Consider the following 46,029-nt stretch of genomic DNA (forward strand, 5'->3'; position numbering starts at 1 on the left):
TCGTAATTTTAATAAAGAAACTTCTTTTTCTTTTGGGTTAGTTTATAAACCGTTATAATCAACTACTGGTCAAAAAAAATCAAAGTCTATATTCTAATCTAAAAATTAGGATATAGACTTATTCTTTAATTTCTATTTTCTTTTTTAATTCATTGCCCTTCTCATCCAAAACGGTTATAATATGTTCTCCAGGGCTTGGTTGTACAGGCATCTCATGAAACTGTTTGGTAACACCTATAAAACGATCGTCAATATACCAAAACACTCTTATCTCTGATTCCGTATGCGCAATTTTCAGAACCACTTCGTTCGTCTTCCCATCAAAACCTTTGGGCAAATAAACGCTACTATTCCCTTTAGGAAAAATAAAAGCCATACTTCCTAATAATTCCGTTCTACAATCAGATCTAAAAGGCGGCAAAGATCTATAATCCGAATGTTTATTTTTAAAATAATATGCTTGTAAAGGTGGTAATACAAACCACGGTTGATGTATTATTCTATCTACCGATTCGCAAGAAGAATTTACTCTGTATTCCTGATTAGGATCTAAATGAATCAATTGATGATAAGGACAAGGCTTTGTTTTAGTTCCATTCAGAGGAATATACGATTCTTTAGTAGGACATTCTTTAGAAGCCAAAAAACCACTTTTAGAACAGACTTTAGCCAGAACTAAATCATCATAAGGTATTGGAAACCAATTAGAGTTAGGCAACAAATTCACTACATCAAACAACAAAGGTGCTGCAGAGTTTAACCCTGTAAGTTCAGGTCTTCCTTCTCCATCTGCATTACCAATCCATACTCCAACTACATAATTCTTACTCGCTCCTATAGCCCAAGCATCCCTATTTCCATAACTAGTTCCTGTTTTCCAAGCGATTTCTCTTGATGAATCATAAAATTCCCAAGCTTCATCTCCTTGTGGACGATTAACCTTTTTCATAGATTCAAAAGTCAACCAAATACTTCCGGCTCCGAATACCGGTTTTTGTTGTACTTTTTTACCAAAATCAACTTTTTCATTTGCGAAAATAATCGGTTCCGTAAACTCATTTGTAAAATATTCACTTGAAGAATTTTCATAATGATTGAGTGTACCAGCAAAACCTGCATACGTTTTGCATAAATCCCAAAGATTTCCTTCTGCCCCACCAACAATTAGTGACAAACCATAATGATCAGCGCTATACTTTAGATCTTTAATTTTAAAGGCATTTAACTCATCCCTGAAACGTTGTAATCCATATTGTTGCAAAAGTCGTACAGCGGGTATATTTAAGGATCTTGCCAAGGCTTTACTAGCAGAAACAGCACCACTAAAAGTTTCATCATAATTCATGGGAGCATATCCCGCGATTACTGTAGGTACATCCGATACTAATTGTTCTGGCAACAATTCTCCTTTATCCATCATTGCTGCATACAACAAAGGTTTTAATGTACTTCCTGTACTTCTTGCCGCTCTAATAACATCTACATCCTTTTGATGTTCCTTATCTGTTGGTGAATTGCCAACATAACTCATTACTTCTCTTGTATTAACATCTAATACCAAAACCGATACATTATGCACTTCATTTTGACGTAATAACGTATAATGTTGTGCTACTAATTGATTCACTCTTTTCTGCAACGAGTTATTTATAGTAGTTTGTACCCTTTGCCCAGTATTATTATGAGCAACTCGATCCAACAAATGAGGAGTTTCCTGTGGAAGGCGATATGGTTTTTGCGGCAAAGATTCACTTATAGACAATTGATAAGTTAGAGAATCAATTGTCTTCTGTTCTAATAATGTTTTAAGTAATCTATTTCTTTTATGTAACAGTCGTATTTGATTTTTTCCCGGATAAATTAATGAAGGGGCATTGGGTAAAACTGCTAAGGTTGCGCTTTCGGACCAGGATAACTGATGAGAAGGCAATCCAAAATACCTCCAAGAAGCCATGTCTATTCCCACTACATTACCTCCAAACGGAGCATTAGAAGCGTATAATTTTAAAATTTCTTTTTTTGCAGCACTCAATTCTAGTCTAGTCGCTAAAATCAATTCTATCAGCTTTTCAAAATATGTTCTTTTTTTTCCTTTTCGAGCCAATCGTATGACTTGTTGAGTAATAGTACTTCCACCTCGAACTATTTTACCAGCCTTTATATTTTCACTCACCGCTTCGATCATCGAAACCGGATTAAAACCAAAGTGTTTATAGAATTGTTGATCCTCAAAGGCTAGAATACAATATTCAAACTTTTTTGGTACACTATCAGTTTCTGGAAATCTCCATTGTCCGTCCTTGGCAATTTTAGCGCCTAACAATTCTCCTGTTCTAGTTTCTAAAACGGTTGCTGTTGGATCATCAAATAAAGGTTTTGGCAAAGAAAAATAATACCAAACCAGCAATATTCCAGCAAGAACAAATTTCTTCGGATGCTTCTTTATATAATTTTGCAGTCTGTTAAACACTTTTCTTTCTGATTAATGTAAATTAATAACAACTCTGAAATTTATGTAAATGTCCTTAGATATCCGATAAAACATTGTTTAAATAAATTACAATAGAAACTTTATTAATAATTGCATTAAAAAATTCCTTAAAAACAAGCGTAAATTTCCCCATTTTATCAAAAACAATCAGTATTGAAGGCTTAGTTTTCTTTTAGATCATAATGAATAAACCCTATATTTTTACTAAATTATATCACTCTTAAAAACAATTAGTTATTGTTGTATTCACAGATTCATCAGAAATACTAGGGCTTAGAATATGAAAATGAAATTATACAATGCAATGAAGTTATCACTGCATAGAGTTTAATCATTTTTAATAAAAGTTGTTTTACGTTGAAAAGAAATACCGTATACATATTCATTTTATTTTTTTCCCTTGCTTCTTTCTCACAAGAAAAAAAATCATTTGAAAAAATTGACACCTTAGAAGTTTTATTGAGAACTTCAGAAAAACTAAGAGTTGCTAATGACATGTATTCCTCATTAGAATATGCTTTTAAAGCAGTTAACTACGCCCAAAATTTAGAAAATTATCACTATCTATCACACGGATATTTATTGATGGGGACCGTTCAGTATGAAATTATTGACTATGAAAATGCTACGAAAAACTTTCTAAAATCTTTAGAATATACGGAAAAAACAAAAGACAAAATTCTTTTACCATATATACTCCATAGCTTAGGAAACATATATTATGATGACAATAATGATTATGAAAATGCTTTAAAATACTACAAAAGAGCTGTAGAACTCGGAAAAGAAAATCCTCATATACAACAATATCAAATACCTCTACATAATCTAATTTGGACATATATGGATCTTGACAGATTCGATGAGGCATCAACATATCTTAGAGAAGCGGATAGTATTGATAGAACAATCCCAGATAGTGTGCAAATAGATAGAAGCTCTCTTTACCTCCTAAGAGCCAGAAATTATGCCCATAATAACAATATTGAAAAAGCTGAGAAGAACTTCGAGAAGTCTTTCGACTATCTAAAAGATGAAACTTACTGGCCAAAAGGAAAAAGTTATTTCTATCAATATAGATCCGAGATGTATGAAAATATAGGTGATTACACAAAAGCAATTAATGATCTAAAAATGTTAAATGAAAATGATCGTAAAGTTTTTGAAAATGCAAGAGCCAAAACAGATAAGACCACCAAAATTAGATTTAAAGTAGATCAATATGAACAAAAACTGGCTATAGCAAAAAGAGAAAAGGCTTTATTATTAGATATAGATAAAAACAACAAAATGATCATTTCGATTTCTTCTATGGCACTTCTATTATTAGCGGGAGTGGTATTTTTTTACTATAGAGGATATCAATCAAAGAAAAAAATATCCGAGATCCTAGAAGTTAAAAATGCCGAACTCTCTGAAGCTAAATCTCAAGCAGAGCAATTAAGTAAAATCAAATCTCAATTCATCTCCACAATTAGCCATGAACTGAGAACTCCTCTATATGGAGTAGTAGGTATTTCTTCTATTTTACTGGAAAATGATGCCAAATCACAGAAAGACAAAAAACTACTTAATTCACTTAAATTCTCCGCTGATTATTTACTTGATTTAGTAAATAAAGTTCTAAAGGTTAGTAAAATTGATTCAGAAGAAAAGGAACTGATTAAAACGCCAACAGATCTATTTTCCTTATCTCAAAATATAATTCAATCTTTTGAATATCAATCACATAAAAAAAATAACGTCTTGATTTTAGATCATAATCACAGCATCCCTAAATTGCTTTATGTAGATGCTTTGCGGATATCTGAAGTTTTAATCAACTTAATCGGAAATGCTATTAAGTTCACCGAAAAAGGAAAAATTTGGCTTCGGATTAAACTATTATCAACAAATACCAAAACTGCTCTGATTAGATTCGAAATAGAAGATACTGGCACCGGTATACCTGAAAGTCAAAAAGAATTTATATTCGAAGAGTTTTCTCAAGTAGGTAGTGTTTATGATAATAAACAAGGAACTGGTTTAGGACTATCCATTGTTAAAAATCTAGTTCAGGTAATGGGAAGTCAAATTCATTTTGAAAGTAAAAAAGATATCGGATCTATATTCTATTTTGATTTAGAATTGGACGTTGCAGAGAGCTTAAATGACCTAAGCAGTGATACAGAAAATAAAGAAAATGCAACTAATATCTCCGCAAAAATTCTTGTCGCAGAGGACAATAAAATCAACCAATTAGTTACTAAAAACCTTCTAAAGAATATTGGTTGTACCTGCACCATGGTAGAAAATGGAATAGATGCAGTACAAACTTTAAGAAAAGAATCTTTTGATTTAATCCTAATGGACATTAATATGCCAGTAATGGATGGTGTACAAGCTACATTAGAAATTAGGGTGTTTGACACTACTACTCCTATTATTGCTTTGACTGCTTCTGAACTTAGTGAAGTTTCGGATGAATGTAAGAAAGCTGGAATGAATGATCTTATCAATAAGCCACTAAACAAAGAAGATTTAAGGAATTGTATTATTAAACATTATAAATAAAGTGTTTTTTAGGCGAAAATTTCCCCTGAAAAACACTTTCTTCCTAAATATTAGCAATAACTTTGTCAAAACTTCTAAATTGATATTTTTACAGTAAAAAAGTTAGGGGTTTAACATAGTTAACTGTTTTAATATAAACCCCTTTATATAAGATAAAAATACCCACACAAATTACTCAATACAAAAACTCAACTCCCCTTGAAAAAAATTACATTATTGTATGCAATTATTGCACTCCCCTGCATATTGTACGCACAATCCAGACAAGAATTTAAAAGCTCTAATGATTTAACCCCTTTAAACAAAGTATCTGATAGCTCACAATTACAACAACAAGAAATAGAATTTCTTGATAACATCCAATCTAGTATTCATGAAGTCGAAGAATATAAACGTCAGCTAAAAGTTAGTCAGCGGGAAAAGGATCTTTTAGTCAGTATTGATAAAAATAACAAAACAATCATATACATAACTATTGTAGGACTTGTATTGGTATTTGGCGTATTATTCTTTTATTTTAGAGAATATCACGCAAAAAAGAAAACGAGCGATATTCTAAAATTAAAAAACATTGAACTATCTGAAGCAAAAAACCAAGCCGAAACACTAAGTAAAATAAAATCTCAATTCATTTCTACTATTAGTCATGAACTAAGAACCCCATTATACGGTGTAGCTGGGATATCATCTATGTTATTAGAAAACAAAGAAAGGTCAGAAAAAGATATTGAATTATTAAATTCTTTGAATTTCTCCGCAGATTACTTACTTAACTTAGTTAATAAGGTCCTAGATGTAAGCAAAATAGATTCAGAAAAAGTAAATTTAATACACTCTAAAATCAACCTACTTTCTCATCTAAAAAGTATTATACAAACTCTAGCATATCAGGCTTCACAAAAGAATAACGAACTTAGATTAGAGTATGATCATAATCTTCCAGAAATTATAAATATTGATGCGGTCAGAGTTTCTGAAGTATTAATTAATTTACTAGGCAATGCCATTAAATTTACGGAGAATGGAACTATTTGGTTAAGGACAAAGCTTATAGATAAAGAAGAAGGAAACGTAACTATAAGGTTTGAGATACAGGATACCGGTATAGGAATCCCAGAAGATCAAATTGCTTATATTTTTGATGAATTTGCGCAATTAGGCAGTTTATATGAAAACAAACACGGAACAGGTTTAGGGTTACATATCGTAAAAAAAATATTAAAACTTATGGATAGTGATATTCATTGTCATAGCGCAAAAGATATTGGTTCTAATTTCTTTTTTACCATTAAGGTAGGTATACAGGAAGCTTCTTTTTCAGAAGATCACAAGGAAAATATTATAGACTCCCCTTATCCGTTTCCAGCAAAAATATTAATCGCAGAAGATAACAAGATCAATCAGATAGTTACTAAAAACCTTTTAAAAAATATTCATTGCGAAAGTATCATTGCAGAAAATGGTCAAGAGGCCTTAGAAATGTTACAAAAAGAAACTTTTGATATCGTTCTTATGGATATCAATATGCCAGTTCTGGACGGTATGCAAGCAACCCTAAAGATTAGAGAATTTGACACATCTACCCCAATTATCGCCTTAACGGCTTCTGAACTTAGTGAAGTAGAAAAAGAGTGTATAAAAGCAGGTATGAATGATTTAGTAAATAAACCATTAAATAAAGACGACCTCAAGGATGTTATCTATCGAAATTTAATCGTCGACAATGCAGAGGTCAATAATTATCCCTAATAAATATTTGTTTGTATAGTAAGTGAATAAAAACAGATCTTCTATGTATCATTTTGTTAGATGTAAAATTTAAATTACCTTAAAATCTAGAATAAATAGCTCTAAAATTATTTGTGTTATTAATAATGGCAGAGAGTAAAACGTCCATAAAAGATTTGGTTCGTAGGAGCTTTTATGAAATTTTGAAACAAATTAAGCAGGCAAAAGATGAGTAATAAAACATTATCAATATTCGCGCTCACACTTCTATTAATAATTATAAGTTGTAAAAAAATTGAAACTCCTACTCCTACCCAAACCTCAGAACAAACTGTTAATATAGAAGAGGAAAAAAAAGCTATTTTAGAAGCTCTCAACAGTGAAACCAAAGCTGCTTTTGAAAGAGATTATGAAGGTTGGAAAGAAAAATGGTTACATGATCCAAATATTACAAAGACCTACATCAACTTTGCTGATAGTACATTTTCAGAATCAGTTGGTTGGGATAAAATAAGCTTATTTGTTAAAACGTTTATTGAGGAACATCCTGAACCTGAACCTATACCAAAGTTATTAAAAGAAATTGATCTACGTCTTTATGGCAAAGGTGCTTGGGTAACGTACGAACTAAAAGACTCTATACGAGGGCTCAAACGTGAAACAAGACTTATGGAAAAAATAAATGGGTCATGGAAAATTGCAGGTATGCAAACTACCATTTATGGATTCGAAACTGATAAAAACTAGTTAAAACTTAATGAATACAATTACGCTACCTGATGAATTAAATTTAACTCCTTCTGTATCCATTGCAGTATTTGATTATGAAAGTAATACAGAAATAGACAAACAACAAGTCCTACTAAACAAAAACACCTTTAGTTTTCTCCAGGAAGGTAGCAAAGAAGTATTTTCCAACAATTCCTCCTATGCAATTGACAACACTCAATTCTTATTGATGAAATCAGGACACTGTTTGATGACGGAGAAACTTTCTAATGATTCAAAATTTTATAGAAGTATTCTATTCTTTTTTTCTGAAGAAGATGTATTAAATTTCATACGAAAATTTGAACTTCAATCTTCAAAAACAAAAAAGTTTTACTCAACTTATTCGTTTCATTATGATGTGTTTATAAAACGATTTGTAAATAGTCTTTTAGATATTTCTAAACTCTCTAAAACCATTCAAACTAAAATATTGAAAACCAAGTTTGAAGAAATAATGCTATATCTTATTGAACAAAAAGGAGTAGATTTTCTGTATTCTTTAATTAATAACAATGACAATCAAACTCAAAAATTTATACAAACCATAGAGAGTAATCGATTAACAAAATTAACATTAAAAGAGCTTTCATTCTTATCTAATATGAGTATATCAACTTTTAAGAGAGAGTTTGAAAAACAATTCCATAGTTCTCCCAGCAAATGGTTTTTAGACAAAAGACTAGAGCATTCGGCATTTTTATTAAAAAACAAATCAAAACGACCTTCCGATATATTTGAAGAAGTAGGCTATGAAAGCCTGTCAAATTTTATTCAAGCGTTTAAAACAAAATTTGGTGTAACTCCAAAACAATACCAATCAAGTTGAACTTTTATCAATACTTTTTGAACTAAACCAAATACCTAGTGTCATCTTCAGATCATAAATTTGTTTTTGAAATTAAAAGACAAATATTATGAAGACATCGAATTTTACTTTAGCAATTATTATAGCTTTCACAAGTTCCATTTTTGGTCAAAATACGTTTACCTTATCAAGCACAAATTTGGGTGGTGAAGCGACTATTAAAGAAGAATTTAATGGTTTTGGTTGTACAGGAAAAAATCAATCTCCACAATTATCATGGAAAAATGCTCCAAAAGAAACTAAAAGTTTTGCGATAACTATGTATGATCCAGATGCTCCTACCGGTAGTGGATGGTGGCATTGGGTAGTGTTTGACATACCTTCAAACATAAACGAATTAGTTTCTAATGCTGGAAATACTGAATCAAAGCTAACACCTGATGGAACCATCCAAAGCATTACTGATTATGGCACGAATGGATATGGAGGGCCATGTCCTCCTGAAGGACATGGTTTACACCAGTACATCATTACTGTATATGCATTAAAAACAGATAGTCTCGGATTAAACGAGAATACTAATCCAGCTGTAGTTGGCTATTATTTATGGAATAATACACTTGCCAAAGCTAGTATAGTGGCGTATTATCAAAGAAATAGAAAGTAAAACTATTCAGGCTGTTTTGCGCAAGCCAAAAAGGCTTGCGCATAAGTTATTTTTTATAGAAATAATCTCTCTAAAACTTCTTTATACCTACTTTATCACTTCTATCCACTTTCCTCTAGTACGCACTAGATAATCATTATCATACATTGCTTCACACTGAATTCCGGGCAAATAATATTTTCCCAAATAAGAAGCGTTTAATAATAAAGTTACAGTTTTACTTTCTCTTGGCTTTAGGTCAAAATAGAAGTTAACACGATCATCACGAATATCAGTATGTGTAACTTTATTGCTTCTAAATGAACCAAAATCCGTAAAACGTGTATTCACAACTTCCCAACCAGAAGGAAAAATCTCGGTAAGCGCAATATCCTTTACTTTACTCCCGGAGGTATTTGTTATAGTTACTTCTGCTACAAAATCAGTTCCTTGTTGTAATTGAGTTACATTAATAATCTTTCCATCTCGATTCTTATAATCTACAATTGCCTTAAAATTACTTTGTATTATTTTTTCTTGACCTACTGGTAAGATTCCACTAGTTGCTAACTGTACAAAAATGGTATTGTCTTTATTATTCTTAAGTAGTAGCTTATTATTTTTGATAATAGACAACTCTCCAGATGATAGTAATGTCTTATCCGTGTTTGCATTATTAGACTGTCCATTAAGCGTGTAATTTATATCAATTCCTTTTCCTCCAACATAAGTGGCATACTTAGCCATTGCCATCAAAGCATACGCTGTGGTTTGTGTACTCATCCATTGCTTTGAAGACAATTCTTTAGCCAATTCTTCTGCTACCTTCTGCGCTTTTACTTTTTGATCTAACAACACTAATGTTTCTAGAGCCATTGCTCTATTCCTATTTGTAGATCCATAGGTGTAATAATTATTTTTCCTTGGTTGAAAATCGATATTAGCACTATTTAATAATTTATCTGCTGCGCTCTTTTGACCAATAAGTCCATAGGCAGCAGCTAATCTTAATTTTGCATCATCAGATAAATTAGATGTTTCTCTTAATCTATTCATTGAAGACAAATCAGGACTTCCTGCTAATGCTAAGCTGTACAATCGATACGCTTGCGCTAAATCACTACCTCCACTTCTCCATCTTTTAGCCTGCTGTTGCTGATAATTAATCCAATTACTTTTAAAACCAATAGGTAATACATATCCTTTTTTATTAGCTTCTAATAAAAAATGTCCTGCGTATGTTGTCCCCCAATCATTAGAATTACTATATCCGGGCCAATAAGACATTCCTCCATTGGACTGCATAAAGCTTTTTAACCTGTAAATAGCAGCCTCCATATGACGCTGTATTTTCTTCTTTTTATCAGAAGGTAATGTAAAGACATCACTTAAATATAATTGTGGAAACGCACCAGAAGTTGTTTGCTCTATACATCCATGCGGATATCGTATTAAATACTTTAATCTTCCTTCAAAATTCATAGGCGGCAAAGAAGACAGTTCAATCGTTGTACTATTGCTCCCATCTACTCCAAAAGATGCAAAATCTACTTCTTGTTGACTATTAGGTTCTAACACTATAGAAGTAATCTCAGTGGTCATAGGATTAGGATTGATAATATCAATTGGAATACTGTAAGAAGCTTTTTCTCCATTACCACTAGCAACAACTTCAATATCAGTAATAGAAGCACCCTCGATCACCTCAATATCAAAATAAACCATTTTTTCATCTGGTTGAGCAAACGTAATTTGTTTTGTAGGCTCTCCTGTTACTGTAAATCCTTTATTTGGCTTTAATGTTACATTCACATTCTTTACCTTTTTTTCCATAGCAAAAACGGTTACCGGAATCGTAACCTTTTCACCAGGAGTTATTTTTCTAGGAATAGAAGTCAAGACCATCAATGGTTTTCTTACTGGAGTCGTTTTCTCTACACTTCCGTAAGCAGCATTATCAGCATCAGAAGCAACAATCATAGTTCTAACAGAACCTATATACTTTGGAATTTTAATTTTATGAGACTTTGTTTCCCCATTTTTTAATTCAAAAGGTCCTTTATACACTACCATTGGTTTAAATCGGTTGGCTTTTTTAGCCTTTCCTCCTCCAGCTTCTGCATCCCCACCAATACTAAAAATTTGATTGATACTTCCCCCATACGCTCCGATAACATCATCATACACATCCCAGGTTTTTACACCCAATGCTTCTCTAGCATAAAATGTATTCCATGGATTTGGAGTTTTATATCTTGTAAGATCTAATAAACCTTCATCTACAATTGCTATAGAATAGGTCATTGCTTTCCCATTAGTCTCACTAATTTTTACATCAATAGTTTCTTCTGGACGCAACACATCTGGCATCTTTACTATAGGTTCTATTCTGGTTGCTGGGTTTTCTACAGAAATCGGAATAACTCCATACAATCGAATTGGCAAATCATTAGCCGTAGCATTATGTGCTTGCAATAATGTTATATGTATATATACATTTGGAGTATATATATCCTCAATAGGTAATTCGAATTTAGTTTCTCCTTTTTGTGGTATTACCCAAAGAGAAGATAACACTTCTGTCCCATTTTCTACAGTTACCAAAGCTCTTCCTCCATCACTAGAAGGAAATGTTACTGTCGCTGTTTCTCCAACATTATACGTTTTTTTATCAGCAGAAAACATAAGCATTGTAGCTGCTGATGGATCATTTTTATTTGATCTACCTGCCCAACCAGGCCAATCAACATAAATTGCTTTTCCGGTAGCATGTCCTCCATTAGGGTCTACAACTCTTACTAGATATCTACCCCATTCTGGATGTTTAATTTCAAAATTAAAATTGGCTTGTCCTTTGCTATTTGTAGAAACCTTAGTTTTAAATATTTCGCTTTGGTACGATCCACGATTGTAAGAAGAAAGGTTATCTTCCGAAGTGTCCCACCACCATCTCCAGTTTACTTTGTATACATAAACTTCTAGATCTTTTACTGATTTTGGTTTCCCTTCTTTATCAACCGAAACTACTTCAAAATTATGCTGTGTATCTGTAAGCAACATCCCACGTGCCTTGTCTCCTTTTGGAACGTTCAATCCAATATAAGTGTCATATGGTGAAAAGTCTTTGGAAATAACATCTGTACTAAAATCACCTCCATTTTCATACACTTTGGTAATAAAAGATGCTCTTAACATTCCGGCAGCTTTATTTTCTAATTTAGGCTTCATAGAAAAACTAGCTTTTCCTTCTCCAGAAACCTTCCCATTAAATACTTCTTGTTCCTCCGTACTAAACCTTCTTGAAGGATCATCAAAAATATATCCAGGAAATGTCTTAAAACTGGTTCTTTTACTATTAAATCGAACATTAATATCTGTCTGTAAATTCTTAGCTACTGCCCCATGCAACCATAACACTTCTAAATCCCCGTTGATACTTTTATTTGCTCCTAATACCTCATCATCAAAACTTGTTTTTATCTTAAGGCGATTTGGTTTTATCGTTTCAATTTTTAGAGCTTTGGAAAAACTTGCTCCCCCAACATTTACTTGAGCTTGCCAGTTTCCGGTAGGTGCTTCATCAGAAGTAGTTACTCTGAACTTATAGAAATTACCTTTTCCTTCTGTTTTAGTTTCTTGGTATATTACTTTTCCATAAGGGTCTTTCAATTTAAATTTTACTGGATGTCCTTTAGGTAATTTATTGGCATTATCATTAAGCATAAAAGAAAGAAATAATGTATCTCCGGGACGCCATACTCCACGTTCTCCATAAATATATCCTTTGATACCTTTTTGTAATCTCACTCCAGAAACATCAAATTTACTAACCGACAATGCGTTTCCGTCATTTAACTTCACATATGTCTGTTGTTTTCCAGATTTAGCAATAGCAAAAAACACAGGTTTGTCTGCATCAAAGCCAGACATCCCTTGAGCATCTGTGGTAGCAACTCCAATTTCTTGTTGTTGATAATTATAGAAAGTAACTTTTGTATTAGGAACTGGATTGGTAGTAATGATGTCATTAACTGTTACCATATAAGAATTATTCAACCCCTTTTTTATAACTACTCCTAAATTAGACGCTAATACATTAGCAGCGACTTTCTTATTTCTATAAAAAGAATTACTACACGGATTATCTCTTTCATTCCAATCATAATCATAATAATCCTCATAATAATATTGTGAACTATCCCAAAAACTAGATTCTTCTTCAGTATCATAATTATCTGATAATTCATTAATTGGAGTGTCATCTGCACTAGCCCCGTCACATTTGTAAAGAGAATATGCTTTTCTATACTTTAATTCTATTCTATAAATTGCACCGGGATCAGGTGAAATCAATTCTTTCAAATCAATTGCAAAAGCATTCCATTTACTTAAATTTAAAGATGTATTCTCTTGTAAATTGATTAATTTTTTAGCAATTGGTCTTGCAACACTTCTTAGGTTACTGGATCCCTCCAAATTATTATTCTGTAGAAACTGAAGTACATTGTTTTCGAATACTTTTACTACTTGTACCTCTACTGCCCTTAAGTTAATTGCTTCAAAATTAAATTTAAGGTTTTCTGAAGTTGGTAAAATAACTCCACTTTGTAATAATCTAACCTCTGGTTTTGGTTGTTGAAATGAAATATTCTCAGAATAGGTGTTCTTAAGTTTATAGTTATCAATGCTTTTAATTCCTTCAAAGATTGTTACACCAAGGGTTCCTTTTAATTCTTGTTTTGGATACACTTTCAGGTTCTGACCTATCACAGTGTACTTTAGTCCTTTTGCTCCTTCAATGGCAACTAAACCATCAAAATTCTGATTCTTTTCCAATGGATCAGAAAAATTAATCTCTACATATTGTCCCTCAAAGTTGGAAACAGAAACACTTATTACAGAAAAATTATTCTTTCCAGGAATGTTCAATGTATTTTCTCCCTCTGTGTCAATATCAAATGACTTTCCAGACCATTTTATAGCTACCTCCGAATCCTCATCGAATCGCTGTATACTGTCAATTCTAAAACTAAATTGACGACTTTTATCCAACGACTCTCCAAAAGTAACAGGAACACTTTTGCCTTTTTGAGTAGCTGTAACTAATTGTTTTGCCTTTTCAAAACTTAATTGATCACTCGCAGTAATCGTTCCATTTACATATTGCCAATCTTTACTATATGATTGAAGATTTTCTGTAAGTACAGAGAACTGCTGTTTTAATGTTTTTACACTAAATACAAACTCTTCATCTAAATCTTCATTTAGATCCTTAACCAAGTTTTCTAAATTCAGTGTAAACGTATACTCAGTGTCTTCTTTAAAACCTTCTTCCGGTTTAAAAGCTATTGTTTGATTATTAACAGCAAAAACCTTTCCTTTTACTTTTGGTGAAACAGAAAGTATTTTATCAGAAAGCTCTTGATTATCATCCCAACCTTCGACTGGTGTTTGTAATACCACATATACATTGTCTAGTACTGAAATTACGCCAGTAGACAGATCTGAAATGTAATCCTGATACTTATTAAGTTCTGAGGCATTTGCTTCCGCTATTGATTTAGCATCTTTCTTTTTACAAGAAAATATAATAGCTGTAAATAAGAATAAACCCAGAATCCGTGATAATCGCATGTTGAATGATTTTAGTTGACCTTATAAAAGTAAGACATTTTTACAAGCGATGATCCCCTGAAAATGGTGATTTTTCCATTTTTATCATAAAACAACAATTTAGGCCTACAATATCCTTACATACTTCTACCTCTATAAAAATCGATTAATGCAATTCTTGCTTGATAAAACCTAAAAGTTAAATGTACTATATTACCTTTATTATCTTCTAGGACAATTGATTTGTTTAATTCAAAATCATAGGGCTGATCTTTCCCCCCTTCGATTGCAATATTATCGGCATACACTGATAAATTCTTATCCGACTTCAATACTGGTTCTATTTTACCAGAAATTCCAGGAATTTGTCCAGATTTATTGATAATAACTGAACCTGAATTATTAGTTTTTTCGATGGTTACTTCGATATCTTCCTTAGGATTCATGCTCTTAAAAACCACTGCCGGATATTCTGAATGTGCAATAAGAACAGTATACAACTTTCTTGTTCTAATAACGAAATGAGCCAAACCGTTTTCATCGGTATACCCTTCTAGATATGTTGAATTATTCGCTACCAAAACTACTTTGGCATGTTTAACAAGTTGTGATTTTTCATCAACTACCTTAATCGTAAAAATAAACGGTTTTGGACTAATCATTGTAGAGAGTTTCGACCATCGGTTTTTAAAAAAAGTTTGATCCTTTTTTAATTTATTCTCAATTAGAACGGCTAATTCTTCGGGAGTTCTATTTTCCAGATTAATATAACCGATTGTTTTAAGAATTCCAGGAATTTCTGTATCATCAAATCTGGCAGGTAATATATATTCCCTACTTTCCTGAAAAGCTCTTGCTTGCATCGAAACTCTCTCGTGATTTGTCCATAATTTTTTATTATAAAAACTAGATACAAAAAGTACTGTATACCTAGCCTTATTTTGATAAATCTCTGATAAGTATTCATATAAATTCTTACCCCACAAATTAGCCTCTTCAAACAAATCGTAAAATACTTTAACTCCTTTGGTTTTTAAGCTATTTGCTACCCTCTCTACATACGCCCTATTCTCTCCTGCAAAAGATAAAGCCACATCATATTCATAACTTCTATTCTTCATCACTGACTATTTTTTTTAACCTAAAACTGACTACTACAAAATTAACTTCTTTATTTGGAAATATTCCATTTTTTGTTGGAAATATTCCAACAAAAGTTTTACTTTTAAACCGTAAAAATCAAAGCTTTTGGAACCAAAAAAAATTATATCAGGTAGAGGTGCACAGGAAAGAGTACATAATCGTTTCTCTTCAAATCACCATGAATTAAGAGATGATTTCCTCAACTATCTACAAAAAGAAGATGAACCAATTCAAAACTATAAAACTACTTTCATTGAAACCTTTCCTAAAACCATTATTAATAAGGTAAGTAGTCCAGATGTAGGTATGTTGTATTCTCTTAATCCATATCAAGGTTGTGAACACGGTTGCCTATATTGTTATGCCAGAAACTCGCATGAATACTGGGGGTATGGTGCTGGTATAGATTTTGAAAGTAAAATTTTAATTAAAAGAAATGCTCCAGAATTATTAGAAAAAAAACTCAAAAGCAAGCATTGGAAAGCTTATCCTATTGCTCTTTCGGGAAATACAGATTGTTATCAACCTGCAGAAAAAAAACTTAAAATTACACGAGAACTTCTCAAAGTATTTTTAAAATATAAACATCCTGTTGGCATTATTACAAAGAATGCTTTAATTCTAAGGGATGTAGATCTTCTCTCAAAACTAGCCGAAGATAATCTTGTATCCATTTTTCTTTCCATCACCTCGCTACAAGAACAAACCAGAAGAATATTAGAGCCTAGAACCGCAAGTATAAAAAAACGATTAGAAACCTTAGAAAAATTAAATCAATTAGGCATTCCTACAAATGTTATGATGGCTCCAATCATCCCTTCTGTCAATAGTCATGAAATTCTTGATCTTTCTAAAGAAGTATCCAATAGGGGAGCTAAAAGCATAGGTTATACTATTGTACGTCTAAATGGAGCTATTGGTCAAATTTTCGTTAAATGGCTAGAACATACTCTACCTGATAGAAAAGATAAAATTCTAAATCAAATTATGGAATGTCACAATGGTAACCTAAACGATAGTGAATTTGGCAGAAGAATGAAAGGAAGTGGTAAAATAGCGGATCAAATTCATCAAATGTTTCGTATAGCCAGACAAAAATACTTTGGTAAAAAAAACAATATATTTTTGAATTGTGATTTGCATGACTCGCATAAAGATGGGCAATTGAAGCTATTTTGACGCTATTTTGGTTACTTTTGGTGCTTCACCCTAAGGTTATTAGTCATTCTTTATGAGATTGCATCGTCTATTCATCCTATTCATTCTTTTATCATGGAATACTGTAATTTCTCAAGTCGAGAACATTATTATTACAAAAAATGAAGAAGATATTCGTCTTCAATTAGAAGCACTTGATGAAAGTAAAATTGATGAAATCCTTTCATTAAGTAATATTTTATATAAAATAGCTTTTGATAATGAGGATCCTAAAGGAATGATTGATGCTCTAGAACATTTAAGTATTGCAAATCTCAATTCTGGAAACAATAATTTAGCTATCGAGTATCTTGACAATGCTTCTTCTATTGCCGCACAAAACAAAATGTTTAGGGAACAAGTTCAAATTATCAATCTAAAAGGAAACCATTACTTTGATATTGAGGAATATGACAAATCGAGTTCCGCATATTCTGAAGCGCTTTCTATGGCAGAAGAGATTAACAATCCTTCTTTCATGTCCGTAATTAAAACTAATATTGCCTTTATTAAACTAAGAACAGGTAATTACAAAGCTGCTCTTAATGAGTTAAAAGACAGCGAAAAAGAACTTTTAACTAATCCATACGAAAGAAGTGAAGAGCGAGTTAATATAGGAATTATGCTATTTAACGCTAGAATTTCTGAAGCATATATACAATTGAATAAATTAGACTCTGCACTATATGCTAATAACAAAGGATTATCCTACACCAAAAAAATAAAGATTGACAACGTACATATAGATTTGTTAATGCATAGAGGTATTATCTACAAAAACAAGAAGGACCATACTAATGCTCTTAAGTTCTTAAATCAAGCAAAAGATTTATGCTATAAAGCAAATGATATTATTTTTCTAGGAAAAATTCTTAATCTACAAGCAGAATGTAAAATAGATCTAAAAGAATATAAGGGAAGTATTGATGTATTATTAGAATCTGAAGAGATTCTAACTCAAAAATATAGTAACTCCGATGAGATAAGTAGATGTTATAAGCTGCTTGGACAAGCTTATAAAATGGATGGAGATTTAAAAAAATCAAATTCCTATTACGAAAAACACATTTTAAGTCTTAGTAAACTCAATAGTAAGAAATCATTGGCATCCAGGAAAGTTCAGGACATAGCTATGAATGATTTTCAAAATGAAATAGACAATCTCGAAAACCAAAAAAAGAAACAAAAAAATAAACTTACCTATTCTCAAATTGGATTAGTTATCGTAGTTCTTGGATTAATCTTAGTTATATTATTTTTTCAGAAAACTAAGAAAAAAAATAAAGAGAAATTTGAAGCATTACTTGTCGAAATCGAAAAGAAAGAAAACGCGAATACTTCTGAAATAACCGTTAATGATCTTGCTATAAATGATCCTATTATAGACACTAAGGATAAAACCTTAGAATCTCGATCTACTGAATTGGATATAAGTGATGATTTATATGAGCAAATACTTACTGGGCTAAAAAAAATAGAATCTCAGGAATATTATCTTAAAACAGACTGTAATCTGTATAATGTCGCCAAGAAAATTAATACGAATACTTCTTATCTATCAAAAGTTATTAATTCGCACTTTAATAAGAATTTTAACACATATATAAACGATCTAAGAATAAATTATGCAATTGTAAGATTAAAAAACGATTCTAAATTTAGATCTTATTCTATTAAATCAATTGCTAAAGATGTGGGATATAAAAGCGCAGATTCTTTCTCCAAGTATTTTAAAATTCATACAGGATTACTTCCTTCTTTTTATGTGAAGCAACTAAATTCTAAAAATTAATCCGCTTCCTTTTATCCAAAAAAAATAAACAAAGCACCCTAAATTCATAAAAATAGGGCCTATCACGATTTCTTGGGTCTAAACCTCTTTTTTTAACTTAAATAACTAAAAAACAATTATTTAAGACAAAAAACAATACCCGTTTTTCTTTAAATTGGGTCTACTCCTCTTGTTATTACTGTTTTTTTAAAGGTACTTTGATCAAGCAATCAATTAAATAGTGGTTGCATCAAAATCAAATGAAAAAGCAACTTGTTTTATTTTCTATAGGAATTTTAGCTGGGATTTTAGTTTATGCTATGTATGTCGGAAATAAAGTAGAAGATAAATCAAATGCTATTCTAAAGGTATTACAATCCAATTGTGAATGTGATCAGGTAAAACAATTCTTATATGTAAAAGGCTTAGCAAGTTCGGAAAAAGGAATTTCTACAGAAACTGCAGAGTATGAACTAAAAAATTGTAAATATTCTGACTTAACCACAGAGGCAAATAGAATCAACGAATTATTAATTAAAAAAGTTGATGGATATCAAGAAATTGACAGGTTTACTCTAGAATTTGTCAATCGAAATTCATCAAAACAAGTAACAATAAGTAACGGAAACATAAATCACTAATCATGATAGCACTTACAAAACTATTAATCGACTTTATCTTAAACTATTTCCTTTTTATAGTTGAATTTGTAATCAGCATTTTCGCATAATCAAAAAACGAACAATCAAAATTCTATCAAAAAACGAACATTGGGATACAATAAGAGGGTAGACAAATTCATCAATGTCTGCCTTTTACATTTTATAAAAGTTCTTACCTCCTTACCATATGATATACGCATTCTTTACTTCACATGGAGAGAAAACTTACCCCTTAATATAGGGGCTACGATATCGTAAAAAATAAGATTGAGATTAGCTAACATTGAATTAAGAATAAATTAACTCAATTAAATTCTAATCTCATAAAAAATACATAATTTTGGTTAACCAATTTAAATTTTTATAAACTCAATATTACACCTAAAAAAACACTCCCAAAATGAAAGATTTCTACTCCTCTATTATTATCAATTATAAGACTACTTGCCTTTTGATGTTTTAAAAAACACTAGTTATTATTAAACAAATACAAATAACCTTTTAGAAAAACATCTTCAAAACCTTATACAGGTAATAAGTTACATCCTTGTACCAACATACATGTTTAGAATCAATATTATAATACTGATTTTAAACACATTACTATTTGTAATGCGTACACCCTTTAAACAAAACCAAATACACTAAAAAATCTTAAAACCAAAAACCTATGAAACGTATTTTTACATTTCTCATCATATATATGGTGACAACGCCTTTTATTGCTCAAGAGCTTTATGAGATTCTTCAAGAAGAAAATCTGAAAGTTAGCAAACTAGAACGTCTGGGTAATAAATATTATAAAAACAAAGATAAAGGCAAAGGAAGTGGATACAAGCTATATATGCGGAATTTATACTGGGCAAAAAGAAACGCAGATGCCAATGGACGTATAATAAGTGATGCGACAGTAGTAGATGAACGTAAAAAATTCCAAGCATCGATCCCAGACAATAACTCGTTACATAAACAAAATAACGAACGAAATATTGGCTGGCAAGAGCTAGGTCCCTTTAAATGGACTCGCACTTCGAGTTGGACTCCTGGTCTTGGAAGGATAACTGCCATTGCAGTAGAACCTAATCAACAAAATCTAATGTACGCTGGTTCTCCTGGAGGAGGAATCTGGAAATCAGTAAATGCTGGAAAAAAATGGATTCCTTTGGGTGATCAAATGTATAACATGTCTATATGGTCTATAGCAATTGATCCTAATAATACGAATATCGTTTATCTAGGAAATTCTGCAGGACAAATTATGCGATCTACTAACGGAGGAAACTCTTGGAAAGAAATTTACCGTGTAAGTGGTACTCCTAGAAGAATCCTTATTCACCCCAATAGTAATCGTATATTCATTGGAACAACAAAAGCATTGTATAGATCTACAAACAATGGATCTAGCTTTAGCGTAGTGCTAAATAGTTCAGCAGAAGATGTTGAATTTAAACCTGGTAATACTAGTATAGTATATGCTTGTGGAAACAGCTTTTATAGATCTAATAACGGAGGGAGTTCTTTTAACAGAATTACCAATGGAATTAACAGAAGTGAACGTATGAAAATGGCCGTTACACCAGCCAATCCTAATGCTATATATCTCGTTCAAAAGAATAGAAGTAGTTTTGGTACACTATACAGATCCTTAGATGGAGGTTCTAGTTTTACCATCCGTGCAACTTCAAGCAGCACCAACCAAGTTTATTTTACACAGGCTTCTAGAGATATGGCAATTGCAGTTTCTGACTCAAATTCGAATGAAGTACATTTAGGAGGTATGAATTATTCTCGATCTCTAGATGGAGGAATCACATTTTCTACCCTTGCAACGTGGAGTAATCCAGGAGACAGATCCTATGTACATGCCGATATCGAAGTTATGACATACATTGATGGAAATATATATGTTGGTAGTGATGGAGGTATTTTTAGAAGTAAGGATAGAGGAAATAACATGGACGATCTTACTCAAGGTGGTTTGGCAGTTAGACAATTATATCGCTTCGGAGGATCACTCACAGATGCTAATATGATTGTTGCAGGTGCTCAAGACAATGGAACAAGCATTATGAATGGATCTACTAGACAGTTCAAAGAATGGTTAGGAGCAGATGGCATGGAATGTTTTATTGATCACAAAAATAAAAATGTTGTGTATGGTACAGTTCAGTTTGGATCTCTATACAAAAGCACTAATGGAGGAAATAGCATTGGAAATATAAGTAAGCCAGGTAATTTTAGCGGAGAATGGGTAACGCCTTTTACTATAGATCCTGTTGATAACAAAAAAATCTATGTAGGATATAGCAACCTATTTCGAAGTAATAATGGCGGTTCTAATGGAAGCTGGAGAAACATAACATCAAGCATAAATATTGGAGGTAATCTTGATGAAATATCAATCGCAGCTTCAAACAACAATTATATATACATAGCAGAATCGGGAAGAGTTTGGAGAACAAAAAATGGACAGAACAATAATCCTTCATGGACTGAAATAAGTAATTTTAGAGGAAATGTAAACTTCATTACCGTCGACCCTAATAATCCAGAACGCGTCGCAATAGCAGCAACTGGATCAAGAATATATGTATCCAATAATGCTGGGAATTCCTGGACAAATGTTAGAGGTAATCTTCCTCAAATATCCGCACAATGTTTGATTTTTGATGACACCAATGCTAATGGCCTTTATGTAGGAATGCAATCAGGAGTTTATTACATCAATGATAACCTCTCCTCTTGGGTTCCTTTTTCCACCAATTTACCTGGAGTACAAACGACAGAACTTGAAATTCACTATCCTACAAGAAAAATTCGTGTATCCACATATGGTAGAGGTATATGGGAATCAGATTTATACAATGAAGGAACAAATCCCAATGATATTATACCGCCTAACGATCTTTCCGCCCAATCTGAACAAAATGAAGTTTCCTTAAAATGGAATGACAACTCAAATAATGAAAATGGTTTTACTATTCAAAGAAATGATGGAAATGGATTTGAAAGAATTGATTTTGTCGAGTCTAATATTACTACTTATACCGATCAGAATTTAACAAATGGCATATATACTTATCGTGTTAGAGCATATGATACAGATAGTTATTCCGGGTTTTCTAATACTGTTGAAGCGATTATTGGAGATGTGGATCCAAATGAAATAACTCCTCCTAGTGATTTAAAAATTCAGTTAGATCAAAACGACATTATTTTAACTTGGAAAGATAATTCCAACAATGAAAATGGTTTTACTATTCAAAGAAATGACGGAAGTGGATTTGAAAGAATTGATTTTGTAAGAACAGGAATTGAAACTTACAAAGATCAAAATCTTCAAACCGGAACATATACTTACCGCGTAAGAGCCTATGATAGTGATAGTTATTCTGAGTTTTCAAATTCTACTGAAATAACTATTAATGAAGATGTAATAGATGATTGTAATGGGTGTATTGTTTATGACACTAACAGCGAAGAAACCACAAATGCTAATCATGCAAAAGAAAAAGCAGCAGATGGTGACCCAAACACCTATTGGCACTCTAATTGGTACGATGATAACACATCTCATCCTCATTTTATTGCTATTGACCTTGGTGTATCGAGGAACTTAGTTGGATTTTCTTATCAAGGAAGACAAACAGGTACAACAGGAATGGTAAAAGATTATATACTTTTCGGTTGGGATGGTAATGCTTGGATTCAGTTATCTGCAGGAGCTTTTCAGAAATCTACTTTAAAACAAACAGTAGAGTTTGATGCCTTCAATTGTCGCTATCTTTATTTCAGAGCTCTTTCTGAAGTAGATGATAAACAATGGGCATCTGTAGCAGAATTTACGGTTAGATATAACACATCAGAACAAATCGATATAATGCCTACAATTCAAAATACTGATATTACTCCACCATTAGTAGATCTTACTGATTTTGATGGAATCAAAGTATTCCCTATACCTTTTACAGATAAGATAACTATAGATGGTATTATCTCTAAAAAAACAGCTCGTTCCATTCAACTTATCGGATCAAATGGTGCCGTTCAGAAAACCAAAGTTTCTATCAATGGAAAGCAGGCAACAATTGATACACAGAAATTAGCAAAAGGCTTATACATTCTAAAGGTGCAAAAAGATGGAGTACAGAAAAATATAAAAATTCTAAAACAATAGTAAGTTATAAGCAATCGTCATATTTATGCTTTTTAAAGTGCAGGGTCAATGCAATTTTGCTTTCGACTCTGTACTTATTTTATAGCAAGTTTATACGTAACAAATTTATTTTTTTACTGTCCTTCCCACTCTTTAAAAAACTGTTCTAAAAAGGTTTCCATAAAAAGATGTCTTTCAAGAGCCATCTTTTTACCAGTTCTTGTATTCATTCTATCTTTAAGTAATAATAATTTTTCGTAGAAATGATTAATAGTTGGAGCAGTGGAATTTTTATATTCTTCCTTGGTCATATTTAAATTAGGCGCTATTTCCGGATCGTATAGCGTTCTATTTTTAAATCCTCCATAATTAAAACAACGAGCGATTCCAATAGCTCCAATAGCGTCTAAGCGATCCGCATCTTGTATAACATTTAATTCTGGCGATGTAAATTTCTGCTCGGTATTACCTCCTTTAAAAGAGATATTTTCAATAATAAGTACTACATGATTAACAATATCCTTTTCTAATTGAAGACTTTCTAAAAAATTCCTTGCGATTTTTGGACCAACTGTTTCATCTCCATTATGAAATTTGGAATCCGCGATATCATGAAGTAATGCTCCCAGAGAAACTATAAAAACATCTACCTCTTCACTTTCGGCGATGGTTTTTGATGTTTTAAAAACCCGTTCGATGTGAAACCAATCATGCCCTCCTTCGGCATCCTTTAGCGTATTCTTTACAAAATCAACAGTTTTATGTATAATCTGCTCTTTAGTCATGTATACGCATTAATAATTTATTTCACTAAAGCAGGTTGTACCCATTTAAATTCAAAAACTTCTTCTGGAATTACCAATCTCTCACTAATACGCTGCATTCTAGCTGGTAATCTCATTACAAAATCTCGCGCTTTTTCTGCCTCATCAGTAAGATCCACAAGCTTGTCAATTTCCCATTTATCAATCAAACGTTGCATAATATCAATGTAATCCTGAGAAGTATATACTCCTATTCGCTGAGCCGCATTAGAAAACTCTTCAAAAGCGCTTCCGATAGTATTTCCAGATTCTCTTAAAAAAACCGCTGGCATTACAATTTTATGTTTCATCATATCACTAAAAGCAACCATCATTTGACTTGGGTCTACTTCGAATATGTTTTTTACAAATTCACTGTACGCGTTAAAATGACGCATCTCGTCACCAGCTATGATTTTACACATTTTAGCTAGAGACTTGTTCGAATAACCTTTCGCCAACTTTGCTACTCTAGTATGTGAAATATTAGTTGCTAACTCCTGAAAACTAGTATAAACGAAGTTTTTATAAGGATCTCTATCGGTCCCAATATCAAACCCATCATTAATTAAATGTTGTGTTGTACGTTCAACTTCGATCATATTTACTCTTCCTGACAAATATAAATACTTATTCAAAGTATCTCCATGTCGATTTTCTTCACTAGTCCAATATCGTACCCATCTAGACCAACCATTTCCACCTTCTCCTTCGTGTTGATTTACTCCTTCTACATCCATTAACCAGGATTCATAAGTAGGAAGTGCTTCTTCTGTAATGGTATCTCCCACTAAAACGACCCAAAAGTCATACGGAAGCTCTTTTGCCAACTCTCTCAACTCCTTTACCTCATCAAAAAATGTGTCTTCATTTTGAGAATCAGGTAAAAAATCTGTTGGCTGCCATACTTTATCTATCGGAATCAAAAATTTATCGATAAAAGACTCTATTTTCTTTTCCAATAATTGCATTACTTCTAATCTAATATTATCTATAGCCATGACTACTTATTTACGTTTTTATGGTAGAGATCACTCTCTTTTCTGCAATATCTAGTATTTCTTCTTTTGTAATTCCTTCTGTATTTACTGGTTCCTTAACCTCCAAATTAAGATGTATTCCTACTCCCATCGGAAAATTACCAAATCGAACCAACTTCCAACTATTATTAATTGTTACTGGAACTATTAAAGCTTCTGGAGCATTTTTCATTAATATCTTTAATCCTGTATGAGCAAAACTCTTAGGTTTTCCGTTTCTGCTTCGGGTTCCTTCTGGATAAATTACAGCTGAAAAATTATTTTTGGCGATAAACTTTCCAAAACTAGAAATCTCTGGTATCGATTGTTTTGCATTTTTTCGATCGATTAATGCATGCCCTCCATTTCTCAAATTAAAGGAAATACTTGGAATTCCTTTACCTAACTCAATTTTAGAGATAAACTTCGGTCTATGTTTATGCAAATACCACGATATAAGTGGAACATCAAACATACTTTGATGATTTGACACAATAATTAAAGAACGATTTTTAGGTAATTTATAAGAATTCTTAAAACTAATCCTTACTCCTAAAACATGCAAACAACGCAACAAACAAAGGTTCATTAAATTGATCACACCTCTATGCCCTTTTGCTCCGCCTAGTTTAACTCCTAACCATTGTAAAGGATGAAAAACCACTAATGTTAATCCAAAAAATAAATAGAAAACTATCGAAAGCGGATATGAAATTATCCTTTTTAATGCCCCCATATCTTCTCTTAGCAATTAATAATTTTAACTTGTGTTACTGCAGTGCAAGGTCTGATATTATTTTTAGTTAGCCAATTGTTTAGTCCATAAAATTAAAGAAGTATATCACTTAAAAGTTGATTAAATAATATTACAATAACAACTCACTACTTAATATTAACAAATAATTGAGGCCTCAAACAAACAAAAATCATAATTTTAGAATCATTAATATTTATTAACTTAATTATCAAAAAATGTTAAAAGAAATTTTAAATTTAAAAGGTGTTGAAGTATTAGACAAAAAAATCATGAAAAAAATTAAAGGTAATGGAGGTTGTGGTTGCGGTCCAAATGGCGGTGGAACAAATCCTTATTATGGAGGGCCACCTTGCCATATGTGCTAAGTTTAACATTAAAAAAACAGCTGTTTTATGCAGCTGTTTTTTTAATGTTAAACTCAGACTAAAAAGCCTCTATTAGCAATGCTCATTATAAGCATCTTTAAGGTTTTCTGCAATCATATCCGCAGGTCTACCTTCGATATGATGACGCTCTAACATATGAACTAACTCTCCATTTTTAAACAATGCCATTGAAGGTGAAGATGGAGGGAATGGAATCATAAATCCACGTGCTTTATCTGTAGCTTCACGATCTACTCCTGCAAAAACTGTTACTAAATTATCTGGTTTTTTATCATTTGCCAAAGAAGCTTTTGCTCCTGGTCTTGCATTAGCCGCAGCGCAACCACAAACAGAATTCACAACTACTAAAGTCGTTCCCTCTTTTGCAATCGCAGCTTCCACATCAGCTGCTGTTTGTAATTCATCAAAACCTATATTTGTTAGGTCTTCACGCATTGGCTTTACTAAATCTGCTGGATACATATTTCTTAACTATTTTTTATTTAAAACTTTGATACAAAGATACAAATAATGTACCATATCAATATGACTGCCAAGTAGTCGTAAAAGATCTTTATAACTATCTAATAAATTAATTTTTCGTAACAATTTTCATGAATATGTTACTAATTAAGTATACTCTAAATTGTGTAAATAATTCAATTATCTTTACACCCTCAAAATTGACTATGAATGATTAAATGGATTGCTGCTTTATTAGGAGGTATCTTTTTTAGGTTTCCTGGAGCCATATTAGGTTTTATACTTGGCAGTTTATTAGATACTACCACAAGCAAAGGGAGTGGTGGATTCACTCAGGTATTTACTCAAGAAAAAAAAGTAAGCCCTGGAGATTTTGAATTAAACTTACTTTCTCTTTCCTCGATTGTAATAAAGGCGGATGGTCGTATAAATCAAACCGAATTAGATTATGTACGCCAATATTTTGTAAGCGCTTATGGAAAAGAACGAGCTAATGCTACTTTTAGGACTTTTAATGAAATTATAAAAAATAGAGAGATTTCTGCTCAACGTATCTGTCTATTTCTTACTCAGCGCACTCGTTATGCAGCTAGGTTACAGATTCTTCATTTTCTATTTGGAATTGCAAATGCAGATGGCAATGTCAGTGAAGCTGAAGCAAGGGAAATTCAAAAAATGGCAGGATTTATGCGCATTAATTTTAGTGATTTTGAAAGCATTAAAGCCATGTTCTTTAAAACAGGAAATCAGGCCTATAAAATCCTTGAGGTTGAAAAAACTGCTACTGATGCCGAAGTAAAAAAAGCATATCGAACTATGGTAAAAAAATACCATCCTGATAAAGTACAACATATGGATCCTGTCCATATAAAAGGTGCTGAAGAAAAATTTAAAGAAGTTCAAAAGGCCTATGAACAGATCCAAAAAGAACGTGGATTAACATAATCGGCGGTTCTCTTTCAGAATATAACTAATAGTTGTATATTATTTGGTTTAATAATTGATGCTAAAACAACATATGCGTAAGCTAGTATTTTTTATTTTATTAAGCCTATTATCTACTTATCAGTCCTACGGTCAAGATTTTGATAGAATTGATGCTATTGTACATTTATATCCTAAAAAATATAAAAGTCCTAAAAAGCTTGCAGAGCAAATCTCTAAAGATTTTGATTCTGAACTAGATAAAGCCAAAGCCTTATATTCGTGGATTACAAAAAACATATCCTACGATTATAAAGAATCAGGAAAATACTATACTGATTATGCTAATTCTTATAAATCAGTTCAACATAACCCTTTCCCTAGTTTTCGTTCTACTAATTACATTGATTACCACAGAGATAAGTCAGGATCAAAAAAGCATTTACAAACTGAAAAAAAATATAGAGAGAAAATTTCTAAACGGGTTATTTCTAGCGGAATAGCTGTTTGCGAAGGATATACACAACTTTTTAAAGATGTCTGTGACCATCTAGGTATTATATGTTTTTATGTTTTAGGGAATGGTAAAAATCAAATTCATCATATTGGAAAAGAATATCGTTCTGATCATGCTTGGAATATTATAGAAATAAATTTTAAAAAGTACTTAATAGATGCCACTTGGGGAAGTACAGGGTATTACAATATTGAGACACAAGAATTTGTAGAAGAACCTAATTATTTCTACTTCGGAACACCAGCGGATGTTTTTATTAAGGGGCACTATCCAAATTTTTATGAGAACAGTTTACTAGTCGATATTATTAGTAAAGAAGAATTCTCTGAAGCCCCATTATTTTACCAGCACGAGAAATCAAAAGATTTTAATCTAATTTCTCCATCAACAGGTATCCTTAGAAAAAGAGATACTGTGACTCAAGAGTTCATTATAGAATATGACCAACCTGTTTATTCTATTGTCTATTTAGTTAATAATCAACAATTCAACTACAAAGGAAAAATATCATATGATGACGGGAAAATTGGTTTTAATGTGGACTTATCACACCCCAATGCCAAAGAGCTTATCATATTTATTAATGAAATACCAATGGTAGGTTTTAAGATTGAATAACTTGCTAAACAAACTATCTAACCAATCGTTTCCAAACCATTTTAAGAAACTTACTAGAAGGCATTGTTGACATTATTCTTAGGTCTTCTATCAATGAAGTTTCTTCATTTAAAAACTTCAAGATTTTATACGTATTATTTTTTCCGAATAATCTTGAAAACAAAACAGCTCCATTTTGATTTTCTTTTGATAAAAGATCAAGAAAGAATAAATCATAATACCAAAACTTAGTTCTTTTTTCGAATTTAGATAAATCTCTATGTTTTTTAAGAAACCTAATAAGCTTTTTTACTTTTTTCTCAGTATTTCTAAAAGTAAACCCAGTACTAGCTTTTGTCCACCCACCGGCAGTTCCAATTTGAATGATATTTTTAGAATTTTGTTTTCCAAATTCATACGAAGTCATAGGAATACATCCTATTTCTTTTTCTGTAATACAATATTCCTTGATTCCAGTAGCACTTAAATATGCTTCAATTTCTGTTTCATATTCTTCTTTAGATAGAAGATCTTTAGAAAACAAGGTATACTCAAACAAGGCTTCTGTTTTAGACATTGGTAATACATACATAAATCGTGTATTGCCTTTCTGATCTAAATCAAAATCCATGAAAGTAGCTGTTTCACTATCAAAAATGGGAGACTCGGTTTTTATAAACCATCCTATAAAATGTTGATTAAGTAATGGATATTTTTTTTGCGTTTTAAACTTTTTAGAAAATGGTATACTATTAAAAACTTTATCTCCTAAATACATTCTTTGATCAGTCTCTACTTCTACTATATTTCCTTCATCAACAAACCCCACTACAGTTTCCTGAACAATAGTAATATTTGATTTTTCTCTTAATAATTTAAAAACATAATTGTAAAAATCTTTACTCCTAATCACCTTATATTGATATGGAGAAATACCTATCGTATCGGAGAAATCAGGGCTTCCAAAAAAAATACGTTCCCATTTTTTGCTTACAACAGAATCCCAAGTTCCCTGTCCTTCTTCCCAAAAACACCAAGTACGATCATTATCATTTTTTTCTTCTTTATCAATTAGTAGTATTTTCTTTTTATCAAAAAAAGTATCGTGTATTAGATAATAAGCCAATATTAAACCTGATGCCCCGGTACCTGTAATTATATAATCATATTTCTGCATCTAGTAAAATAAGAATGTGGTAAAAAAGATAAATATAGCTATGAAAGTATGAACCGAAACTGTGTATTGCAAAGTTTTACATACTTTTTGAAATAAAAAAATTGCAATAAAAGCAACCACCAACCATCCTATATAGTTCTGAAGAGGAACTAACCCGCTATCAAACTCCCAAAAATCAAACCTCGGTGCAGAAACTTCGATGATAATATCTAAAGCTACCATCAATACTGCTCCAATAAAGGAAGTGACAAATAGATTCGAATGTATTTTTTTTGAAATTGCCACAGTACAATATACTAATAAAGCCCAGTTTACTCCTATAATCCATGGCACTCCTAAAATTTTACTTCCTAAATTATTTCCATATTGATAGTTTCCAAAAATCAATCCATAGTTCACCCCTAAATATTCAGTTATCATACCGATAGAAAAAGGAATTAATAATCCTAAAATCAGCGATTTGTTAACTTTAGCGTTCCATAGTATCAAGACTAAATACAACAATAAGTTAAATGGGGTTAGCGGTAAAAACCAATCATCATATCCAATAAGAATTCCGATTATTCCTGAAATATTAAATAACCAAATTAAAATTATAGATATAAATAGTTTTCTTTCTGGGCGCATAGTCTAAACTTTAAAATCTTTCTCGATTAACTCTGACACAATCTTTCCCGATAGTAAACACAATGGGATACCTCCTCCAGGATGCACACTTCCTCCACAGAAATATAGGTTTTTAATATTTTTTGAAAAATTAGGATGTCTTAAAAAAGCTGCATACTTATTATTACTACTAGATCCGTACAATGCTCCTTGATAGGATTGGGTTTTACTTTCAATACTTCTTGGATCTAAAATCTCTTCTGTTTCGATTAACTCCTCGATATTTATTTTTAATAATCTTGATAGTTTGTCAACAATATTTTTTCTAGACCGTTGTATTATCTCTTCCCAATCTTGCCCTTCATTGTTAGGCACATTTACCATAACGAACCAATTTTCACAGCCTTTAGGAGCATCACTTGGTTCATTTTTAGTAGTGATGTTAATATAAACTGTAGGATCATTATAAGCTTCTTTTTTTTCGAAAATATATTCGAACTCTTCTTTATAATTTTTAGAAAAGAAGATATTATGAAGATCTAATTCTGGGAACTCTTTTTTGACTCCCCAATAAAAAATCAAAGCAGAACTAGACCTAGGTTGTTTCAACGTTTTTTCAGGTGTTCTTTGACTTGGAAGTAATTTACGATAGGTAGGTACTATATCCATATTTGATACAATTACATCCGCTTCCTTATACAAACCGCCAACAATAACACCTGTTGCTTTTTTCTTAGTAACCACTACCTCATCTACCTTAGATTCAAAGTGAAATGTTACACCAAGATCGATTGCCAACTGATAAAGAGATTTTGTAATAGTATACATACCTCCTTTAGGAAAGAAGGTACCATAAAATTGTTCTAAATGTGGAATCATAGACATTATTCCAGGAGTAAGATAAGGTGAAGAACCATTATAAGTTGCATATCGATCAAAAAACTGAACTAACCTCGAATCCTTAAATGTCTCTTCATTGTAACTGTGTAACTTCTGATCAATTCCTAAACTATTAATTCTAATAATTGCTTTAATAGTATCTAAAGATAAATAAGTGGATAATTTATGTAATGATTTTTCAAGAAACAAAGTAGAAGTCAAGTCATATTTCAATTTACTATTCTCAAAATATTTAAAGATCTGAGCACTCTTTACATCGAACTTCTTTTCCGCCTCTTCGGCAAATTTTTTAAGATCAGCTAAAGCTGTAAACCTTGTTCCATCTTCATAAAAATAATTACATACTATTTCCTTTTTAGAATACTGAAAATAATTTGTAATAGGTTTTTTAGAAATAGTAAATAACTCCTCCAAAAACTGGGGCATCGTAAACAATGATGGTCCGCAATCAAAACGGTATCCTTCTTTGTGAATTTCGGCTAGTTTACCTCCAGGATAAGAATTAGTTTCATATACTTCGACATCGAAATTTTGATTACGTAAACGGATTGCTGATGCCAAACCGGCGATACCAGATCCAATAATTATTGCTTTCTTGTTTGACATATTCTGTGCATAAAGATATTATGAAAAATCATAAAGCGAAGACAATTACCACAATTTAGTATGGATTTTTATATATCTTTAATTTCAAACACTACATAAGTTTAGTAATATCAAATAGATTACTAGTTTGGAAAATCAAAAAATCGAAATAAGAACACTTAAATTATCTGATAAATTGCAATTAGCAAAACTAGCTAATAATAAAGATATCTGGAATAATCTTAGAGATTATATCCCTCATCCTTACTCGGAAAACGATGCCGAAACTTTCATTAATTTTACTCAAGAACAAAACCCTCAGCAAAGTTTTGCTATTGAATTTAAAAATCAGTTATGTGGAGTAATTAGTTTAATTATTCAAAACGATGTTTACAGAAAAAATGCAGAAATAGGATATTGGATAGGTCAACCATATTGGGGGAATGGAATAGCTACAAAAGCGGTAAAACTAATAACACTATATGGCTTTAAAGAACTAGATTTAACCAGAATTTATGCTGGCGTCTTTGAAAATAATATTGCTTCCATGAGAATACTAGAAAAAAACGGTTACACCAAAGAAGCAGTATTCCAAAAAGCAATAATTAAGAATGGAAAAACTCTAGATGAACATAGATATTTTATATTAACCGAGGATCAAGAATAAAAAAACTTACAATGAAACAATTCATTTATTTACTTTTAATATTCAGCTCTTTTTTATTAAAAGCTCAAGACACTAATAAAAAAGTAAAAAGCCCTCAAATAGTTACCAAGTTAAAAATCGGTAAGAAAGCTACTTTTGGAAACAAGAGTATACATTTCATAAAAGTAACAGAAGACTCTCGCTGTCCAAAGGGCGTATCGTGTGTATGGGCAGGACAAGCAAAAATTTTAATAGGCTTATATGAAAATGATACGCTTTTAGAGGAAAAGGAAATTATAATTGAGATTCCTAACAAATCAAAAGAACTACTAAAGTCAATCGAAAAAACTATCTACGGATATAATTTAACTCCATACCCTACCAATTCTGAAAAAATAGATCCTTCTACATATTATCTAGAGTTATTAGTGAAATAAATATTTCTTAAACCGTGATTACTTATTGCTATATTTAGTTTCTTTGCCAAATGATTTCCAACAAAGCCAAAGCTCATATTGCATTATTAAGCGTAAATATGATCTATGGGGCAAATTATCTTATTGCTAAAGGACTTATGCCTGATAAAATAGGGGCATCTGCTTTAGTATTTCTAAGAATTAGTGGAGCTGGATTATTATTCTTGATCCTAAAACTTTTTATAAAAGAACAGGCTCAAAAAAAAGATATTCCAAGATTAGCACTTTGTGGACTTCTAGGAGTAGCCACAAATCAATTCTTTTCTATGAATGGGTTAAGTTTGACATCTCCTGTAGATGCGGCCATCATTGTCACTGCTATGCCCATTTTTACAGTTATTATCAGTTATTTTTTATTAAAAGAACCTCTTACATTATCACGCATTCTTGGCATCTGTATCGGAGGAGGAGGCGCTATATTATTAATATATTTAGGTAACTCGGGTTTAGGAACCGGATCATTAAAAGGAAATATATTTATAGGTTTGAATGCATTATCATTTGCTTTTTACTTAGTGTTAGTAAAACCATTAATGCAAAAATATAAACCAATCACTGTTATTATTTGGACGTTCTTCTTTGGTTTCATCTTTATGTTTCCGCTTTGTATTGGCCAATTGCTAGATACTGACTTCAATTCTTATGAAACCACTAATTGGATATCATTAATTTATGTAATTATAGGTCCTACATTTTTAGCATATTTACTAAATATGTTCGCCTTGCAATTTGTAAAACCTACTGTTTCTAGTAGCTATATTTATGTCCAGCCCGCAGTAGCAATGTTGTTAGTTGCTGGAATTGCTTATTTCATTATTGACAGCCAATACAAAGGAGATATAACAATAGCAAAATTGTTATGTTGCTCTTTAATTTTTATAGGTGTTTATTTGATTAGCAGTAATAGTTCTTTAAAATGGTTAAAGAGAAAATAAATTACTTTTTGGAAAGATGTACAATCAATAAGTAATTATAATAATTACTACTGATCATCTTATTGGTTAGTGACAACCACAACCATTATTCCCACAATTTCCAGGGATCTTTTTATTTGTAGCAACAACTTTAGGTTTCCAAACAAATTTCTTGATCAAAAACGCAATTGCTATAGCAAAAACTATAAATACTAATATGTTCTGGATAAATAAATTCATATTTTCTTAGTCGAATAAAGATACAAAAACTTAGTTATTTATTTTAAAATCTGATATGCTACCAATGCAATGACATACGCTAAAACACTCATAAATATAAGTTGCATCATTGGCCACTTCCAACTATTTGTTTCTCTTTTTACAATTGCTAGAGTACTCATACACTGCATTGCAAATGCATAAAACAGTAACAAAGATATTCCACTCGCTAGATTAAATATTGGATTTCCCGTCACAGGATGCACCTCAGAAGCCATTCTATTCTTTATTGTTTCCTCTTCATCACTTCCTACACTATAGATAGTAGCCAAAGTACCAACAAAAACTTCACGAGCTGCAAAAGAACTAATGATTCCAATTCCAATTTTCCAATCATATCCTAATGGAGCTACAATAGGTTCAATAGCCTTACCCGCATAGCCAATAAAAGAATATTCTAATTTATAAGAAGCAATTTTCTGATCTAACTCTTCTTGGGAAAGATCCACATACTCTGATGTAACTATTTCTTCTGCGTTACTAAAATTTTCATTAGGACCAAAACTTGCTAAAACCCACAAAATGATAGAAATTGCTAAAATTATTTTTCCAGCACCGAAAACAAATGCCTTTGTCTTTTCGATTACATTAATTGCAACATTTTTAAACATTGGCATTTTATACCCGGGCATCTCAATAACAAAGTAGTTATTACTTTTTATTTTTAAAATTTTATTAAGAATCCAAGCGGAACCAACTGCTGCGCCAAAACCTATAAAATATAACAGCATCAGAGTTAAGCTTTGATAACTAAATATCCATCCCACCTTTTCATCTGGAATAACTAATGTTATTATTATCAAATAAACAGGTAATCTTGCAGAACACGTTGTAAACGGAACTACCAAAATTGTTATCAAACGTTCTTTCCAACTTTCAATGTTCCGTGTAGCCATTACTGCAGGAATGGCACAAGCAGTTCCAGAAACTAAAGGAACTACACTTTTTCCGCTTAATCCAAATTTTCGCATTACTCTATCCATTAGGAATACTACACGACTCATATACCCACTTTCTTCTAAAATGGAAATAAAGAGAAACAAAAATGCTATTTGAGGTATAAAAATTACAATACCACCTAATCCTGGAATAATCCCTTCTGTTATTAAGTCTACAAAAGGCCCTGAAGGTAATACTGATTTTGTAGTTTCACTTAACCAAGCAAAGGCCTCATCTATTAAATCCATTGGATAGGAAGACCAATCATAAATAGCCTGAAAGATTAATAATAAAATTGCAAAGAAAATAAAATACCCCCAGAATTTATGAGTCAAAACTCTATCTAATCTAGCACGTAATCCCGTGGCCGCTTTTTCATCGATTATCAATCCTTTTTTAAGAACCTGATTAATAAATTGATATCTTTTAATTGTTTCCTTTTGTTGAAAACGTTTCAGTTCACTTTCAGATTTAATTTCAAAATCTGGTGGTACCGCTGGTTTCTTTTTATCAATTTTTCTAAAATTGACATCCTGTGTAATAACTAACCAAAGTTTATAAATAGATTGATTAGGAAATGCTTTCTTTAATCGATCAAAATATTCTGGAGCAAAGGTTAACGCATCAACACAAGGTTTAGCTGGTATTGATGCATATGAAAGAATTAGCTTCTTAAGTTCATCTATACCTTCATTTTTTCTGGCACTTACCAAAGCAATTTTGGTATTTAATTCCTTTTCCAATAATGGAATATCAAGAGAAATACCCTTTCTACTCATTCTGTCCGCCATATTAATGACTAGAATAGTTGGGATTTCTAAATCTTTAATTTGAGTAAATAGTAATAAATTTCTTTTAAGATTTTCTACATCACTTACTACAACTGCTACATCAGGAAAATCCTTATCCTTTTTATTCAATAGAATTTCTATAACCACATTTTCATCTAAAGATGATGCGTTAAGACTATATGTTCCTGGCAAATCTAGGATATGAGCTTTGACTCCTCGAGGTAATTTACAAACCCCTTCTTTTTTCTCTACTGTAATTCCTGGATAATTGCCGACTTGTTGGTTTAATCCCGTAAGCAAATTAAAAACAGACGTTTTACCTGTGTTTGGGTTTCCGATAAGTGAAACTTTAATCTGCTTGGCCATAAAAAGTAATCCTGTTAAATAATTTCAATCTCGATCTGTGAAGCAATTTCTTTTCGTATGGCGAGATGACTACCATTGATTGTAAGATACATTGGACATTGAAATGGTGCAGTCTGCAACAATTGCACTTCATTACCCGGCAAACACCCCATTTCTAACAACTTAAGAGGAATCGTATCCGAAGTTATTTCCTTAATCAACGCACGTTGACCTTTTTTGAGATTTGCAATAGTAACTTTCAAGTCTTTATTTAGAATAATTTTAAACAAGGCAAAAGTAATGGAAAAATATGTATTGAAAAAACTATCTAAAAGAAAAACCAACCGTAAGTTGTTAAAATATTCTACTCCTCTCCTCTTTTACATTTAATCTGTTAAAAAACAGTTAGAAGCCTAGTAATAAAAGGGGAAACAACTGAAAAACCGTCCGAGATTATTGAAGTTCAAAGTTCTCGGACACAAAACGAAAGTTCCCTTGGTAATTTCATCATATCTAAATTTAGAAGCAGGCGTAAACCGAAAAGCCTTCAATAGAGTAAGATGTAATTAAAACTTTATACAATGAAAAATTATAAAAAACTATTATTTCAAACATTAATGATCTGTTTGATCGCTATTCTTTCTTCTTGCGAAAAGAACAACTTAGAACAAGAAGATTTAGATGTATCTGGTGAAGACAAAAATGACAAAATCGAAAAATACGATGAATACACTGTTAAAAACCCAAAAAAAGATGGTGTTTATCTAGTTGCAAAAAATGTACGTACAGGCAGTCAATTATCATATAAACTGCATAATGCTTACATAACCAGTTTTCAAATTCTTCATAGAGACGGAAGTATTGTTGTCTTTGATAAGCTAGTAATTCCAACAACAGAAAATTTACCTCCTTGGAGACCAAATTGTCCAGATGGATGGAACGAAAAATTAATATGTTATGTAAATAAAGATGGTATCGCGGTTTCCTATACAAGATGTACTCCAACCTCATTCACAATTGGTCTAGAACCGGAATGGTAAAATTAAAAAAGAAATCTTTCTATAATTATAAGACAAGTGGTTAGACAATAGCAAAAAATAAACCCGCTATTAAAATCACAACTAATCCACGTAAAGCACAGCTGCTTTTAGAAATTGCATTTTGGACAAAAAAAGTAGCTGTGTTATTTTACTCCTTCTTCTTTTAGAACTTTTATGTCTTCTAGTAAACGTTCAATTTCATCCAAATCAGTTCCATCATAAAATCCTCTAATACGCTTTTTTTTATCCACCAACACAAAATTCTCGGTATGAATCATATCATAGGGACCACCATCTCCATTGGTCTTTGCAACTAGATATGACTTACGAGCAAGATCATAAATATGCTTTTTATCCCCAGTTACCAAGTTCCATCTAGTATCATCAACTCCTTTTCTAATCGCATATTCCTTTAGCTGAGGTACTCCATCTGTTTCAGGAATTACTGTATGAGATAATAACTTGACATCCGGATCATTTTTTAACCTGCTCTGAATAAGCTTCATATGATCTGTCATTATTGGACATATCGTCTGACAAGTGGTAAAGAAAAAATCTGCAACATAAATCTTATCTTTATAATTAGCTTGTGTAATCTTCTCTCCATTCTGATTTAAAAGACTAAAATCAGCTATCTTATGATATTTACGTACATGCTGCACCGTACTATCGACTAATTCTAGACTCACCATATCGGGTTCATAAACCCGTAGAACCCTTTTCGGCTTTAAAATTGAATAAATTATCGAAATAATAATCGCAGATAGTATAAATAAAACTATAGCAAAGAATTTGTACTTAGCAAAGAATCGAAGCATACTTACATTTTAGAGTTACAAAATTACAAGGTTTATCTTTTACAGAATTATGGTTTTCGCTAAAAAAATATTAAAACCCGAATCTGTAGACCAGATTTCTTTCATAAACTACTCTAAAAGGTTACTTTTGCGTGATTTAATTTTGAATAAGACCACATGAGTCCGATAATTATAAAAGCATTACAGCTATTATTAAGTTTGTCTATCTTAATCGTTTTACACGAATTAGGACACTTTATTCCAGCAAAGCTATTTAAAACACGAGTAGAGAAATTTTATTTATTCTTTGATGTAAAATACTCGTTGTTCAAGAAAAAAATCGGAGAAACGGTTTATGGTATTGGATGGCTACCTTTAGGTGGTTATGTTAAAATTTCCGGAATGATTGATGAAAGTATGGACAAAGAGCAGATGGCAGGTCCACCTCAGCCTTGGGAATTTAGATCTAAACCGGCTTGGCAACGACTAATTATTATGCTTGGAGGAGTAACGGTAAATATTATTCTTGGGTTTTTAATATATATGGCCATAATTTTCACTTGGGGAATTTCCTATGTTTCCTCCGAAGATATTCCAGATGGATATGAAATTGCAGAAATTTTTGAAGGATACGGCTTTAAAGATGGTGATAGAGTACTTAAGGTAAATGGAGAAGATTTTAAAGACGCCAGAGATGTTAATATGCATCTTTTCCTTAGAGATGTTCAAAATATTACTGTTTTATCTGCTGACGGAAACACAAAGACCATTGATATTCCTGAAGATATTGGTAAAACCATGTTTGAGGAAGGAGTTATGGAACCTTTTGGTATCAGAATAAAACCTATTCTTGATACTGTTGTTGCGGACAGACCAGCATATAAAGCCGGACTTAGAAACGGAGATGAGATTTTATCTGTTAATGGTAAAAAAATAACTTGGTGGCACCAGTTTAAGCAAGAGGTAAAACCTAAAGAAGAAGAAGAAATTGATATTACCTTTCTTAGAGATGGATCGCAACAAACTATTTCGGTAAAAACTGATGAAGAGGGTACAATTGGAGTATTACCAGTTTATTATAAGATAAACAAAGATGAATTTTCGTTTGGAGAAAGCATCAGTGCAGGATTTAACTATAGCTACTGGAAACTTCACGATTATATTGCACAATTTAAGTATGTCTTTACTAAGAAAGGAGCTACTCAGATTGGAGGATTTGCTGCGATAGGTAATTTATTTCCACCTGTATGGGATTGGGCTGCCTTTTGGAGCACAACAGCCTTTATTTCGATTATTTTAGCTTTTATGAACATTTTACCTATTCCTGCATTAGATGGAGGACACGTAATGTTTTTATTATATGAAATTATTGCCGGCAGAAAACCTAATGACAAGTTTATGGAATATGCACAACTAGTTGGCTTTATTATCCTAATTGCTTTATTACTTTTTGCAAATGGTAATGATATTTATCGCGCAATTTTCGGAAAATGATAAAAAATCAAAAAAATCTTTTTGTGTTTTAAAAAATAGTATATATTTGCACTCGCAAAAGAGAAAAACTTTCTATATTTGCAAACGTAAATTCCTCCTTAGCTCAGTTGGTTAGAGCATCTGACTGTTAATCAGAGGGTCCTTAGTTCGAGCCTAAGAGGAGGAGCAAAAGTCCAGCAGAAATGTTGGACTTTTTTGCGTTTACAATTGTTTGTCAAAGTTACATTTGGAAAAAAACTAAAGCAAGGTTGTTATAGTACACTTATCTTTTTTAAAATTTAGCTCTATAATCTTTAGGAGTTTTTCTAGTGTATTTTCTAAAAGCTCTATGAAAAGATGATTTGGAATTAAAACCTACTTCGTACAAAATCTCCAAAACATGACTGGATCTTCTATTAGGGTCTTCAAGAATTTTGATTGCCATCTCAATTCTATACTCATTAATGAAATCAAAAAAATGCTTGCCAATATAACGATTAATCAAAATTGACAACTCCTGAGTTTCCATACCAACACTATTTGCAAGCTCCTTTATGCTTAATGTAGAATTAAGAAAAGACTGATTAATTTCAATGTGTTGTCTTAATCTTACAATTTTTTCTTGAATTTCTTTCTGATCACTTACTTGATTCAAATTTATATTTTGAGAATTATTTAGATACAAATTTTTCACTAACTTATGTTTAGTATCCACCGCACGGAAAATTTCTGGAGAATACAAACTTTTTAGTATCAGCCAAGACATAAACAATACTAAATAAATAGTATGAAAAATTCTTATATTTAATATTTCCTCACGATTCCCAAAATAAATAATTGCCGTTCTGAAGAATGAAAAAATAAATAACAACACTAACAAAACAGTTAACTGATTTAACCATCTGTAATTAAAATATCTTTTATCTGAATAATTTTCTAATAATATCAATTTATATTTTTTTAATTCCAGACACATAAGTATCAAATAGAAGCTAATAGTAACCATATTTAAAAAAGCGTATAATTTTGCTTCTAAATGAGAATGATACGATTGATAAAAAACCATTCGATCTGTTTCATCTACAGAAAAAAATCTTGGAATAAAAATTATAATTACCAAAACAAATGGTATTATATGTAATAAGTGTCTCCTATTTAACTTGAAGTCAAGATACATAGATGAAATCAAGTACAAATAAAGTAGAGGTCCGGAAAAGAGCATAAATTGATCTCTTAACTGCTCAAAAATTAAAGGTGTTCTAATGTAATCGGAATAAAGAAAAACACTGATATGAATCGCCAATATCAACAAAAATAATCCCATTAACATATTGCTAACTTTATTATGTCTTTTGCTTTTAACAGTAAACAAAAATAAAGCTAACACCAATGCAATGAAAAACACAATTATTGTGGCTTTTTCCAAAATAAAATCTTGACCCATAAAAGAAACAGTAGTATAAATGCTAAAATAAGCATGTTCAAATAACTACTGTTTAAAATGGATTATAAATACAATTTTGTTAATTGTTTTCTAATTCTTTTATCTTGGCATTCATTTGGTCATTGTAGTTCCACTTATTTCCTTCATTCAACCTAATCGCACGTTTATAACCAGCTATAGCTCCTAAAGTATCTCCTTGTTTTTCGTATGTCTCAGCCAAACCTGCTTGAGGAATCCACCACTCTGGAAATGTCTTTAAAAGAATCTTGTAAACATCAAATGCCGCAAAATCACTATTATAATTCAATGTATTTCCTATCCCATTTATATTCCACTTCAAATTATAAAACTCGGTTTCCAAGTTTTCCGATATAAGTGTTTTAAATACTAACTCTGCTTTTTCATATTCTTTATTCACAACTAAGCTCATAATATCTTCTTCCAAAGTCAAATCTTTAGTTTTTAATTCTGGAATTGTCATCCTAGCAATATCATCTATTATGATATCATAAGCTGGATGTAAATAACCATTTGAAAGTAAAATAATAGTTGTATTATTATCTAAAAACTTTCTAAATCCGACACAATTCCCCCCAGAAAAACCTACAGATTTCAGGTTATTTACCGGATAAATCCCCCACCCGTGCAAAAATTTATCTGTTTTATTTTTATAATTAAAAAGTGTCCATAACATTTTTTTTGATTCACTATTAAGCAATTCATTATTATCTAATTTAGAATTCCACTTAACAAACTCATCAAGAGTAATGTTTAATCCATTACCAGAAAACCCTCTCGCCCCACTATTATTCTTGTCCTTATCAAACTCTTTAGTCTTATAATTATAGAAATACCTTGTTGCTCTTTTAGGAATATCATCTGTAGCATTGGATGAAAACAATACATCATCATAGGCACCATTAAATTGGTTCTTAAGTACAAATTCTGCAAAAGACAATCCAGAGACATTTTCGATTATTTGAGAAAGAAGCCAATAATTAGTTTGATTATATTCAAATTGATTTCCTCTTTCAAAATCCATCTCATCATTAGATAGTTTTTCCATTAACTGATCATCTGTTAAATCCCATTTATATCTAATCATATCAGGTATTCCAGATGAATGACTTAATAAATTGTTGATTCTAATATCACGCCACTTAAGTGGTAAATTGTTAAGATATTTTGAAATTTTATCATTCAAGCTAATTTTTCCTTTTTCTATAAGTTGAAAAACAGCAGTAGATGTTATTAGTTTTGTGGAAGAAAACATTCTAAACAATGTTTGTTCATCAACATTCCTGTTTTGCTCCAATGAAGATTTTCCTTTATAAGTTTGATAAATTATACTATCATTTTGTATAACAGAAATAGCCAAACCTGGGATATTATGCAACTTCATTACATTGTTAACATAGGTGTCAATATTGTTTTTCAAGTTGCAACTTGTCTCTACATTTTTTTTATTAACGCATGAGACACTAATAATTACTAGTATTAAAACATACAATAGGTTTTTTTTCATTTTTTTTCTTTTAATTGATGATGAAGTACTAATAAAGAATGTATATCCTTTATTATTGAACAATATTAATTTTAAGAAATGAATTAAAAGTCCCATTTAAAAAAAGCGAACTTATTTTTTTCAAAAATTCCATCGTCAATTTGTCTAGATCTGGACATATTATTATCAGTATAAAACATTCTGAAGAAAAACTAAGAAACAATAAGGCTTATAGATATTATCAAATTTATTTTTTAACTTTAAGTTCACTAAAATGATTTTAAAGATGGAAAGTTTAAAAAAATTTAAAAAACTATCTAGAACTGAATTAACAAAAATAAACGGTGGTTCTGATCACACTGCAGGAGAATGTATTGATTTTATTGATACATCGACAACAATAGCAATGCCTGAACCAGGAAGATATTGTTTGTCACATTAATATTTGACAATCTTTATCCTATCGTTAATTAAATTCTAAAATTTCATAAGTATAATCCGCTCTTAAAAACTTAGGGTTTCTTAAACTATCTGTCAGGTAACTTTTACGTTTGGCATTAAGTGATAAGCCCGTTTTATCTTCGTGTTTTGTATTTACGATATAACTATAGGTAGTGCCGTGATGCACCATATTACCAATAAGTTTATAAGATTTAACATCGAAATAGTACCACCAAGTATTTGAAGGAGATCCATTAGGCTTAAAATACGAAGCTTTCACAACATCAACTTCTTCATCTTCTACCGTATCAATCCCGACGTAAGATAGTGTAACAGTTTTATCTAATAATTTAAAGGGTTGCCAGATAACATAGTGCGCAGCGGTAATAGAATTATAATATTTTTTTTGTAGTTCGGGACTACTTTGTAGGACATCATCAAAATACACACTAATTTTATCATTCTCCAATATTACCTTCTTTTGAATAGTATCTTCTACCCATATCATTTCAGCCTTAAATTTTGGATTAAATGTATTTTTATGGGTTTGAACAATCTGCTTTTCAATAGCACCGAGACTATCATATAAAACAGTGGTCTTTTTATAAGAAATCTCCTTTACTCTGTTCCATTTTTCTAATCCACCATGTGCCTCTAATGATTTAAGTACTATTGTTCTAGGGTCCAATTCACTTTTACAACACTCTAGAGATAATATTACAACACAAATAACTAGTAATACTTTTACAGTTTTAATCATAATCCTACTTTTTTAAGAATATTTGAATTAATCTTTAACCTATTTCTAATTTTGGTTTAAGATAAATTATTAATATAATTTTATGTTGTTAAACAAAAACTTAATTACTAGTTTTGCCGAAAAGTAATAAAGGAAAAAATTATCTAATATCCCCTCCCCTAGATAATTACAATACTATTCTTAAAACCAAAGGTAACGAGATATAAAGATTTCTCGGGTATTTGCCTTTTTACATAATTGGTTTATTACCGATAATAGTATTATGTAAATAATTGTATAAAAAAAGCATTTAAAATTAGAGTCTATACTATATAGAACTAACCGCTACAATTGGAATAAGATGATAAAAAAAATAATCTATATTTATTTACTCCTTATTTTAGGAAATCAACTCATATTTTCACAAGCTGATTACATCAGTTGGGAGTTTAAAGGAGGTAGCCTTTTAAATAATCCTGACGGCACATCTACTGGACCAGGATCAGAACCTGCAGGATTGGATGTAGCAACAATACCTAACACATCTATCACAAGAGGTCGTTTACGATCTGCAATACTGGGAGACCTTGATAATGATGGTGATCTAGATTTTATTTCAGGTAGTCAAGGAGGAACTATACATTATTTTAAAAATGAGGGTACAATTACCTCTCCTAATTGGGTAGCAGCATCTATACCCTCTTTAGATACTATTTGGATTGATAGAAATTTAACCGTTAGAAATCAAAATAGACCTCAACTTACTGATATTGATGATGACGGAGACCTTGATTTGTTTATAGGCACTGACTACGACTACGAACGAGACCGAAATAATGATGTCCTTTTTTACAGAAATACTGGTACACCAGAAGTTCCTGTATTTGAATATGTTCCGGATGGTATACCAGGACTTAATGATCAAGAGATAGCTGAATTTCCAGGTTTAGGTTTTGTAGATCTTGATAATGATTCAGATCTGGATCTGGTTGCGCTGGGCAGTGATAAACTAACTTACTACAAAAATATCGGTACGAAAAACAACCCTATCTTCGAACGTCAGTCTGAAGCGAATAGTCCTTGGATGGATGAAAGTGCTTTTAACAACATGGATGTTCCAATACCTGTATTTGAAGATTTTGATAAAGACGGAGATCTAGATATGTTTTTCATGATTGATAACGGTTTTGTTAGATGGTTAGAAAATACAGGTACATCAACAGTTCCAAATTTTGCTTCAGTTCAAAATTTGTTCAATGGTGAATTAACCCGTGGAGAAATTGGAAGTTTTCCTACCATAGATTTTGGAGATGTTGATGGAGATGGCTTAAAAGATGCTATTTTAGGTAGTTTTAATGTTGCTCGGTTTGCCTGGTTTAAACAGATCCCAATATGTATAGCACCTGATATCCCTAATATAACTGCAACAACTGAATTATGCGAAGGTGAATCCACTACAATTACAATATCTGGTGATCTTAATATTGCTTCAACCTGGTCGATTTACACAGACTCTTGTGGAGGAAACCTGTTAGGAACTACTACAACAAATACTTCAACTTTTGAAGTAACTCCAACTGCGCCAAGTACCACCTATTACATAAGAGCAGAAGATGGTGACATCTCATGTATAGATGAAACAACAGCTAATTGTATAACAATTACTATAAATGTAAGCCCTAATGATGATCCTAGTTTTAGCTATGATCAAGCAATCTATTGCGCTAATCAATCAAATACAACTCCAGCAATAACAGGTCTAGCAGGTGGAGTATTTGCTAGTACAACGGGATTAGTGATTGATCCATCTTCAGGAGTAATAAATATCGCTGATAGTGATGCAGGAGATTATGTAGTAACTTATACTACCAATGGAACTTGTCCAAACTCTAGCCAAGTAAATGTAAATATAACTGAACTTGATGATCCTAG

35 protein-coding genes and 1 tRNA gene (1 of these 36 only partly in view) are annotated in these 46,029 nt (G+C 31.6%); 20 read left to right on the forward strand and 16 right to left on the reverse strand.

Annotation, left to right across the window (positions count from 1 at the left end; genetic code table 11):
* Positions 1-58 carry the 3' end of a hypothetical protein gene (locus tag BMY33_RS19960; protein ID WP_091411826.1) on the forward strand. It extends 848 nt beyond the left edge of the window, so 58 of the gene's 906 nt are visible here — the last part of the coding sequence; the start codon falls outside the window, past its left edge; it ends in the stop codon at positions 56-58.
* A gap of 60 nt (positions 59-118) precedes the next feature.
* Here BMY33_RS19960 and pbpC read toward each other — a convergent pair whose 3' ends face one another.
* The gene (gene pbpC / locus BMY33_RS19965; protein ID WP_091411828.1) at positions 119-2,470 is read right to left on the reverse strand and encodes a penicillin-binding protein 1C; all 2,352 of its coding nucleotides are present in this window, start codon (positions 2,468-2,470) and stop codon (positions 119-121) included.
* Between the two features lie 378 nt (positions 2,471-2,848).
* On the opposite strand from pbpC, the gene BMY33_RS19970 reads away from it, so the two are divergent.
* The 5 genes from BMY33_RS19970 to BMY33_RS19990 all read left to right on the forward strand — a co-directional run bounded on the left by BMY33_RS19970 (position 2,849) and on the right by BMY33_RS19990 (position 9,015).
* A complete protein-coding gene (locus tag BMY33_RS19970) occupies positions 2,849-5,044 on the forward strand; it encodes a tetratricopeptide repeat-containing hybrid sensor histidine kinase/response regulator (RefSeq protein ID WP_091411829.1) in 2,196 nt (731 codons plus the stop codon).
* A 198-nt stretch (positions 5,045-5,242) separates the two neighbouring features.
* Positions 5,243-6,793 (forward strand): response regulator, encoded by a 1,551-nt coding sequence (locus tag BMY33_RS19975; protein ID WP_091411831.1) that lies wholly within the window; start codon positions 5,243-5,245, stop codon positions 6,791-6,793.
* Between the two features lie 207 nt (positions 6,794-7,000).
* Positions 7,001-7,519 carry a hypothetical protein gene (locus BMY33_RS19980; protein WP_091411833.1) on the forward strand — a complete coding sequence of 173 codons (519 nt, stop codon included), beginning with the start codon at positions 7,001-7,003 and terminating at the stop codon, positions 7,517-7,519.
* Positions 7,520-7,529: 10 nt separating this feature from the next.
* The gene (locus BMY33_RS19985; protein ID WP_091411834.1) at positions 7,530-8,369 is read left to right on the forward strand and encodes a helix-turn-helix domain-containing protein; all 840 of its coding nucleotides are present in this window, start codon (positions 7,530-7,532) and stop codon (positions 8,367-8,369) included.
* Between the two features lie 88 nt (positions 8,370-8,457).
* Positions 8,458-9,015 carry a YbhB/YbcL family Raf kinase inhibitor-like protein gene (locus tag BMY33_RS19990; RefSeq protein WP_091411835.1) on the forward strand — a complete coding sequence of 186 codons (558 nt, stop codon included), beginning with the start codon at positions 8,458-8,460 and terminating at the stop codon, positions 9,013-9,015.
* An 87-nt stretch (positions 9,016-9,102) separates the two neighbouring features.
* On the opposite strand, the gene BMY33_RS19995 is transcribed toward BMY33_RS19990, so the two are convergent.
* Both BMY33_RS19995 and BMY33_RS20000 read right to left on the reverse strand, forming a co-directional pair.
* Positions 9,103-14,628, reverse strand: a complete 5,526-nt coding sequence (locus tag BMY33_RS19995) for an alpha-2-macroglobulin family protein (protein ID WP_091411837.1) — start codon at positions 14,626-14,628, stop codon at positions 9,103-9,105.
* A gap of 116 nt (positions 14,629-14,744) precedes the next feature.
* On the reverse strand, positions 14,745-15,728 hold the full coding sequence (locus tag BMY33_RS20000) for a TIR domain-containing protein (RefSeq protein WP_091411838.1): 984 nt from the start codon (positions 15,726-15,728) through the stop codon (positions 14,745-14,747).
* Between the two features lie 127 nt (positions 15,729-15,855).
* Here BMY33_RS20000 and BMY33_RS20005 point away from each other — a divergent pair, with 127 nt between their 5' ends.
* From BMY33_RS20005 to BMY33_RS20020, 4 genes are all read left to right on the forward strand, one after another.
* Positions 15,856-16,929, forward strand: a complete 1,074-nt coding sequence (locus tag BMY33_RS20005; RefSeq protein WP_091411840.1) for a PA0069 family radical SAM protein — start codon at positions 15,856-15,858, stop codon at positions 16,927-16,929.
* A 52-nt stretch (positions 16,930-16,981) separates the two neighbouring features.
* Positions 16,982-18,739 carry a helix-turn-helix domain-containing protein gene (locus BMY33_RS20010; protein WP_091411842.1) on the forward strand — a complete coding sequence of 586 codons (1,758 nt, stop codon included), beginning with the start codon at positions 16,982-16,984 and terminating at the stop codon, positions 18,737-18,739.
* Between the two features lie 239 nt (positions 18,740-18,978).
* Positions 18,979-19,359, forward strand: a complete 381-nt coding sequence (locus tag BMY33_RS20015) for a hypothetical protein (protein WP_091411844.1) — start codon at positions 18,979-18,981, stop codon at positions 19,357-19,359.
* A 691-nt stretch (positions 19,360-20,050) separates the two neighbouring features.
* Entirely contained in the window at positions 20,051-23,557 is a 3,507-nt protein-coding gene (locus BMY33_RS20020; RefSeq protein WP_091411846.1) for a discoidin domain-containing protein, read from the forward strand.
* Positions 23,558-23,670: 113 nt separating this feature from the next.
* Here the strand turns inward: BMY33_RS20020 and BMY33_RS20025 are convergent, their stop codons facing one another.
* The 4 genes from BMY33_RS20025 to BMY33_RS20040 form a co-directional block, all read right to left on the reverse strand.
* The gene (locus BMY33_RS20025) at positions 23,671-24,321 is read right to left on the reverse strand and encodes an HD domain-containing protein (RefSeq protein ID WP_091411848.1); all 651 of its coding nucleotides are present in this window, start codon (positions 24,319-24,321) and stop codon (positions 23,671-23,673) included.
* A 17-nt stretch (positions 24,322-24,338) separates the two neighbouring features.
* Positions 24,339-25,340: an acyl-ACP desaturase gene (locus tag BMY33_RS20030; RefSeq protein ID WP_027393225.1), complete on the reverse strand. Its 1,002-nt coding sequence runs from the start codon at positions 25,338-25,340 to the stop codon at positions 24,339-24,341.
* Between the two features lie 10 nt (positions 25,341-25,350).
* On the reverse strand, positions 25,351-26,094 hold the full coding sequence (locus tag BMY33_RS20035) for a lysophospholipid acyltransferase family protein (RefSeq protein ID WP_091411849.1): 744 nt from the start codon (positions 26,092-26,094) through the stop codon (positions 25,351-25,353).
* 458 nt (positions 26,095-26,552) lie between these two features.
* Entirely contained in the window at positions 26,553-26,963 is a 411-nt protein-coding gene (locus BMY33_RS20040) for a BrxA/BrxB family bacilliredoxin (protein ID WP_091411851.1), read from the reverse strand.
* Positions 26,964-27,173: 210 nt separating this feature from the next.
* Between BMY33_RS20040 and BMY33_RS20045 the strand changes: the two genes are divergently transcribed.
* Together BMY33_RS20045 and BMY33_RS20050 are read left to right on the forward strand one after the other, a co-directional pair.
* Positions 27,174-27,908 (forward strand): TerB family tellurite resistance protein, encoded by a 735-nt coding sequence (locus BMY33_RS20045; RefSeq protein ID WP_091411853.1) that lies wholly within the window; start codon positions 27,174-27,176, stop codon positions 27,906-27,908.
* 73 nt (positions 27,909-27,981) lie between these two features.
* Positions 27,982-29,022, forward strand: a complete 1,041-nt coding sequence (locus BMY33_RS20050) for a transglutaminase domain-containing protein (RefSeq protein ID WP_170837137.1) — start codon at positions 27,982-27,984, stop codon at positions 29,020-29,022.
* 13 nt (positions 29,023-29,035) lie between these two features.
* Here the strand turns inward: BMY33_RS20050 and BMY33_RS20055 are convergent, their stop codons facing one another.
* The 3 genes from BMY33_RS20055 to crtD are packed head-to-tail and all read right to left on the reverse strand — an operon-like array spanning position 29,036 to position 32,290.
* Positions 29,036-30,178 carry a lycopene cyclase family protein gene (locus tag BMY33_RS20055; RefSeq protein WP_091411856.1) on the reverse strand — a complete coding sequence of 381 codons (1,143 nt, stop codon included), beginning with the start codon at positions 30,176-30,178 and terminating at the stop codon, positions 29,036-29,038.
* Positions 30,179-30,805, reverse strand: coding sequence for a carotenoid biosynthesis protein (locus BMY33_RS20060; RefSeq protein ID WP_091411858.1), 627 nt, complete (start codon positions 30,803-30,805; stop codon positions 30,179-30,181). It lies immediately after the preceding gene.
* A gap of 3 nt (positions 30,806-30,808) precedes the next feature.
* Positions 30,809-32,290 carry a 1-hydroxycarotenoid 3,4-desaturase CrtD gene (crtD, locus tag BMY33_RS20065; RefSeq protein WP_091411860.1) on the reverse strand — a complete coding sequence of 494 codons (1,482 nt, stop codon included), beginning with the start codon at positions 32,288-32,290 and terminating at the stop codon, positions 30,809-30,811.
* A gap of 127 nt (positions 32,291-32,417) precedes the next feature.
* Here crtD and BMY33_RS20070 point away from each other — a divergent pair, with 127 nt between their 5' ends.
* The 3 genes from BMY33_RS20070 to BMY33_RS20080 are packed head-to-tail and all read left to right on the forward strand — an operon-like array spanning position 32,418 to position 34,326.
* Positions 32,418-32,936: a GNAT family N-acetyltransferase gene (locus BMY33_RS20070; RefSeq protein WP_091411862.1), complete on the forward strand. Its 519-nt coding sequence runs from the start codon at positions 32,418-32,420 to the stop codon at positions 32,934-32,936.
* Between the two features lie 11 nt (positions 32,937-32,947).
* On the forward strand, positions 32,948-33,352 hold the full coding sequence (locus tag BMY33_RS20075) for a hypothetical protein (protein WP_091411864.1): 405 nt from the start codon (positions 32,948-32,950) through the stop codon (positions 33,350-33,352).
* 50 nt (positions 33,353-33,402) lie between these two features.
* The gene (locus BMY33_RS20080; RefSeq protein ID WP_091411866.1) at positions 33,403-34,326 is read left to right on the forward strand and encodes a DMT family transporter; all 924 of its coding nucleotides are present in this window, start codon (positions 33,403-33,405) and stop codon (positions 34,324-34,326) included.
* Positions 34,327-34,583: 257 nt separating this feature from the next.
* Here BMY33_RS20080 and feoB read toward each other — a convergent pair whose 3' ends face one another.
* A complete protein-coding gene (gene feoB / locus BMY33_RS20085) occupies positions 34,584-36,680 on the reverse strand; it encodes a ferrous iron transport protein B (RefSeq protein ID WP_091411868.1) in 2,097 nt (698 codons plus the stop codon).
* Positions 36,681-36,694: 14 nt separating this feature from the next.
* Positions 36,695-36,922 carry a FeoA family protein gene (locus BMY33_RS20090; protein WP_091411886.1) on the reverse strand — a complete coding sequence of 76 codons (228 nt, stop codon included), beginning with the start codon at positions 36,920-36,922 and terminating at the stop codon, positions 36,695-36,697.
* Between the two features lie 318 nt (positions 36,923-37,240).
* On the opposite strand from BMY33_RS20090, the gene BMY33_RS20095 reads away from it, so the two are divergent.
* Positions 37,241-37,699, forward strand: coding sequence for a hypothetical protein (locus tag BMY33_RS20095; protein ID WP_091411869.1), 459 nt, complete (start codon positions 37,241-37,243; stop codon positions 37,697-37,699).
* A 143-nt stretch (positions 37,700-37,842) separates the two neighbouring features.
* On the opposite strand, the gene BMY33_RS20100 is transcribed toward BMY33_RS20095, so the two are convergent.
* Positions 37,843-38,517 (reverse strand): SCO family protein, encoded by a 675-nt coding sequence (locus BMY33_RS20100; RefSeq protein ID WP_091411871.1) that lies wholly within the window; start codon positions 38,515-38,517, stop codon positions 37,843-37,845.
* Between the two features lie 156 nt (positions 38,518-38,673).
* Between BMY33_RS20100 and rseP the strand changes: the two genes are divergently transcribed.
* Entirely contained in the window at positions 38,674-39,990 is a 1,317-nt protein-coding gene (gene rseP, locus BMY33_RS20105; RefSeq protein ID WP_091411872.1) for an RIP metalloprotease RseP, read from the forward strand.
* Between the two features lie 92 nt (positions 39,991-40,082).
* A tRNA-Asn gene (locus BMY33_RS20110) sits at positions 40,083-40,156 on the forward strand.
* A gap of 105 nt (positions 40,157-40,261) precedes the next feature.
* On the opposite strand, the gene BMY33_RS20115 is transcribed toward BMY33_RS20110, so the two are convergent.
* Positions 40,262-41,089 carry a helix-turn-helix domain-containing protein gene (locus tag BMY33_RS20115; protein ID WP_170837138.1) on the reverse strand — a complete coding sequence of 276 codons (828 nt, stop codon included), beginning with the start codon at positions 41,087-41,089 and terminating at the stop codon, positions 40,262-40,264.
* 403 nt (positions 41,090-41,492) lie between these two features.
* Positions 41,493-42,938, reverse strand: coding sequence for a serine hydrolase domain-containing protein (locus tag BMY33_RS20120; RefSeq protein WP_170837139.1), 1,446 nt, complete (start codon positions 42,936-42,938; stop codon positions 41,493-41,495).
* A gap of 265 nt (positions 42,939-43,203) precedes the next feature.
* Here BMY33_RS20120 and BMY33_RS23610 point away from each other — a divergent pair, with 265 nt between their 5' ends.
* Entirely contained in the window at positions 43,204-43,359 is a 156-nt protein-coding gene (locus BMY33_RS23610; protein WP_170837140.1) for a hypothetical protein, read from the forward strand.
* Between the two features lie 24 nt (positions 43,360-43,383).
* Here the strand turns inward: BMY33_RS23610 and BMY33_RS20125 are convergent, their stop codons facing one another.
* Positions 43,384-44,118: a DUF6503 family protein gene (locus BMY33_RS20125; protein ID WP_091411877.1), complete on the reverse strand. Its 735-nt coding sequence runs from the start codon at positions 44,116-44,118 to the stop codon at positions 43,384-43,386.
* 340 nt (positions 44,119-44,458) lie between these two features.
* Here BMY33_RS20125 and BMY33_RS20130 point away from each other — a divergent pair.
* Positions 44,459-46,029 (forward strand): FG-GAP-like repeat-containing protein (locus BMY33_RS20130; protein ID WP_139195707.1); only part of this gene is annotated, 1,571 nt, incomplete at its 3' end.

The sequence above is a fragment of the Aquimarina amphilecti genome, assembly GCF_900109375.1.
Classification (GTDB): domain Bacteria; phylum Bacteroidota; class Bacteroidia; order Flavobacteriales; family Flavobacteriaceae; genus Aquimarina; species Aquimarina amphilecti.

Bases quoted from the DNA above. Each gene is read 5' to 3' on its own strand.
- crtD (WP_091411860.1), bottom strand. From the start codon at position 32,290: ATGTCAAACAAGAAAGCAATAATTATTGGATCTGGTATCGCCGGTTTG.
- BMY33_RS20120 (WP_170837139.1), bottom strand. From the start codon at position 42,938: ATGAAAAAAAACCTATTGTATGTTTTAATACTAGTAATTATTAGTGTC.
- BMY33_RS20050 (WP_170837137.1), top strand. From the start codon at position 27,982: ATGCGTAAGCTAGTATTTTTTATTTTATTAAGCCTATTATCTACTTAT.
- BMY33_RS20020 (WP_091411846.1), top strand. From the start codon at position 20,051: ATGAAACGTATTTTTACATTTCTCATCATATATATGGTGACAACGCCT.
- BMY33_RS20100 (WP_091411871.1), bottom strand. From the start codon at position 38,517: ATGCTTCGATTCTTTGCTAAGTACAAATTCTTTGCTATAGTTTTATTT.
- BMY33_RS20010 (WP_091411842.1), top strand. From the start codon at position 16,982: ATGAGATTGCATCGTCTATTCATCCTATTCATTCTTTTATCATGGAAT.
- BMY33_RS20015 (WP_091411844.1), top strand. From the start codon at position 18,979: ATGAAAAAGCAACTTGTTTTATTTTCTATAGGAATTTTAGCTGGGATT.
- BMY33_RS23610 (WP_170837140.1), top strand. From the start codon at position 43,204: ATGGAAAGTTTAAAAAAATTTAAAAAACTATCTAGAACTGAATTAACA.
- BMY33_RS20080 (WP_091411866.1), top strand. From the start codon at position 33,403: ATGATTTCCAACAAAGCCAAAGCTCATATTGCATTATTAAGCGTAAAT.
- BMY33_RS20095 (WP_091411869.1), top strand. From the start codon at position 37,241: ATGAAAAATTATAAAAAACTATTATTTCAAACATTAATGATCTGTTTG.
- BMY33_RS19995 (WP_091411837.1), bottom strand. From the start codon at position 14,628: ATGCGATTATCACGGATTCTGGGTTTATTCTTATTTACAGCTATTATA.
- BMY33_RS19980 (WP_091411833.1), top strand. From the start codon at position 7,001: ATGAGTAATAAAACATTATCAATATTCGCGCTCACACTTCTATTAATA.
- BMY33_RS19990 (WP_091411835.1), top strand. From the start codon at position 8,458: ATGAAGACATCGAATTTTACTTTAGCAATTATTATAGCTTTCACAAGT.
- BMY33_RS20040 (WP_091411851.1), bottom strand. From the start codon at position 26,963: ATGTATCCAGCAGATTTAGTAAAGCCAATGCGTGAAGACCTAACAAAT.
- feoB (WP_091411868.1), bottom strand. From the start codon at position 36,680: ATGGCCAAGCAGATTAAAGTTTCACTTATCGGAAACCCAAACACAGGT.
- BMY33_RS20025 (WP_091411848.1), bottom strand. From the start codon at position 24,321: ATGACTAAAGAGCAGATTATACATAAAACTGTTGATTTTGTAAAGAAT.
- BMY33_RS20125 (WP_091411877.1), bottom strand. From the start codon at position 44,118: ATGATTAAAACTGTAAAAGTATTACTAGTTATTTGTGTTGTAATATTA.
- BMY33_RS20035 (WP_091411849.1), bottom strand. From the start codon at position 26,094: ATGGGGGCATTAAAAAGGATAATTTCATATCCGCTTTCGATAGTTTTC.
- BMY33_RS20030 (WP_027393225.1), bottom strand. From the start codon at position 25,340: ATGGCTATAGATAATATTAGATTAGAAGTAATGCAATTATTGGAAAAG.
- BMY33_RS20060 (WP_091411858.1), bottom strand. From the start codon at position 30,805: ATGCGCCCAGAAAGAAAACTATTTATATCTATAATTTTAATTTGGTTA.
- BMY33_RS19985 (WP_091411834.1), top strand. From the start codon at position 7,530: ATGAATACAATTACGCTACCTGATGAATTAAATTTAACTCCTTCTGTA.
- BMY33_RS20045 (WP_091411853.1), top strand. From the start codon at position 27,174: ATGATTAAATGGATTGCTGCTTTATTAGGAGGTATCTTTTTTAGGTTT.
- BMY33_RS20000 (WP_091411838.1), bottom strand. From the start codon at position 15,728: ATGAAGAATAGAAGTTATGAATATGATGTGGCTTTATCTTTTGCAGGA.
- rseP (WP_091411872.1), top strand. From the start codon at position 38,674: ATGAGTCCGATAATTATAAAAGCATTACAGCTATTATTAAGTTTGTCT.
- BMY33_RS20075 (WP_091411864.1), top strand. From the start codon at position 32,948: ATGAAACAATTCATTTATTTACTTTTAATATTCAGCTCTTTTTTATTA.
- BMY33_RS20055 (WP_091411856.1), bottom strand. From the start codon at position 30,178: ATGCAGAAATATGATTATATAATTACAGGTACCGGGGCATCAGGTTTA.